The sequence below is a fragment of the Streptomyces sp. NPDC005408 genome, assembly GCF_040606445.1.
Lineage (GTDB): Bacteria > Actinomycetota > Actinomycetes > Streptomycetales > Streptomycetaceae > Streptomyces.
Genome location: NZ_JBEXEX010000037.1, coordinates 1 through 54566 on the forward strand (window position 1 = coordinate 1; position 54566 = coordinate 54566).

At 70.0% G+C, this 54566-nt stretch carries 54 protein-coding genes, 1 tRNA gene and 1 pseudogene (1 of these 56 running past the window's edge); 29 read left to right on the plus strand and 27 right to left on the minus strand.

What is annotated here, in order from left to right; translation table 11 throughout:
• Positions 1–160 precede the first annotated feature (160 nt).
• Positions 161–1008, plus strand: a protein-coding gene (locus ABZS64_RS27815) for an IS5 family transposase (RefSeq protein WP_355835222.1) whose coding sequence is annotated in 2 segments (ribosomal slippage) — positions 161–521 and positions 521–1008 — 849 coding nt in all. Because the reading frame shifts where the segments join, the coding sequence is not laid out codon by codon here.
• On the opposite strand, the gene ABZS64_RS27820 is transcribed toward ABZS64_RS27815, so the two are convergent.
• Positions 1005–1349 carry a DUF2750 domain-containing protein gene (locus tag ABZS64_RS27820; RefSeq protein WP_355835225.1) on the minus strand — a complete coding sequence of 115 codons (345 nt, stop codon included), beginning with the start codon at positions 1347–1349 and terminating at the stop codon, positions 1005–1007. The genes ABZS64_RS27815 and ABZS64_RS27820 overlap by 4 nt on opposite strands.
• A gap of 98 nt (positions 1350–1447) precedes the next feature.
• Here ABZS64_RS27820 and ABZS64_RS27825 point away from each other — a divergent pair.
• From ABZS64_RS27825 to ABZS64_RS27850, 6 genes and pseudogenes are all read left to right on the plus strand, one after another.
• Positions 1448–2568, plus strand: a pseudogene (locus tag ABZS64_RS27825) (IS630 family transposase).
• Positions 2569–2639: 71 nt separating this feature from the next.
• On the plus strand, positions 2640–3503 hold the full coding sequence (locus ABZS64_RS27830; RefSeq protein WP_355835228.1) for an ROK family protein: 864 nt from the start codon (positions 2640–2642) through the stop codon (positions 3501–3503).
• A gap of 235 nt (positions 3504–3738) precedes the next feature.
• On the plus strand, positions 3739–5133 hold the full coding sequence (locus tag ABZS64_RS27835; RefSeq protein WP_355835231.1) for an aldehyde dehydrogenase family protein: 1395 nt from the start codon (positions 3739–3741) through the stop codon (positions 5131–5133).
• Positions 5134–5152: 19 nt separating this feature from the next.
• Positions 5153–6232, plus strand: coding sequence for a Zn-dependent alcohol dehydrogenase (locus ABZS64_RS27840; protein ID WP_355835234.1), 1080 nt, complete (start codon positions 5153–5155; stop codon positions 6230–6232).
• A 159-nt stretch (positions 6233–6391) separates the two neighbouring features.
• Complete coding sequence (locus tag ABZS64_RS27845; RefSeq protein ID WP_355835237.1) at positions 6392–7801, plus strand: MFS transporter; 1410 nt, start codon at positions 6392–6394, stop codon at positions 7799–7801.
• A 102-nt stretch (positions 7802–7903) separates the two neighbouring features.
• Positions 7904–8974, plus strand: a complete 1071-nt coding sequence (locus ABZS64_RS27850; protein WP_355835240.1) for a 2-oxoglutarate and iron-dependent oxygenase domain-containing protein — start codon at positions 7904–7906, stop codon at positions 8972–8974.
• Here the strand turns inward: ABZS64_RS27850 and ABZS64_RS27855 are convergent.
• From ABZS64_RS27855 to ABZS64_RS27865, 3 genes are read right to left on the minus strand one after another with little or no spacing between them, the layout of a single operon-like run.
• Positions 8965–9987, minus strand: coding sequence for a DMT family transporter (locus ABZS64_RS27855; RefSeq protein WP_355835243.1), 1023 nt, complete (start codon positions 9985–9987; stop codon positions 8965–8967). The genes ABZS64_RS27850 and ABZS64_RS27855 overlap by 10 nt on opposite strands.
• Before the next feature lie 32 nt (positions 9988–10019).
• On the minus strand, positions 10020–10715 hold the full coding sequence (locus ABZS64_RS27860; RefSeq protein ID WP_355835246.1) for a winged helix-turn-helix domain-containing protein: 696 nt from the start codon (positions 10713–10715) through the stop codon (positions 10020–10022).
• Between the two features lie 59 nt (positions 10716–10774).
• Positions 10775–11419 (minus strand): TetR/AcrR family transcriptional regulator C-terminal domain-containing protein, encoded by a 645-nt coding sequence (locus ABZS64_RS27865; protein ID WP_355835249.1) that lies wholly within the window; start codon positions 11417–11419, stop codon positions 10775–10777.
• Between the two features lie 62 nt (positions 11420–11481).
• Here ABZS64_RS27865 and ABZS64_RS27870 point away from each other — a divergent pair, with 62 nt between their 5' ends.
• The 3 genes from ABZS64_RS27870 to ABZS64_RS27880 all read left to right on the plus strand — a co-directional run bounded on the left by ABZS64_RS27870 (position 11482) and on the right by ABZS64_RS27880 (position 13676).
• Positions 11482–12633 (plus strand): acyl-CoA dehydrogenase family protein, encoded by a 1152-nt coding sequence (locus ABZS64_RS27870; protein ID WP_355835252.1) that lies wholly within the window; start codon positions 11482–11484, stop codon positions 12631–12633.
• Positions 12634–12694: 61 nt separating this feature from the next.
• Positions 12695–12982, plus strand: a complete 288-nt coding sequence (locus ABZS64_RS27875) for a YiaA/YiaB family inner membrane protein (protein WP_355835255.1) — start codon at positions 12695–12697, stop codon at positions 12980–12982.
• Positions 12983–13046: 64 nt separating this feature from the next.
• Positions 13047–13676 (plus strand): TetR/AcrR family transcriptional regulator, encoded by a 630-nt coding sequence (locus ABZS64_RS27880; RefSeq protein WP_355835258.1) that lies wholly within the window; start codon positions 13047–13049, stop codon positions 13674–13676.
• A gap of 12 nt (positions 13677–13688) precedes the next feature.
• On the opposite strand, the gene ABZS64_RS27885 is transcribed toward ABZS64_RS27880, so the two are convergent.
• Positions 13689–14150 (minus strand): MaoC family dehydratase, encoded by a 462-nt coding sequence (locus ABZS64_RS27885; RefSeq protein ID WP_355835260.1) that lies wholly within the window; start codon positions 14148–14150, stop codon positions 13689–13691.
• Positions 14151–14263: 113 nt separating this feature from the next.
• Between ABZS64_RS27885 and soxR the strand changes: the two genes are divergently transcribed.
• A complete protein-coding gene (soxR, locus tag ABZS64_RS27890) occupies positions 14264–14743 on the plus strand; it encodes a redox-sensitive transcriptional activator SoxR (RefSeq protein ID WP_355835264.1) in 480 nt (159 codons plus the stop codon).
• A gap of 91 nt (positions 14744–14834) precedes the next feature.
• Here soxR and ABZS64_RS27895 read toward each other — a convergent pair whose 3' ends face one another.
• The 3 genes from ABZS64_RS27895 to ABZS64_RS27905 all read right to left on the minus strand — a co-directional run bounded on the left by ABZS64_RS27895 (position 14835) and on the right by ABZS64_RS27905 (position 17419).
• On the minus strand, positions 14835–15911 hold the full coding sequence (locus ABZS64_RS27895; protein WP_355835267.1) for an RNA ligase (ATP): 1077 nt from the start codon (positions 15909–15911) through the stop codon (positions 14835–14837).
• A 14-nt stretch (positions 15912–15925) separates the two neighbouring features.
• On the minus strand, positions 15926–16687 hold the full coding sequence (locus ABZS64_RS27900) for a 3-keto-5-aminohexanoate cleavage protein (protein WP_355835269.1): 762 nt from the start codon (positions 16685–16687) through the stop codon (positions 15926–15928).
• 120 nt (positions 16688–16807) lie between these two features.
• Entirely contained in the window at positions 16808–17419 is a 612-nt protein-coding gene (locus ABZS64_RS27905) for a hypothetical protein (protein WP_355835272.1), read from the minus strand.
• 217 nt (positions 17420–17636) lie between these two features.
• Here ABZS64_RS27905 and ABZS64_RS27910 point away from each other — a divergent pair, with 217 nt between their 5' ends.
• Positions 17637–20438, plus strand: a complete 2802-nt coding sequence (locus ABZS64_RS27910) for a penicillin acylase family protein (protein WP_355835274.1) — start codon at positions 17637–17639, stop codon at positions 20436–20438.
• Positions 20439–20476: 38 nt separating this feature from the next.
• On the opposite strand, the gene ABZS64_RS27915 is transcribed toward ABZS64_RS27910, so the two are convergent.
• The 3 genes from ABZS64_RS27915 to ABZS64_RS27925 all read right to left on the minus strand — a co-directional run bounded on the left by ABZS64_RS27915 (position 20477) and on the right by ABZS64_RS27925 (position 24532).
• A complete protein-coding gene (locus ABZS64_RS27915; protein WP_355835409.1) occupies positions 20477–21772 on the minus strand; it encodes a serine-threonine protein kinase in 1296 nt (431 codons plus the stop codon).
• A gap of 127 nt (positions 21773–21899) precedes the next feature.
• Positions 21900–23222 carry an erythromycin esterase family protein gene (locus ABZS64_RS27920; protein WP_355835277.1) on the minus strand — a complete coding sequence of 441 codons (1323 nt, stop codon included), beginning with the start codon at positions 23220–23222 and terminating at the stop codon, positions 21900–21902.
• 71 nt (positions 23223–23293) lie between these two features.
• The gene (locus tag ABZS64_RS27925) at positions 23294–24532 is read right to left on the minus strand and encodes a DUF1343 domain-containing protein (protein ID WP_355835280.1); all 1239 of its coding nucleotides are present in this window, start codon (positions 24530–24532) and stop codon (positions 23294–23296) included.
• 183 nt (positions 24533–24715) lie between these two features.
• Here ABZS64_RS27925 and ABZS64_RS27930 point away from each other — a divergent pair, with 183 nt between their 5' ends.
• Genes ABZS64_RS27930 through ABZS64_RS27940 form a run of 3 tightly spaced genes read left to right on the plus strand, consistent with a single transcriptional unit; the run spans position 24716 to position 27756 of the window.
• Positions 24716–25480: an SDR family oxidoreductase gene (locus tag ABZS64_RS27930; RefSeq protein WP_355835283.1), complete on the plus strand. Its 765-nt coding sequence runs from the start codon at positions 24716–24718 to the stop codon at positions 25478–25480.
• Positions 25477–27129, plus strand: a complete 1653-nt coding sequence (locus tag ABZS64_RS27935) for an AMP-binding protein (RefSeq protein ID WP_355835285.1) — start codon at positions 25477–25479, stop codon at positions 27127–27129. Before ABZS64_RS27930 ends, ABZS64_RS27935 begins: the two co-directional genes overlap by 4 nt.
• A 33-nt stretch (positions 27130–27162) precedes the next feature.
• Complete coding sequence (locus ABZS64_RS27940; protein WP_355835288.1) at positions 27163–27756, plus strand: TetR/AcrR family transcriptional regulator; 594 nt, start codon at positions 27163–27165, stop codon at positions 27754–27756.
• Positions 27757–27868: 112 nt separating this feature from the next.
• On the opposite strand, the gene ABZS64_RS27945 is transcribed toward ABZS64_RS27940, so the two are convergent.
• The 4 genes from ABZS64_RS27945 to ABZS64_RS27960 all read right to left on the minus strand — a co-directional run bounded on the left by ABZS64_RS27945 (position 27869) and on the right by ABZS64_RS27960 (position 31572).
• Positions 27869–29083 carry an acyl-CoA dehydrogenase family protein gene (locus ABZS64_RS27945; protein ID WP_355835291.1) on the minus strand — a complete coding sequence of 405 codons (1215 nt, stop codon included), beginning with the start codon at positions 29081–29083 and terminating at the stop codon, positions 27869–27871.
• 6 nt (positions 29084–29089) lie between these two features.
• Positions 29090–30112: a phosphotransferase family protein gene (locus ABZS64_RS27950; RefSeq protein WP_355835294.1), complete on the minus strand. Its 1023-nt coding sequence runs from the start codon at positions 30110–30112 to the stop codon at positions 29090–29092.
• A gap of 166 nt (positions 30113–30278) precedes the next feature.
• Positions 30279–31193 (minus strand): MBL fold metallo-hydrolase, encoded by a 915-nt coding sequence (locus ABZS64_RS27955; protein WP_355835297.1) that lies wholly within the window; start codon positions 31191–31193, stop codon positions 30279–30281.
• An 82-nt stretch (positions 31194–31275) separates the two neighbouring features.
• The gene (locus ABZS64_RS27960; protein WP_355835300.1) at positions 31276–31572 is read right to left on the minus strand and encodes a hypothetical protein; all 297 of its coding nucleotides are present in this window, start codon (positions 31570–31572) and stop codon (positions 31276–31278) included.
• 144 nt (positions 31573–31716) lie between these two features.
• On the opposite strand from ABZS64_RS27960, the gene ABZS64_RS27965 reads away from it, so the two are divergent.
• Both ABZS64_RS27965 and ABZS64_RS27970 read left to right on the plus strand, forming a co-directional pair.
• The gene (locus ABZS64_RS27965) at positions 31717–32088 is read left to right on the plus strand and encodes a hypothetical protein (RefSeq protein ID WP_355835303.1); all 372 of its coding nucleotides are present in this window, start codon (positions 31717–31719) and stop codon (positions 32086–32088) included.
• Positions 32085–33020 (plus strand): NADP-dependent oxidoreductase, encoded by a 936-nt coding sequence (locus tag ABZS64_RS27970; RefSeq protein ID WP_355835306.1) that lies wholly within the window; start codon positions 32085–32087, stop codon positions 33018–33020. The genes ABZS64_RS27965 and ABZS64_RS27970 overlap by 4 nt, the downstream gene beginning before the upstream one ends.
• A gap of 36 nt (positions 33021–33056) precedes the next feature.
• On the opposite strand, the gene ABZS64_RS27975 is transcribed toward ABZS64_RS27970, so the two are convergent.
• Genes ABZS64_RS27975 through ABZS64_RS27985 form a run of 3 tightly spaced genes read right to left on the minus strand, consistent with a single transcriptional unit; the run spans position 33057 to position 34336 of the window.
• Complete coding sequence (locus tag ABZS64_RS27975; protein ID WP_355835309.1) at positions 33057–33386, minus strand: DUF202 domain-containing protein; 330 nt, start codon at positions 33384–33386, stop codon at positions 33057–33059.
• A complete protein-coding gene (locus tag ABZS64_RS27980) occupies positions 33383–33781 on the minus strand; it encodes a DUF202 domain-containing protein (protein WP_355835312.1) in 399 nt (132 codons plus the stop codon). The genes ABZS64_RS27975 and ABZS64_RS27980 overlap by 4 nt, the downstream gene beginning before the upstream one ends.
• Before the next feature lie 45 nt (positions 33782–33826).
• Positions 33827–34336, minus strand: a complete 510-nt coding sequence (locus ABZS64_RS27985) for an NUDIX domain-containing protein (protein ID WP_355835315.1) — start codon at positions 34334–34336, stop codon at positions 33827–33829.
• Between the two features lie 107 nt (positions 34337–34443).
• Between ABZS64_RS27985 and ABZS64_RS27990 the strand changes: the two genes are divergently transcribed.
• Positions 34444–36099 carry an FAD-binding dehydrogenase gene (locus ABZS64_RS27990; protein WP_355835318.1) on the plus strand — a complete coding sequence of 552 codons (1656 nt, stop codon included), beginning with the start codon at positions 34444–34446 and terminating at the stop codon, positions 36097–36099.
• A 109-nt stretch (positions 36100–36208) separates the two neighbouring features.
• Here ABZS64_RS27990 and ABZS64_RS27995 read toward each other — a convergent pair whose 3' ends face one another.
• Positions 36209–36631 (minus strand): ASCH domain-containing protein, encoded by a 423-nt coding sequence (locus ABZS64_RS27995; RefSeq protein ID WP_355835321.1) that lies wholly within the window; start codon positions 36629–36631, stop codon positions 36209–36211.
• A 136-nt stretch (positions 36632–36767) separates the two neighbouring features.
• On the opposite strand from ABZS64_RS27995, the gene ABZS64_RS28000 reads away from it, so the two are divergent.
• Entirely contained in the window at positions 36768–37433 is a 666-nt protein-coding gene (locus ABZS64_RS28000; protein WP_355835412.1) for a molybdopterin-dependent oxidoreductase, read from the plus strand.
• Positions 37375–38100 carry a cytochrome b/b6 domain-containing protein gene (locus ABZS64_RS28005; protein ID WP_355835324.1) on the plus strand — a complete coding sequence of 242 codons (726 nt, stop codon included), beginning with the start codon at positions 37375–37377 and terminating at the stop codon, positions 38098–38100. Before ABZS64_RS28000 ends, ABZS64_RS28005 begins: the two co-directional genes overlap by 59 nt.
• Here the strand turns inward: ABZS64_RS28005 and ABZS64_RS28010 are convergent.
• Both ABZS64_RS28010 and ABZS64_RS28015 read right to left on the minus strand, forming a co-directional pair.
• Positions 38086–39483, minus strand: a complete 1398-nt coding sequence (locus ABZS64_RS28010) for a gluconate:H+ symporter (protein WP_355835327.1) — start codon at positions 39481–39483, stop codon at positions 38086–38088. The two genes, ABZS64_RS28005 and ABZS64_RS28010, sit on opposite strands and share 15 nt — an antisense overlap.
• Positions 39484–39495: 12 nt before the next feature.
• Positions 39496–40005, minus strand: a complete 510-nt coding sequence (locus tag ABZS64_RS28015) for a gluconokinase (protein ID WP_355835330.1) — start codon at positions 40003–40005, stop codon at positions 39496–39498.
• A 131-nt stretch (positions 40006–40136) separates the two neighbouring features.
• Between ABZS64_RS28015 and ABZS64_RS28020 the strand changes: the two genes are divergently transcribed.
• Both ABZS64_RS28020 and ABZS64_RS28025 read left to right on the plus strand, forming a co-directional pair.
• Positions 40137–40838, plus strand: coding sequence for an FCD domain-containing protein (locus tag ABZS64_RS28020; protein ID WP_355835332.1), 702 nt, complete (start codon positions 40137–40139; stop codon positions 40836–40838).
• A gap of 224 nt (positions 40839–41062) precedes the next feature.
• Entirely contained in the window at positions 41063–42523 is a 1461-nt protein-coding gene (locus ABZS64_RS28025; protein WP_355835335.1) for an amino acid permease, read from the plus strand.
• A 73-nt stretch (positions 42524–42596) separates the two neighbouring features.
• On the opposite strand, the gene ABZS64_RS28030 is transcribed toward ABZS64_RS28025, so the two are convergent.
• Both ABZS64_RS28030 and ABZS64_RS28035 read right to left on the minus strand, forming a co-directional pair.
• Positions 42597–43544 (minus strand): pseudouridine synthase, encoded by a 948-nt coding sequence (locus ABZS64_RS28030; RefSeq protein WP_355835338.1) that lies wholly within the window; start codon positions 43542–43544, stop codon positions 42597–42599.
• A 76-nt stretch (positions 43545–43620) separates the two neighbouring features.
• Positions 43621–43708, minus strand: a tRNA-Leu gene (locus ABZS64_RS28035).
• A 185-nt stretch (positions 43709–43893) separates the two neighbouring features.
• On the opposite strand from ABZS64_RS28035, the gene ABZS64_RS28040 reads away from it, so the two are divergent.
• From ABZS64_RS28040 to ABZS64_RS28050, 3 genes are all read left to right on the plus strand, one after another.
• Positions 43894–45219: a M20/M25/M40 family metallo-hydrolase gene (locus ABZS64_RS28040; RefSeq protein ID WP_355835341.1), complete on the plus strand. Its 1326-nt coding sequence runs from the start codon at positions 43894–43896 to the stop codon at positions 45217–45219.
• Between the two features lie 164 nt (positions 45220–45383).
• Positions 45384–45617 (plus strand): chaplin ChpH, encoded by a 234-nt coding sequence (chpH, locus tag ABZS64_RS28045; RefSeq protein ID WP_355835345.1) that lies wholly within the window; start codon positions 45384–45386, stop codon positions 45615–45617.
• A gap of 140 nt (positions 45618–45757) precedes the next feature.
• The gene (locus tag ABZS64_RS28050) at positions 45758–46558 is read left to right on the plus strand and encodes a chaplin (protein ID WP_355835348.1); all 801 of its coding nucleotides are present in this window, start codon (positions 45758–45760) and stop codon (positions 46556–46558) included.
• A gap of 101 nt (positions 46559–46659) precedes the next feature.
• On the opposite strand, the gene ABZS64_RS28055 is transcribed toward ABZS64_RS28050, so the two are convergent.
• The gene (locus tag ABZS64_RS28055; protein ID WP_018535088.1) at positions 46660–46848 is read right to left on the minus strand and encodes a DUF5703 family protein; all 189 of its coding nucleotides are present in this window, start codon (positions 46846–46848) and stop codon (positions 46660–46662) included.
• Positions 46849–46895: 47 nt separating this feature from the next.
• On the opposite strand from ABZS64_RS28055, the gene ABZS64_RS28060 reads away from it, so the two are divergent.
• Positions 46896–47555 (plus strand): hypothetical protein, encoded by a 660-nt coding sequence (locus tag ABZS64_RS28060; protein WP_355835352.1) that lies wholly within the window; start codon positions 46896–46898, stop codon positions 47553–47555.
• A gap of 71 nt (positions 47556–47626) precedes the next feature.
• Here the strand turns inward: ABZS64_RS28060 and ABZS64_RS28065 are convergent, their stop codons facing one another.
• Positions 47627–49732: an ATP-dependent RecD-like DNA helicase gene (locus ABZS64_RS28065; protein ID WP_355835355.1), complete on the minus strand. Its 2106-nt coding sequence runs from the start codon at positions 49730–49732 to the stop codon at positions 47627–47629.
• Positions 49729–50712 carry an aldo/keto reductase gene (locus ABZS64_RS28070; protein ID WP_355835358.1) on the minus strand — a complete coding sequence of 328 codons (984 nt, stop codon included), beginning with the start codon at positions 50710–50712 and terminating at the stop codon, positions 49729–49731. Before ABZS64_RS28070 ends, ABZS64_RS28065 begins: the two co-directional genes overlap by 4 nt.
• 130 nt (positions 50713–50842) lie before the next feature.
• Here ABZS64_RS28070 and ABZS64_RS28075 point away from each other — a divergent pair, with 130 nt between their 5' ends.
• A complete protein-coding gene (locus tag ABZS64_RS28075) occupies positions 50843–51892 on the plus strand; it encodes an LLM class F420-dependent oxidoreductase (RefSeq protein ID WP_355835360.1) in 1050 nt (349 codons plus the stop codon).
• Between the two features lie 302 nt (positions 51893–52194).
• Positions 52195–52980: a ferritin-like domain-containing protein gene (locus ABZS64_RS28080; protein ID WP_355835363.1), complete on the plus strand. Its 786-nt coding sequence runs from the start codon at positions 52195–52197 to the stop codon at positions 52978–52980.
• A gap of 22 nt (positions 52981–53002) precedes the next feature.
• Here the strand turns inward: ABZS64_RS28080 and corA are convergent, their stop codons facing one another.
• On the minus strand, positions 53003–53995 hold the full coding sequence (gene corA, locus ABZS64_RS28085; protein ID WP_355835366.1) for a magnesium/cobalt transporter CorA: 993 nt from the start codon (positions 53993–53995) through the stop codon (positions 53003–53005).
• A gap of 59 nt (positions 53996–54054) precedes the next feature.
• On the opposite strand from corA, the gene ABZS64_RS28090 reads away from it, so the two are divergent.
• Positions 54055–54566, plus strand: the 5' portion of a protein-coding gene (locus ABZS64_RS28090) for a histidine phosphatase family protein (RefSeq protein WP_355835368.1). The gene runs 175 nt beyond the window's last position; only the first 512 of its 687 coding nucleotides appear in the window; its start codon is at positions 54055–54057; the stop codon falls past the right edge of the window.

The following is a 54566-nucleotide window of genomic DNA, read 5'->3' on the forward strand; positions in this document are numbered from 1 at the left end:
GCTCCGCGTCGGCTCCTTCCTCCGCCTTGCGATCGCACGCACCGCAGTGACATCAGCCGCTCCGCGACGGGCCGCTCACTGATCCGGCCTGATCCCAACGGCACCCCCTAAGAACTCCTAACGAAATGATCTTTGAGGTGGTTGGATCAGTCCGGGACTGATGATCCGGGGGTTCGGGGTGGCTCGGCCAAAGCCGTCTGAGGTCGATGACGAGTTGTGGGCGGTGATCGAGCCACTGTTGCCCAAAGTCGAGCGTCGGCCCCGGCATCCCGGGCGCAAGCGGCATCCGGACCGGCTGGTGTTCCAGGGCATCCTGTTCGTGCTGCACACCGGGATCGCCTGGGATCACCTGCCGCAGGAAGTCGGCTTCGGTTCGGGCATGACCTGCTGGCGCCGTCTGGCCGAATGGACCGAGGCCGGGGTGTGGCCCCGGCTCCACGAGGTCCTCCTCGCCAAGCTCCGCGGCGCGAACGCCCTGGACTTCTCCTGGGCGGCGGTCGACGGCTCCCACATCCGGGCGTTAAAGGGGGCACCAAGACGGGACGAAGCCCCGTCGACCGGGGCAGGACGGGCAGCAAGCACCACCTGATCACCGATGCCACCGGCGTCCCGCTCGCCGCCACGTTGACCGGCGGCAACCGCAACGACGTCACCCAGCTCATCCCACTCCTCCAGGCCGTGCCGCCGGTGCGAAGCAAGCCGGGCCAGCCCCGGCGCCGCCCCGACGTAGTGCTCGGCGACCGTGGCTACGACCATGACAAGTACCGCCGTCTCGTGTGGGATCTCGGCGTGAAGCCACTGATAGCCCGCCGCGGCACCTTGCACGGCTCCGGCCTGGGCAAACAACGCTGGGTCGTGGAGCGCGCGTTCGCCCACCTGCACTGGTTCCGCCGACTACGGATCCGCTGGGAGATCCGCGACGACATCCACGAAGCCTTCCTCGCCCTCGGATGCGCACTCATCTGCTGGCGGCGACTGCCCGCTCTGGCGAGCGATGCCGTGGGCTAGTCAGCCGGCGCCAGCCGGTTGAGAACTTCCATGGGGGTAAAGCACCAGCCGACCAGGCGCGGCCCGCTCCAGTTGATGCCGATCATGAGTCCATCCCGGGCGACATCGGGCAGTTCGCGCTCGCGCCAGGTGTCCAAGGGCATGGATTCGACGCGTAGCCCGTGCCCCCAGATCTTCGCTGCCCTCTGGGCGCGGGCCGAGGTCGACCAGAAGGGAAGACTTCGCGTGCCGTCCGCGGAGAGGTGAGTCGGACTTCCGTCGTCATCCCGGACAAGCCAGACAACTCCGCTTTGGCGGACGTCTTGGAAGAATGCTGCCGCTTGCGAACCGCTCTGACTCATGGCCGCCGAGCCTAGTGCTGTGACCGAGTAGGTTCGCCGGGTTGGTGGTCGTGGCGGTTGGATGTGCGGTGACGTCCGATCCGACCGCTGGAGGCGCGGTGGCTGAGCCTGTCCGTGTGCGCAGACTCACCGACCAGGAAGGGCAGCGCCTGCGGCAGATCGTACGCCGGGGCAGCACGAGTTCGGTGCGCTACCGTCGCGCGATGATGCTGCTGGCCCCGGCTGGCGGGAACCGGGTGCCGGTGATCGCGCAGCTGGTGCAGGCCGATGAGGACACCGTCCGGGATGTGATCCACTGGTTCAACGAGATCGGCCTGGCCTGCCTGGACCCTCAATGGGCGGGAGGTCGTCCCCGCCAACTCAGCACTGACGACGAGGACTTCGTCGTCCAGACGGCCACCACTCGGCCCGCCAAGCTCGGCCAGCCCTTCACCCGCTGGTCATTACGCAAGCTCGTCGCCTACCTGCGGAAATTCCACGGCCGGATCATCCGCATCGGCCGCGAAGCATTGCGTTGCCTGCTCGCCCGCCGCGGCATCACCTTCCAGCGAACCAAGACGTGGAAGGAGTCGCCAGACCCCGAACGCGATGCCAAACTCGAGCGGATCGAGGAAGTGCTGGACCGCTTCCCGGACCGGGTGTTCGCGTTCGACGAGTTCGGCCCGCTCGGGATCCGGCCCACCGCAGGCTCGGGCTGGGCCGACAAGGGCCGGCCCGACCAGCTGCCCGCCACCTACCACCGCACCCACGGGGTGCGGTACTTCCACGGCTGTTACTCGGTCGGCGACGACCGCCTGTGGGGCGTCAACCGCCGCAGGAAAGGTGCCGCGAACACGCTGGCCGCGCTGAAGTCGATCCGCGCCGCCCGGCCCGACGGGGCGCCGATCTACGTGATCATGGACAACCTGTCCGCCCACAAGGGCACCGACATCCGCCGCTGGGCGAAGAAGCACAAGGTCGAGCTGTGCTTCACTCCCACCTACGCCTCCTGGGCCAACCCGATCGAGGCGCACTTCGGGCCACTGCGGCAGTTCACCCTCGCGAACTCCAACCACTCCAACCACACGGTCCAGACCCGCGGCTGCACCGCTACCTCCGCTGGCGCAACGCCAACGCCCGCCATCCCGACGTCCTTGCCGCCCAACGCCGCGAACGCGCCCGCATCCGCAGTGAGAAGGGCCTCCGCTGGGGCGGACGACCGCTCATCGACGCAGCCTGACCTACCAAAGCCGGTGAGCTTCCCAACGGAACGATAAGTTTTTGTCCGGGATCGAGTCGTGAGGTGGGGCAATGCGGCATGCAGCAGTAGGCGTCGACATCGGTGGTACCAAGTTGCTCATGCTCGCGGAAGGGCAGGATCTTGAAACGCCGATCGCTCGGCGCCTGGCCACGGGACCCTCGACAGGTCCTGCAGACATCGAGGCCGCTTTCCATGCCTTCCTCGCCGACAACTCCCTGAAGCCGACGGCGCTGGGGATCGCCGTGCCCGGCCTCGTTGAGAACGGCCAGGTCAAGATCTCTGACGTCTTGCCCCAGCTCACAGGCTGGCAGGGAATACGCAATGACGGCATCCCGGCGCTGCTCGTCAACGACATCCGGGGTGCTCTCGCGCAGGAGACGGCCGGTCTCTCCAGAACCTCGTCCGCTGTCGTAATTGTCTGCGGGACCGCAGTGGGCTCGGCCTACCTGTGCGAGGGACGGGTCATCCGCGGCTCGCGAGGATGGGCTGGTGAGATCGGCAGCATGCCCATTCAGACACCACAAGGGGTCAAACGGCTCGACGACCTCGCCGGCGGCGGTGCGATCGTACGCGAGGTCGGCAAGCATCCAGAACAGATCCATGCCGCGCTCGCCACTGGCGATGCCCAGACACAGGGCATCGTCAACGCTGCCGGCGAGGCGCTCGGACTCGCCATCGCCTCGCTGGTCAACATCCTCAACCCCGACACGGTACGAATCGCCGGCGGCACCCTCGGATATGCGGGCTACTGGGACACCGCCGTAGCGACGGCACGCACCCACGCCCTGCCCGAGTTGTGGGACGTCTGCACCATCGACCGAATCCAAGCCACGGAACTGGTCGTCGCCCGAGGTGCCATGCGTCTCGCCACCGCAGCCATCGATGGCCAAGCATGGGTCCAGCAATACGTCTGACCAGACGCACATCTGGGGCTCCGGATCCGTTCTCGACCGACTGGAACCGATGCGCCCTCACGCTCCGCACATGAGGCATCAATCTGCAAGCACCAACCCGGCGAACCTTCGCGGTCAGAGCACTAGCGTTCCCCGCCACTCATTTCGTTAGGAGTTCTAAGTGCCTCTGGTGTCCAAAAACTAACACCGCTAGTTTGGGATGCGGACGAATTGCGGCAGGCTCTGGAGGAGTGCGATGAAGGCTCACGACGGGATGTACATCGGCGGCCAGTGGCGGCCCGCCCGCGGCCCGGACACGATCGCGGTGGTGAACCCGGCGGACGAGCAGGTCATCGCCCATGTCCCGGCCGGTACGGCGGCGGATGTCGACGACGCCGTGCGCGCGGCCCGCGAGGCTTTCCCCGGCTGGGCCGCCACCCCGCCCGCCGAGCGCGCCGCTCGGATCGCGGCCCTGCGCGATGTGCTCGTGGCCCGCGCCGACGAGATCGCCGAGACCGTCACCGCCGAGCTCGGCGCGCCGCTTCAGCTGTCCCAGACGGTCCACGCGGGCGTGCCCGTCCTGGTCGCGGGTTCGTACGCCGAGCTGGCCGCTTCGTACTCATTCGAGGAGACGATCGGAAACTCCACCGTGCTGCTGGAGCCGGTCGGCGTCGTCGGCGCGATCACACCCTGGAACTATCCGCTGCACCAGGTCGTCGCCAAGGTGGCCGCGGCGCTGGCGGCGGGATGCACCGTCGTACTCAAGCCCGCCGAGGACACGCCGCTGACCGCGCAGCTCTTCGCGGAGGCCGTCGACGAGGCGGGAGTGCCCGCCGGAGTGTTCAACCTGGTGACGGGCCTCGGCCCGGTCGCCGGGCAGGCGCTCGCCGCCCACGAGGACGTCGACCTGGTCTCCTTCACCGGCTCCACCGCGGTGGGGCGGCAGATCGGCGCGACGGCGGGCGCTGCCGTCAAGCGGGTCGCCCTGGAACTCGGCGGAAAGTCCGCCAATGTCATCCTGCCGAGCGCCGACCTGGCCAAGGCTGTCAACGTCGGCATCGCCAACGTCATGTCCAACTCCGGCCAGACGTGCAGCGCGTGGACCCGGATGCTCGTCCACAAGGACCAGTACGAGGAGGCGGTGGCGCTCGCCGCCACCGCGGTCGCCAAGTACGTACCGGGCGAGCGGGTCGGCCCGCTGGTCAACGCCAAGCAGCAGCAGCGCGTACGCGGCTTCATCGAGAAGGGCGTCGCCGAGGGCGCCCGCCTGGTCGTGGGCGGTCCTGAGGCCCCGCACGAGACGGGCTACTACGTCAGCCCCACCGTCTTCGCCGACGTCACCCCGGATATGACCATCGCGCAGGAGGAGATCTTCGGCCCGGTCGTCTCCCTGCTCAAGTACGAGGACGAGGACGACGCACTCCGTATCGCCAACGGCACCGTCTACGGGCTCGCCGGCGCGGTCTGGGCCGCCGACGAGGCCGAAGCCGTCGCCTTCGCCCGGCGGATGGACACCGGTCAGGTCGACATCAACGGCGGACGCTTCAACCCCCTTGCTCCGTTCGGCGGTTACAAGCAGTCGGGCGTCGGCCGGGAGCTCGGCCCGCACGGCCTCTCCGAGTACCTCCAGACCAAGTCCCTCCAGTTCTGAGCCGGGAGCTTCACACATCATGGTCCGCGCCGCTGTACTGCCCGCTGTCGGTTCTCCGCTGGAGATCACCGACATCGAACTGCCCGAGCCCGGCCCCGGCCAGGTGCGGGTCCGCCTCGCCGCCGCCGGGGTCTGCCACTCCGATCTGTCGCTCTCCAACGGCACCATGCGGGTGCCGACGCCGTGCGTACTCGGCCATGAGGGCGCGGGGACGATCGTCTCCGTCGGCGAGGGGGTCGCGCATGTCGCCCCGGGCGACGGTGTCGTCCTCAACTGGGCACCCTCCTGCGGGAGTTGCCACCACTGCGCGATCGGCGAGGTATGGCTGTGCGCGGGCGCACTCACGGGTTCGGCGAACGTCTACGCCCGTACCGCCGGCGGCGCGGAGCTGCACCCCGGCCTGAACGTCGCCGCCTTCGCGGAGGAGACCGTCGTCGCCGCGAACTGCGTCCTCCCGGTCCCGGACGGCGTCCCGCTCACCGACGCCGCCCTGCTCGGCTGCGCGGTCCTCACCGGGTACGGCGCGGTCCACCACTCCGCACGCGTCCGCGAGGGCGAGTCGGTCGTCGTCTACGGCGTCGGCGGGGTGGGCCTCGCCACGCTCCAGTCCGCCCGGATCGCGGGCGCGTCGACGATCATCGCGGTCGACGTGTCGGAGAAGAAGGAGTCGTTGGCGCGGGGCGCGGGAGCGACCGAGTACGTCGTCGCCTCCGACACCACGGCGAAGGAGATCCGGAAGCTGACGGGCGGCCAGGGCGCGGACGTGGCGATCGAGTGTGTGGGGCGGGCCGCCACGATCCGTACCGCCTGGGAGTCCACCCGCCGGGGCGGCCGCACGACGGTCGTCGGCATCGGCGGCAAGGACCAGCAGGTCACCTTCAACGCGCTGGAGCTCTTCCACTGGGGCCGCACGCTCTCGGGCTGCGTCTACGGCAACAGCAACCCGGCGCTCGATCTCCCGGTGCTGGCGGACCACATCCGGGCTGGTCGCCTGGACGTGGAGGGCCTGGTGACCGACCGGATCGGTCTTGACGGGATCGCGGGGGCGTTCGACAACATGCTGGCGGGCAAGGGTGGGCGTGCGCTGGTGGTCTTTTAGTTCTCATCGTTCTCAATCGCCGGCGGGCCTCCAATGGAGCCCCGCCCGCGATTGAGGCGCGGAGGGAAACCCACTGCCTGCGCAAACCGTTGACCCCATACCCACCGGTCGGTATGGTCCCCGCACTCCTCGTCCCCGCACCCACCGGAGTGTGCACGCATGGACACCCCCGCTCAGTCGCCCACCACCCGCCGCCGCCGCGTCGCCACCGCCGCCGCCCTCGCCTCCGCCGTCGAGTGGTACGACTACTTCGTCTTCGGCATCGCCGCCGCTCTCGTCCTCGGCGACCTCTACTTCCCCTCCGGCAGCTCGTCCGCCGGTGTCCTCGCCGCCTTCGCGACCTTCGCCGTCGGCTTCCTCGCCCGCCCCATCGGCGGCATCATCGCCGGCCAGCTCGGCGACAAGCGCGGCCGCAAGCCCATGCTGGTCCTCGCGCTGACCCTGATGGGCCTCGCCACCACCGGAATCGGTCTGCTCCCCACGTACGAGACGATCGGCATCGCCGCTCCGGTGCTGCTCGTGCTGTTCCGCGTCATGCAAGGCATCGCCGTCGGCGCGCAGTGGGGCGGCGCGATGCTCATGGCCACCGAGTACGCCCCCGAGGGCAAGCGCGGCCTCTACGGCAGCCTCGTCCAACTCGGCGTCCCCATAGGCGTGGTGACCGCCAACACCGTCTTCCTCGTCGCCGGCGCCGTCACCAACGACACCACCTTCGCCGCCTGGGGCTGGCGCATCCCCTTCTTCGCCGGCTTCCTGGTACTGGCCCTCGCCTGGTTCATCCACACCCGGGTCGAGGAGACCCCGGAGTTCCGCGAGGCCGAACGCGCCCTGGCCGCACAGGAGAAGACCGAGCCCCGCTCGCCACTGCGTACGATCCTGCGCGAGCACCTCGGCACGGTCTTCCTGGCCGGCGGCTCCTTCGCCGTCAATACCGCGACCTTCTACATCATCATCACCGGCGTGCTCGACTACGCGACCCGCGAACTCGACATGAAGCGCAGCGCCGTGCTCACCGTCTCGCTCTGCGTCAGCATCACGCAGCTGGCGCTGATACCGGCGTCCGCCGCCCTCTCCGACCGCGTCGGACGGCTGCGCATCTACGCCGCGGGCGCGGTCGGCCTGCTGGTCTGGGCGGTGCCGATGTTCCTGCTGATCGACACCAAGTCCCTGCTCTGGCTGGCGGTCGGCACCTTCGTCACCAGCTGTTTCCTGAGCATCATGTACGGGCCCCAGGCCGCGCTCTTCGCGGAGCTGTTCACCGCCGAGATGCGCTACACCGGCGCTTCGCTCGGCTACCAGATCGCGGCGGTCTTCGGCGGCGGCCTGGCGCCGTTCATGATGGTTCTGCTGCTCGAGGCCACCGGCACCTCGATGGCGGTCTCCGGCTACATCATCGGCCTCGCCGTGATCGCACTCCTCTCCATCAGGATCCTGGCCGCCCGCGCCGCCTCCCGTACAGCGGCTGTTGAGACGGACACCCCGCAGACCGCCGACGATCCGGAGACCGCGAACGAGCCGGAGGCCGCGAACGAGCCGGAGACCGCGAAAACCGCCTCCACTATGGATTGATCCGGTCCCTCCTCCCGCCCGTGAGACCCCTATGTGCGGCCGCCCTGTCATCCCCCGCCGGGGCGGCCGCATCCCCTCACGAGCGAGATGCAAGGACCGCACATGGCCGACCTGCCTGTCTTCCAACTGTCGGAATCCGTCACCGGATCACCCGCCGACCGGGCCCTCGGGCTCGCGATGGTGGATGCCTGGCGGACCTACGGAATCTTCTACCTGGCCACCGACCCGGCCCAGCAGCACATCACCGACTGGGCCATCGAGGCGAGCAGAAGGTTCTTCGCGAGACCGCTGGAGGACAAGGCCCGCCATGTCAGCGCCACCAGCTACAGCGGATACATCGCCTCCGGCGAGGAGGTCACCGCAGGCGAGGCCGACTACTCGGAGATCTTCACCGTCTGCAAGGACGTCTCACGCAACGACATCCGGTCGGTCGCCGGCTGGCCCTGTCATGGCCCGGTGCCGTGGCCGGAGGAGTCGTACAGGCAGTCCATGGAAGCCTTCATGACCGAACTGGGCTCCATGGGCGAGATACTGCTCAGGCTCGTGGCACTGGGCCTGGGTCTTGAGGACCCCGCCGCGCTCACCGCGCTCACGCACGACGGCTGGCACCATATGCGCGTCCTGCGCTTCCCCGCCGAATCCAGGACGACCAACCGGGGCATCGGCGCCCACACCGACTACGGACTCCTGGTCATCGCCGCGCAGGACGAGGTCGGCGGGCTCTGGATCCGGCCGCCGGTGGCAGGTGAGCAGCGCAACCGGAACTGGCTGCAGAGCGAGAGCAGCGCCGGGATGTACGAGAACGAGCACCCCTGGACCTACGTCGACCCGGTCCCCGGCACCCTGACCGTCTTTCCCGGCGACATCCTCCAGCTCCTCACCGGCGGCTATCTGCTCTCGACCCCGCACAAGGTCAGACTCGCCGACCGCGAGCGCCATGCCATGGCGTACTTCCACGAGCCCAACTTCCAGGCCTGGGTGGAACCGCTGCCGCACGCGCACAGCCAGGGCGCACCGGTGGCGGCGGACGAGGAGAACCGGCTGCACTACGGCACCCACTTCACGCATATGTTCATGCGCTGCTACCCGGAGCGGGTCACCACACTCCGCCTGCATGAGACGGGCGGACTGCTGAGGCTGGCGCAGCTGCGGGAGGCCTCGGATCAGGCCTGACGGCTGCCGTCCCCGGACGCTCCGGCCTCCGGCGCACACGGTGCGTTCTCCGACGACGTAACCGGCGCGACCGGTGTGACGTCCGGCGGGACCTCTGCCTTGACCGGAACGGTCGCGGCGGCAGCCCGCCCGGCCCGGGAGCGCGAGACGGCAACTCCCGCCAGGCACAGCGCTCCGCCCGCCAGAGTGAGTCCGGCCGGCACCTCGTCCAGCGCCAGCCACGACATCAGCACGACCAGCGCGGGCACGGCGTAGGTCGTCGCGCCCATCCGCCCCGCGGTCGTACGGGCCAGCGCATAGGCCCAGGTCGTGAACGCCAGCGCGGTCGGGAACACGCCCAGATAGACCATGTTGAGCGTGGCCGACAGCGGTGCCCGCTCCGCCTGGGACACCAACTGCCCGACGAACGGCAGGCAGGCCACCGCCCCGACCAGGCAGCCGAACGTCGTCACTTGCAGCGCGCTCGCGTGTGCCAGCGCGGGCTTCTGGCCCACCACCCCGCCCGCGTACCCCACCGCAGCCAGCAGGCACAGCAGCACGCCCAGCGTTGAGGCGCTGCCCTCGCCCGACATCGAAAGGCCGACGGTCACCGCTCCCGCGAACGACACCGCCATTCCGGCCAGCAGCCGCGGCGGCAGCGCCTCTCCCAGCAGCCGTGCCCCGAGCAGCGCGATGAGAATCGGGCCGATGTTCACGACCATCGCGGCCGTGCCCGCGTCGACCTCCTGCTCGCCCCAGTTGAGGACCACCATGTAGATGCCGAACCAGAGCAGTCCGGATATGGCGATCCCCGGCCAGGCGGCCCGCGGCGGCAGCCCCTCGCGCCGGACGAGCAGTACGCAGCCGAGTGCGAGCGACCCGGCGAGCAGCCGCCCGAGGGCGAGCGCGCCGGGGGAGTAGGCCTCACCGGCGCTGCGGATCGACACAAAGGCGGACGCCCACAGCACGACGGTGACGCCCGCCGCGGCCAGGGCGGGCCACTGTGCACGGTCGGGGCGCGAGGAGTTCGTCATGCGCCGACCGTACGTCTTGGACCGTTCGGCGCTCACCGCAATATTCCCGGCTCGATGCCGAGCAGCTCGGCCAGCGCCCGCTCGCCGTCCGCGGTCACCTTCACCGCGCGCTCGGACCCGATCCGTACACACCACCCCGTGTCCAGGGCGTGGCGGCACAGCTCGGCTCCCGCGAGGCCCGCGAGATGCGGTTTGCGCTCGGTCCAGTCCAGACAGGACCGTACGAGCGGGCGCCGCCCCTTCCGTTCGAGAGTGAGCCCCAACTCGCCGAACCAGGCGAGCCCTTGGGCGGTCAGTGCGAAGCCGGTGTCCTGGTTCAGCAGCCCGCGTGCGGTCATGGCCTGGGTGATCGCGATGCCGAGCCGCCCCGCGAGATGGTCGTAACAGGTTCGCCCGCGGGCCATGGCGCTGCGTGTACTGGCCGCCCGCAGCGAGCCCGGCGCCGCGTCCTGCGCGGGTGCCGTGTGCGCGTCCAGCTCCTCGACGAGATGGGCGACGCTCTCGCCCGCGAGCCGCACATACCGGTGGCGCCCCTGGCGCTCCTCGGCGAGCAGCCCGCCCGCGACGAGCTTTCCCAGATGCTCGCTGGCGGTCGACGGCGCCACGCGCGCGTGCCGGGCGAGTTCGCCCGCGGTCCAGGCGCGGCCGTCGAGCAGCGCGAGACAGAAGGAGGCCCGGGTCTCGTCGGCGAGGAGCGCGGCCAGCGCGGCAAGGTCTCTGGATTGCATGCTTCCAGCATGGGGCCGCCACTGTTCGGCGTCAGCCGAACTGTGCCCACCGGGAACCGTCAGGCGCGCACCAGGGCCGCGTACTGCACGGCCAGCCCGTCGATGAGGGCCCGCAGGCCCGTCTCGAAGGCACCCTCGTCCACCTTCTGCTGCCGGTCGGCGAGCAGATGCGCCTGGCCGAGATGCGGATAGTCGGCCGGGTCGTACGCGGTCTCGTCGTCGACGAAGCCGCGGGCGAAGGAACCGAGTGCCGAGCCGGTGATGAAGTACCGCATCAGGGCGCCGATATAGGTGGCCTGGGCCGGTGGCCAGCCCGCGCGGACCATTGCGCCGAAGACCGCGTCGGCCACTTTCAGGCCCGCCGGGCGGCGGCCCGGGCCGCGGGCGAGTACCGGGACGGTGTTGGGGTGGGCGGTCAGGGCCGCGCGGTAGGAGACGGCCCAGTCGTGCAGCGCGGTGCGCCAGTCGCGCTGGTCGTCCTCGTCGAACATCGACAGGTCGACCTGGGCGCTGACCGCGTCGGCGACGGCGTCGAGGATCTCGTCCTTGTTGCGGAAGTGGTTGTAGAGGGAGGGCCCGCTGACGCCGAGTTCGGCGGCGAGCCTGCGGGTGGAGACGGCGTCGAGGCCCTCGGCGTCCACGAGCGCGCTCGCCGTCTCGACGATGCGTTCTCGGCTGAGGAGGGGCTTGCGCGGGCGGGCCATGCGGCACATAGTAGGGCCTGCCAACAAGAAACTAGCAGTGATAGTTAAAAGTGGGTGGGCGTATGAACCTGGAGCTCAGCGAGGAGCAGCAGGCCGTCCGGCAGCTGGCCAAGGACTTCGTCGGCCGCGAGGTCACCCCGAATGCCGTCGAGTGGGACCGCGCCGAGAGCGTCGACCGATCGATCGTGAAGAAGCTCGGCGCCCTGGGCTTCCTCGGGCTCACCATCGACGAGGAGTACGGCGGCTCGGGCGGCGACCATCTGGCGTACTGCCTGGTCACCGAGGAGCTCGGACGCGGCGACTCCTCCGTGCGCGGCATCGTGTCCGTATCGCTGGGGCTGGTCACCAAGACCATCGCCGCCTGGGGTGACGAGACACAGAAGCGCCAGTGGCTGCCCCGGCTCACGGCCGGAGACGCGCTCGGCTGCTTCGGGCTCACCGAGCCGGGCACCGGATCCGACGCCGGGAATCTGACCACCAAGGCCGTGCGCGACGGCGACGACTACCTCATCAACGGCTCCAAGATGTTCATCACCAACGGCAGCTGGGCCGATGTGGTGCTCCTCTTCGCCCGCACCAATGACACACCAGGGCACAAGGGCATATCCGCCTTCCTGGTCCCCACGGACACCCCCGGGCTGACCCGCCGCACCATCCACGGAAAGCTCGGCCTCCGCGGCCAGGCCACGGCCGAGCTGGTGCTCGAAGACGCAACCGTGCCCGCCGCCGCGATGCTGGGACCCGAGGGCAAGGGCTTCTCCATCGCCATGTCCGCGCTCGCCAAAGGACGGATGTCGGTCGCGGCGGGCTGTGTCGGCATCGCCCAGGCCGCTCTCGACGCGGCGGTCGGCTATGCGGGCGAGCGCGAGCAGTTCGGCAAGTCCATCGCCTCGTACCAGCTGGTGCAGGAGCTGATCAGCGACATATCGGTGGACGTCGACGCGGCCAGGCTGCTGACCTGGCGGGTCGCCGACCTCATCGACCGCGGCGAGGAATTCGCCACGGCAGCCTCCCAGGCCAAGCTCTTCGCGTCCGAGGCGGCGGTGCGCGCGGCCAACAACGCCCTGCAGGTCTTTGGCGGCTACGGCTACATCGACGAGTACCCGGTCGGCAAGCTGCTGCGCGACGCCCGCGTGATGACCCTCTACGAAGGCACCAGCCAGATCCAGAAACTGATCATCGGCCGCGCCCTGACCGGCGTCTCCGCCTTCTGAGTACTCACCTAGGTACGGGAGCGGATGTGGCGCGGGCCACTCCCGCCCGATGCTGACGCCCATGAGTGACACACAGGTCAAGCAGCAGAACACCGCGGCCTTCTACGGACAGGCCGTCTCCTCCTTCGCCGTCGCGCTCGGCGCTGTCGGCCTCGGCATCCTCTATCTCGACGCCGACGTCTGGGTGCGCGGCTTCCTCGCCATCGCCGTCCTCTATCTCACGACCTCGGCGTTCACCCTGGCCAAGGTGATCAGGGACCGGCAGGAGGCGGGGCAGATCGTCAGCCGCGTCGACCAGGCCAGGCTGGAGAAGCTGCTCGCCGAACACGACCCCTTCCAGAAGCTCTGAGCCTCTAAGCGCTTGCTCACCCTCGGGGTATGGTGAGCCTTCCGATGAACGGAAGGGGCGAGCGATGAGTACGGCGGAGGACACGGCCGGCGATGACATGCCGTGGGGCGAGGTCACGCCCGAGGCGGCGAGAAAGCTGCTGGTCGCCGCCGTCGAGGCCTTCGCCGAGCGGGGCTATGACGCGACGACGACCCGGGACATCGCGGGCCGCGCCGGGATGAGCCCCGCCGCGCTCTACATCCACTACAAGACCAAGGAAGAGCTGCTCCACCGGATCAGCCGGATCGGGCACGAGAAGGCTCTGGAGGTCCTGTCGACGGCGGCCGACACCGACGGCACGCCGTCCGAGCGGCTCGCCGGCGCCGTGAGTTCGTTCGTCCGCTGGCACGCGGGGCGGCACGACACCGCTCGCGTGGTGCAGTACGAACTCGACGCGCTCTCCGACGAACACCGCACCGAGATCGTCGAGCTGCGCCGCCGCAGTGACGCCGTCGTACGCGGGATCCTGCGCGACGGCGTGGAGTCGGGGGACTTCGACGTCCCGGACGTGCCCGGCACCACGGTCGCCGTGCTGTCGCTCTGCATCGACGTGGCGCGCTGGTTCAACACGCAGGGGCGCAGGACGCCCGACGAGGTCGGCGCGCTGTACGCCGACCTCGTCCTGCGCATGGTCTCCGCCCGGAAGACCCCATAGATCCAGCCGGGCTCAGAAGAAGTAGCGGGACACCGACTCCGCCACGCACACGGGCTTGTCGCCGCCCTCGCGCTCAACCGTGACGAGGGCGGTCACCTGCACGCCGCCGCCCGCCTCCTCCACGTTCTGCAGCACCGCCGTCGCGCGCAGCCGCGAGCCGACCGGCACGGGGGCGGGGAAACGGACCTTGTTGGCGCCGTAGTTGATGCCCATCTTCATCCCTTCGACGCGCAGGACCTGCGGTACGAGGACCGGGAGCAGCGACAGCGTGAGATAGCCGTGCGCGATGGTCGTGCCGAAGGGACCGCTCGCCGCCCGCTCCGGGTCCACGTGGATCCACTGGTGGTCACCGGTGGCTTCGGCGAAGAGATCGATCCGCTTCTGCTCGATCTCCAGCCAGTCGCTGTGCCCAAGCTGCTCGCCGACTCCGGCGCGCAGCTCCTCGGCGGAGGTGAAGATCTTCGGCTCGGCCATGTCCGGCTCCCTGCGTCTCGTCTCGTACCTGCGGAACATCAGTTGTCTAAGCGCTTGCTCAGCATGGTTGGGCGGGCAGTTCCTGTCAACGGACGCCCAGTAGGCTTCGGGGAGTGCCACAGATTCCCGAGAAGATTCACGAGCTCACGGTCGGCCAGCTCTCCGCGCGCAGCGGCGCCGCCGTGTCCGCCCTGCACTTCTACGAGTCCAAGGGGCTGATCAGCAGCCGCCGGACCAGCGGAAACCAGCGCCGGTACAGCAGGGATGCACTACGTCGCGTCGCCTTTGTACGTGCCGCGCAGAGGGTCGGCATCCCGCTCGCCACCATCAGGGACGCGCTCGCCGAACTGCCGGAGGAGCGCACGCCCGACCGGGAGGACTGGGCGCGGCTTTCCCAGGCCTGGCGGGCCGAGCTCGACGAGCGCATCCGGCAGCTCGGCCGGCTCCGCGACCATCTCACCGACTGCATCGGCTGCGGCTGTCTCTCCCTGGAGACCTGCGTCCTGTCCAACCCGGACGACGTCTTCGGCGAGCGGCTGACCGGCTCCCGGCTGCTGCCGGAACGCGGACGGCCCGCGAAGGACCCCGCCTGATCGCGGCATGAAGGTGGGCCCGCACCCCCGTGACGGGCCCACCTTGTCTCTCTGTCCGCGCGTTGTCTTTCTGTCCGCGCGCGCCGGCGGCCTACTCGTACTCCGTGCCGCCCTTGCGCGTCAGATACGCGGGGCTGACGGCCTTGGCGATCGCCCTGCCGCCCACCACCGGGCTGTAGCGCTCGGCCGCGGGACGGATCATGACGCCCTCACGCAGATGCAGCTCGCGCCCGGACACGCTCTCGCGGCCGCCGGCCAGGTCCAGCACGGTGTCGATGTCGTACGGACCCTCGAACAGCCGTGGCACCAGCGGCAGTTCGCCCTCCAGCAGGCCGGCCGGGTCCAGCCAGCGGACCTGGCCGTCGATCTCGGCCGACACGTCGAAGACCGCGTAACCGAGCGCCTCGGAGCGGGCGTTGGCCCCGTAGCCCAGGTCCTGAACCCCGGCGCCGTACACCTCGCCGAATATCCCGACGCGCTTCGCCCCCAGCTTCTCGGCAAGGCGCGCCGCGACCGCCGGGACGTCATGGCCGAGCACCGCGCGCCAGTACAGATTGCGCCGGTCCTCCTTGAGGGCGAGTCCCTTGGCGCCGAAGCCCTTCGACGACACCTGCACGCGCCCCGGCTCGCCGTCCGCCGCGCTGTACGTCACCAGGCAGGCCGAGCCGTGCACCTTCTCGGTGAGGACGATCTGTTCGCCCGGCTCGAAGATCTCCGGATAGCGCTGGATGTTCTCGATGTCGACCCAGGGCAGCAGATCGGGAGCCCGTTCCACATCGCCGTCCATCGTGGGCGGGACGGGTGGCGACCACTTGGTGATCGAGAGCAGCTCCGCGAAGTCCGTGCCGTCGGCGGCCGCCTGTGCCAGATCGAGGTCCGCGAGCGCCCGAGGGCGGCAGACGATGCCCTGCGACAGCTCGCCTCGCAGCCGCACCGCCTTGACCCGGTTGGACTCGCCTCCGGCGAGCCGCCCGGTCAGACCCAGCTCCTCGATCAACTCGGCCGGGAGCACGGACTGTTCCGGGATGTAGACGGCGGCGTCACCACTGCGGAAGGCGCCCTTGGCGACGACGGCGCGGTACAGGCCCACCTGGGCCAGTTCGAGCGCGTCGGCGTTCGGGTGCTCGTGGACGGTCAGCAGCTCTGCGGTGACACGCAGCGTGGACATCGGCGTCTCCTCGGTTACGGATTTCCGCCACCACTGTGCGGGCCGTGACCGGGAGGGGGCCACTCAATATCGAGGACGTCCAGGGCCGTTCGCACCAGTTGGGCATTGGACGCGGCACGCCGCCCGTCGGGCAGGAGGAGCACGTCCTCCAGGCCGATCCGGGTGTCCAGACCCGACGCCCGCGCCAGCCGGAGCACCGGCCACGCCCCGCCGTCCTCGCCGTGCAGAAGCAGCGGTATCCCATGGGCTGTGCCAAGTTCTGCAAGGAGCGAGCGCGCCGAATCCTCGGCCGTGGCGGGAGCGGTGTCCATGACCTCGGCGAGCACCCGCAGGACGCGTGGGGCAAGCGGGGACGCGAGAAAGCGCCGTGGCCCGCCGGTGCCCGACCACAGCCCCGCCTCCACGCCGACGCCGCGCTCCAGCAGGGCGGCCGCGACCAGTTCGGCGCCGGGCTCGTGCCAGTTGACCGAGGCGTGGTCGGGCAGCACCGTCCAGGCGCGGACCCGCGCCGCCCGGCGATCGGGATCGGGCTCCGCCCAGGCGCCCGTGGTCACGCCGACGGGGACGTCCACCACCGCCCGTACGGCCGTGAGCACTTCGGCCACGGCGCGCGGGGACAGAGTGTCGTCGCCGCAGGGCGTCTTGGGGTGCACATGCACCTCTGCGGCGCCGGCCGCGACAGCCTCGGCCGCGGACGCGGCCATCGCCCCCGGGGACAGCGGCACGGCTGCGCCGTCGGCGGCCGAACGGGGGCCGTTCAGGCAGACCTGGATCATGTGACCAAGGGTGCCTCACGCCACTGACAACGCAGATCCGTCCTCAACCGCCGGACGGGCTCCATGGGAGCCCCGCCGGCGTTCGAGGCGCGGGTGCCGGCCGCGTGACCCGCGGAAACCTCAGGCCACCGACGCCAAATCCTTGCGTCCCGCCCGCTTGGCCGCCGCCACCGCCTCGGCCGTCAGAACGGGCTGCGGCACGACAATCCCGCAGCCCGTGCAGAGCGGCCCGAACCAGGGCTCGTTCGCCAGATCCTGCCGCCACACGATGTGCGTTCCCCCGCACACCGGGCAGCCCTTTCCGGGTTCGGTCTCCAGCGCGGCTATCAGCCGCCGCAGGACCTCGTCGAGCGCAGCCGACGGATGGGCGGCCGGGCTGTCGCAGCGTGCGACCCCGTTCCCGCCCCAGGTCCGCCGGTGCCAGTCGTCGATCGACGCCGGTCGCCGCAGTCCGTCGTGCTTCTCGCGCTTTCGGCGGTCCGCGAAACTCTCCTCGTACGCGAGCCAGACGGCCCGCGCCTGTTCCAACTCCTCGAGCGCGGCCACCAGCCGCGCCGGATCGGGGGCCCGGTCCTCGGGCTCGATGCTGTGCCTCGCGCACAGGTGATCCCAGGTCGCCCGATGCCCATAAGGGGCAAAGCGTTCCAGGCACTTGCGCAGTGAATAGCGCCGTAGCGCCAGATCACACCGCGTATCGCGCACCTGTCTCGCAAGACTCCGGAAACCGGCCATCGCACTGCCACCTCCGTCGCTGGTACTTCGGCTTGAGGAATGGACGTACGAGTACCCGATCCGGCTCCATCGAATATTCGATGGGTGTCATCACTTTCCGGTGGTGGCCAACCGGCCCTCCCCGTGTGGCGATTCGGGAAAGGTGACGCATGTTCACCTTACTGGCGAGTCTTACCGCCAGTAACCTCCGGCGCATCGGCCTCCCCGAGGAGCATCCATGCGACGACGCACCGGAAGACTCACAACTGCCACCGCCGCCGCGGTGTTCGCGCTCGCCGCCGGTCTGCCGGCCCCCCTGCCGCAGGCCGCCGCCGCCAACACCGCAGCCCCCACCGCAACCGCAGCCGCCGACGGCGACCTCTGCCAAGGCCGGTGCGCCGACATCCTGCCTCCCGGGCAGAACGGCAACGCCACCCTCGCCGACATCCTCGCCCACAAGGTCTTCGGCACCCGCCCCGCCCACAGCTCCGACCAACTCGGCCGCTACGACTCCCTGGTGGGGGGCTACGGCGGCCTCACCGACGCCAAGCTCAACGACTTCTTCAACGACTCCTCCTTCGGTGTCCCCGACGGCCAGGTCGAATCCGTCGCCACCCCCCGCCCCGATGTCACCGTCACCCGCGACAAGAAGACCGGCGTCCCCCACATCAAGGGCACCACCCGCTACGGAACCGAGTTCGGAGCCGGATTCGCGGCGGGCCAGGACCGCCTCTGGATGATGGACCTCTTCCGGCACATCGGCCGCGGGGAGCTCACCCCGTTCGCCGGCGGCGCGCTCGCCAACCAGGGCCTTGAGCAGCAGTTCTGGCCCGCGGCTCCCTATACCGAGGCCGACTACGAGGCCCAGGTCGAGCAGATCCGGGCCACCGAGGGCGCACGCGGCGAGCAGGCCATGGCCGATGCCCAGGCGTACGTCGACGGCATCAACGCCTACCGCGTGCAGTCCAAGAACGGACGGTACTTCCCCGGTGAGTACGTCCTCACCGGGCACATCGACTCGATCACCAACGTCGGGGAGATCCAGCCCTTCAAGATCACCGACCTGATATCCATCGCCTCGGTAGTCGGCGGCCAGTTCGGCGGCGGAGGCGGCGGTGAGGTGCAGGCCGCGCTCTCCCTGCTCGCCGCCCAGAAGAAGTACGGCCTGGTGGAGGGCACCAGGGTCTGGGAGTCCTTCCGGCAGCGCGAAGACCCCGAGGCCGTGCTCACGGTTCACGACGGCAGCAGCTTCCCCTACGCCAACAAGCCCGCGAACCCGCGCGGTACGGCACTGCCGGACGCCGGTTCCGTGGTGCCCGAGCAGCTCGTGTACGACCGGACCGGCTCGGCGGGCACCGGAGTCAAGTCCCCGCTGCGGGCACCCGCGGCTCTGAAGCCCGCACAGGGCATGTACGACGACGGAGTGATCGAACCCGGCTCGCTCGGCGGCAGGCGCGGTATGTCCAACGCGCTCCTCGTCTCCGGCAAGAGCACCGCGAGCGGCAACCCCATCGCCGTATTCGGTCCGCAAACCGGCTATTTCGCGCCACAGCTGATGATGCTCCAGGAGCTCCAGGGCCCCGGCATCTCCGCCCGAGGCGTCTCCTTCGCCGGAGTCGGCATGTACGTCCAGATGGGCCGCGGCAAGGACTACGCCTGGTCCGCCACCTCCGCCGCCCAGGACATCACCGACACGTACGCCGTCGAGCTCTGCCAGGACAGCACCCACTACCTCTACCGGGGCGTCTGCACTCCGATGGAGAAGCTGGAGAAGACCAACGCCTGGAAGCCGTCGGTCGCCGACTCGACCGCCGCGGGCTCCTACCGTATGCAGGTCTTCCGCACCAAGTACGGCATCGTCACCCATCGCGCCACGGTGGCCGGCAAGCCCGTCGCGTACACCTCGCTGCGCACCACCTACCGCCACGAGGCCGACTCGATCATCGGCTTCCAGATGCTCAACGACCCGTCGTACGTGACGGACGCCAAGTCCTTCCAGCAGGCTGCCCACAGCATCGACTACGCCTTCAACTGGTTCTACGCCGACTCCCGCACCGCCGCCTACTTCAACAGCGGCATGAACCCGGTGCGGGCCGCCGACGTCGACCCGGCGCTGCCGATCGCGGCCGAGCGGCAGTACGAGTGGCAGGGCTTCGACCCGGCCGCCAACACCGCCGCGTACACGCCCTTCGCCCAGCATCCGCAGTCCGTCGGCCAGGACTACTACATCTCCTGGAACAACCGGCAGGCCAAGGGGTACGCCACCGCGGCCTTCGGCTTCGGCGCCGTGCACCGCGGGGACCTGCTGGACGACCGGGTGGCCAAGCTCGCCGCGGACGGCGGCGTGACCCGCGCCTCGCTCACCCGGGCGATGGCGGAGGCCGCCCTCACCGATCTGCGCGGCGAGCAGCTGCTGCCCGAACTGCTCGAAGTGCTGCGCTCGCAGCCCGTCACCGACCCCCAACTCAATGCTGTAGTACAGCAGTTGGAGTCCTGGCGGGCCGCGGGATCACAGCGCAGGGAGACCGTGCCCGGCTCGCACACCTACACCCATGCCGACGCCGTGCGCATCATGGACGCCTGGTGGCCGCTACTGATCGAGGCCGAGTTCAAACCGGGGCTCGGCGACGACCTCTACACCGCGCTGACCGGGAGCCTGCCGACCGACGAGTCCCCGGCGGCGGCCCACGGCGCTACCGGCGCGCACAGCGGATCCTCGTTCCAGTACGGCTGGTGGGCCTTCGCCGACAAGGATCTGCGGCAAGTGCTCGGCCGGCCGGTCCAGGGACCGCTGGCGAAGACGTACTGCGGTGGCGGCGACCTCGCCGCGTGCCGTGAGGCGCTCCTCGCCACGCTGAAGCAGGCCTCGGCGAAGCCGGCGACCGAGGTCTACCCCGGCGACGGCAGCTGCAAGGCCGGGGAACAGTGGTGCACGGACGCGATCATCCACCGGGCGCTGGGCGGCATCACGCACCCGGCGATCAGCTGGCAGAACCGGCCGACGTATCAGCAGGTCGTGGAGTTCCCGTCCCATCGGTAGACATCAACCACCGCGGGCCGCACGGACGTTGAGACGACTCAGCGTCCGATGCGGCCCGCGGCCAGCACCACCCGCGCCAGCTCCTCGTGGCATATGTCGCTGTGCGCACCCGCAGGCGGACCGCCGCGCCGTACGACCGACGCCGTGTCCACGCTGACGCAGCCCGAGCCCGGGATCCCCCGGACCAGCGCCTCCTCCAGTGTCAGCCTGGCCAGCGGTTGCACGGCCTGGATGCCGTCGTGCCCCATCGCCCACCACCGCTTGTCGAGGCCGACCGCGTTCGCGTCGTCCCCGGCCAGGCTGGAGGCCAGCGGATAGATCACACCGAGCGCGCTGTCGTGCCGCGAATAGCAGGCCACCACGGGCCCGTCGACCCGGTGCTCCATCGTGCGCAGGGCGCCGCCGCTGTGGGGAGCGTGCGGCAGGCTCGGAGCGAACGCATAGTGCGAGAGGGCTCCTTGAAGGAGCGTCAGCGACTTCACATTGTCCACGCCGTGGGGCAGCCCGCGCAGCGCGAAGGAGACCAGCCGCGCCCCCTGGCTGTGCCCCACCAGATGCACCCGCACAGCGGGGGACGACCGGGCAAGCTGCCCCAACAGGGGGCCCAGGCCCAGCTCGCCGACTGTTCCGGCGCGCCGCTTCATCGCGTAGTACGTCGTCTGCCGCAGCAGCTCCTTCGCCCCCTTCCACACCGTCTTGAGGCCGCCGCCGATGGAGAAGGCTGCGACGGCCGGCTCCTTCTCCGTCACCTCCACGCTCTCCTCCAGCGCCAGCGCGAACTTCCGGCACATCGTGAGAGCGTCCTCCATCAGCACGGCAGGCGGCCCCTGCTCGTCATGGGGCAGATCGTCCCTGAAAAAGGTCCCCCCGAGCCCGCCCGCCGGTGCCTCGGTCAACTGCCGTGCCAGTGCCCCGAACTCCGCGAAGGCCACCTCCGACTCGGGCTGTTCGTCGAGCAGTTGAGCCAGTCGCCGCACCGTCGCGTCGTGCCCGGGAAACAGCTCGACCAGGGCGTCCTGCGTCGCCTTGTCCAGCGTGGCGTCCAGTGGCGGAGCCACCGCCGAGGGCCGGAAGTCCGGAATCGGCTCGTCCGCGAACTTCATCGACGGCCAGACGACGCCCACGTAGCCGAGCCGCACTCCGTCGCCCGTCAGCCCCGGGAAGGGCGCGAAGAAGGCCGAGTAGAGCCGGCCCGCGACGGAGGGCGAGTTGTTCCAACCGTGAGCGAACATCACCAGATCGGTGACATCCATTTCAGCCAGACTGTCGCGCTGCGCGGCGTTCACATCGCCGTCCTTGTCGAAGGTGACTTCGCGGTACGGCTCCACACTCATTTCCGGCATGACCGGCCCTCCCCGTTTTTGTCCGCCGATGCCCCAGCATCCTGCGGGAGGGGAGGAACGGCCATACCTGCGACCGATGCTCGATCGGTGCTGGTCCCCGTCGGTCGGAGGCGGTCGGTCAGAGACGGTCGGCGGCGCGGACCAGGTGGAGATGGATCAGTACGTCGTAGGTCGCGCCGAGCCGCACCGGCTCGGTCCCTACCGGCCACGCGTTGCCGATGTTCCGCGTCTGGCGGACCACATTCAGCCAATCCCGCGCGACGGGCGGAGCCGTGCGCATGTCGAGGTAGTAGTCACGGCGCGACGCCTTCTCGAGGATCTCTTCGTTGCCGCCGGGCTCGGGCGGCCCGACCCGGAACGTACGGATCGGCTCGGCCGGATCGTTCAGGTCGAGCGCGTTGAACGTCCCCTGCCCGAAGGTGAATCCGGCGCTGACGTAGTCGTTCCCGATCATGTCCCGGATGAACGCGCCCTGGAGCTTGGGGTACTGCGCGGGATTGCTCGACTCGTACCCCACATGCCCGTTGTGCGCGGAGAGCAGGATGCGCTGTCCGGTCTGCCGCTGCCACCACACCGTGTTCTCGGCCATGGCCCGGTCCCGGTAGCGCATCGCGTCGTCGCTCTGGTCCGGGTCGAAGAGGTCGTACGCGTACTCCGTACCGGTCTGTGCGATGGCCCGGGCGTGCTGGAGCACCCAGGCGTGCTCCTCGCGGCCGGCCGGCGGACGCTGCCGCTCCAGCAGCGCCAGCGCCTGCTGGACGTCCTTGGCCATCGCCCGCCGTTCGGCGAGCGGCTTGGCCAAGTACGCCTTCATCGTGGCGTCCACGCCCGCCGTCGGACGCGAGGCCCGGTAGAGCCGGGTGAACTCCGGCAGCAGCCGCGGATACTGCTCGGCCACGTAGTCCGTCACCGTGTCGAAGAGCTGCGGCCCCGCGTAGCCCAGGTCGTTGCCCATGAACTGCACGGGATGGTGCGGATGGCGGAGGTTGTGCTCCCGCATCCAGCGGATCAGATCCAGATACTCGCGGGTGTTCCACAAGAGATACGAGTTCTGGAACTCCTCGCGCATGATGCGCCGGGGATCCCCCTTGCCGTGCAGCACATAGTCGTTGAGGCGCAGTCCCGAGCTCCAGTTGGCTTCCAGGGCGTAGGTGGTGAAGCCCTTGCGCTCCACCAGATCCCGGAAGACCCGGTGCTTGGTGGTGAAGAACTCGGCGGAGTTGTGGGTGGCCTCGCCCATGCCCAGGTTCTTCGCCGTGCCGATCATCCGCTCCAGCGGCCGCAGATCGGACAGCGGCTGGGCGGCCCGCGCGATGGCGTGGACAGGGTCTTGGTGTGATGACTGCGGCCGCGCCCGAGCGGGCCCGACGGCGACCAGCGAGCCGAGAACCGGCACGAGCAGCAGCGCCTGCAGTAACCGTTGACGTGCCTTCGAGTACATGGATCAAGCGTGTCGGTCCGGTACGAGGCGGGACCAACCGGTCAACCCCCCTGTCCCGGGTGGGGCTTGCCTCAGTACCGCAGGTACTTCTTCCGCAGGGACCTGAACGCGGCCAGCTCGCCCTGCCACGCCGCCACCACCTCGTCCGCCTCCGCCCCCGCGTCGATCATCGTCCGCACCCTCGCCGAGCCCGTCAGCTTGTCGATCCAGTTGTCGGGCCGCCACGCGAAGCCGCTCCACACCCGCTTCGCCGTCACCAGCAGGCCGATACCGGTGCGCACTGGGTCGTACGACTTACTGTCGTGGACGTGCAGCTGGACCCCGCCGATCGTCTTGCCCTGGAACTTGGAGAACGTCGGCGCGAAGTACGCCTCACGGAAACGGACACCCGGCAGTCCCAGGGCATTCGCGGCCGCCGCCCAGGCGCGGTCGACGCCTTCCGCGCCCAGCAGCTCGAAAGGACGCGTCGTACCGCGGCCCTCCGACAGATTGGTGCCCTCGAAGAGACAGGTGCCCGAGTAGACCAGCGCGGTCTCGGGCGTCGGCATGTTCGGGCTCGGCGGGACCCAGGGCAGGCCTGTCTCGTCGAAGAAGTCCGAGCGGCGCCAGCCCGCCATCCGCACCGTCTCCAGCTCCACCGGACGGGTCAGGAACTCGCCGTTGAACAGCAGCGCCAGCTCGGTGACCGTCATGCCGTGCGCCTGCGCGATCGGCTCACGGCCCACGAAGGTCGCGAAGGCCTTGTCCAGTACGGGCCCCAGTGCGGCCCGGCCGGTCACCGGGTTGGGCCGGTCCAGGACCACGAAGCGTTTGCCGGCGAGCGCTGCTGCCTGCATGCAGTCGTAGAGCGTCCAGATGTACGTGTAGAAGCGGGCGCCGGCGTCCTGGATGTCGAAGACTATCGTCTCCACGCCGGACGCGGTGAAGATGTCGGCGAGCGCCTGCCCGCTCTTGGTGTACGTGTCGTAGACGGGCAGCCCGGTCGCCGGGTCGTCGTAGCGGCCCTCGGAGCCGCCCGCCTGGGCCGTGCCGCGGAAGCCGTGCTCGGGGCCGAAGACGGCGGTCAGATTCACCCGCTCGTCGGCGTGCATGACATCCACGATGTGCCGCACGTCCTGCGTGATCCCGGTCGGGTTGGTGACCACGCCGACCCGCTGTCCGGCCAGGGACGCGTAGCCGTCGGCGGCCAGCCGGTCGAAACCGGTGCGGACCCGCCCGCGGCCTCCGTGGGCGGCCGCGGGCGAAGAGGCCGTGGCCAGCGCGCCCACCGCGCCACCGGCGGCCAGCAGACCCCGTCTGGACAGGCTCATCGGGATACCTCCGTGATCGCTGTCTGTCATGGCCACGCACGCTAGCGTGCACGGCGGGCGTGCGGAACGATTGCGACGGCGCGGTTCGCTCCCGGACACCTGCGGCCTCACGCCCCCTTCCCTCGTGACATACCGACTGGTTAGTCTGCCCGGACGGGACGGCACGCGGAGAGGCGGAGCTCGATGAGTACGGTGCAGGGCGCTGGGGTTGTGGTTACGGGCGCGGGCGGCGGCATCGGCGCCGCGCTGGCCCGCCGGTTCGCGGCGGAGGGCGCCCGCGTCGTCGTCAACGACATCGACCCGGCCAGGACCAAGGCCGTCGCCGACGAGATCGGCGCGACCGCGGTCCCCGGCGACGCCTCCGAGATCGTGGAAGAGGCCCGCGACGCCCTGGACGGCACCGTCGACGTCTACTGCGCCAACGCCGGACTCGCCTCGCCCGGCGATGCCTTCGCCGACGAGAACGTGTGGGCCAGCGCGTGGGACGTCAATGTCATGGCGCACGTCCGCGCGGCCCGCACCCTGCTGCCCGACTGGCTGGAGCGCGGCAGCGGCCGCTTCGTCTCCACCGTCTCCGCCGCGGGCCTGCTCACCATGGTGGGCGCGGCCCCGTACAGCGTCACCAAGCACGGCGCGTACGCCTTCGCCGAGTGGCTCCAGCTCACCTACGCCCACCGCGGCCTGAAGGTCCATGCCATCTGCCCGCAGGGTGTGCGTACGGACATGCTCACCGCGGCCGGCTCGGCGGGCGAACTCGTGCTCGCCCCGACCGCGATCGAGCCCGAGGACGTCGCCGACGCGCTGTTCGACGGCATCGAGGCAGACCGCTTCCTGATCCTGCCGCACCCCGAGGTCGCCGAGTTCTACCAGGCCCGCGCCGCCACGCCCGAGCGCTGGCTGACCGGCATGAACCACATCCAGCAGAAGTGGGAAGGAGCGAAGCGGTGACCTCTGTCTACGCGGCCAAGCCCTGGCTCGCCCAGCTCACCGACGCCCAGCGAGGCCCGATCACCCCTCCCGCGAGCGTCGTGCACTCCTTCCGCGCCGCCGTGGCCCGTGCCCCCGAGCACACCGCACTCGCCTACTTCGACGGCCGCCTGAGCTACCGCGAGACCGACGAGCTCTCCGACTCGGTCGCCGGCCATCTCGGCTCCCGCGGAGTCGGGCGCGGCGACCGCGTGGCGATCATGCTGCAGAACACCCCGCACTTCGTGATCGCGCTGCTCGGCGCCTGGAAGGCCGGGGCCACCGTCGTCCCGCTCAACCCGATGTACAAGTCGGCCGAGGTCGCGCACGTCCTGAGCGACGCCGAGGTCACCGTCCTGATCTGCTCGGACCGCGCGTGGGAGTCGTACCTGCGCGACAGCGCCGGCCAATCGCCCGTACGCCTCGCCCTCACCGCCTGCGAACTGGACCTGCAGAGCCGCAACGACGCCCGCGTCCTGGGCTTCGAGCGGCAGCCCGCCCCCGAGGACACGCACGATCTTCTGGCCGTCGCCCGGCAGGGCCTCAGCGCGCCCGAGGGCCGCGAACTCACCCCCGCCGACGTGGCGTTGATCAGCTACACCTCGGGCACCAGCGGCACCCCCAAGGGGGCCATGAACCTGCACGGCGGCATCGTCTACAACGCCGAGCGCCAGCGCACCGGCCACCCCGTGCCCGAGGGCTCGTGCTACTTCGCGCTCGCGCCTCTCTTCCACATCACCGGCATGGTCTGCGAGCTCGCCGCCTGCATCGCCAACGCGGGCACCCTCGCCCTCGCCTTCCGCTTCGAGCCGGGCGTCGTCCTCGACGCCTTTGCCGAGCACCGCCCCGCGTACACCGTCGGCCCCTCCACGGCGTTCATGGCGCTGGCCGCGCACCCCGACGCCACTCCCGAGCACTTCGAATCCTTCCGGGTGATCTCCTCCGGCGGCGCCCCGGTGCCGCCCGCGCTGGTCGAGAAGTTCCGTACGGGCTTCGGCCCCTACCTCAGCAACGGCTACGGCCTCACCGAGTGCACCGCCCCCTGCGCCTCCGTACCGCCCGAGAAGGAGGCCCCCGTCGACCCGGCCTCCGGCACCCTCTCCGTCGGCGTGCCCGGACCCGACACGATCGTGCGGATCGTCGACGAGAAGGGCCAGGACGTGCCGCTGGGCGAGCCGGGCGAGATCGCGGTGAGCGGCCCCCAGGTCGTGCCCGGCTACTGGCGGCTGCCCGACGCCACGGCCGAGGCGTTCCCGGACGGCGAACTGCGCACAGGCGACATCGGCTTCATGGACGCCGAGGGCTGGCTCTATGTCGTCGACCGCAAGAAGGACATGATCAACGCCTCGGGCTTCAAGGTCTGGCCGCGCGAGGTCGAGGACGTCCTCTACACCCACCCTGCGGTGCGCGAGGCGGCCGTCGTCGGCATACCCGACGACTACCGCGGAGAGACCGTCAAGGCATACGTCAGTCTGCGCCCGGGAGCGAGCGCGGAACCGGCAGAAATCTCCTCGTACTGCGCGGAGCGGCTCGCCGCGTACAAGTACCCACGCGAAGTAGAGATCCTGCCGGAGCTCCCGAAGACGACAAGTGGGAAGATCCTCAGGCGGGAACTGCGTTTCCCCGGGTAAATCAAGACACTGAGTGGAAGGCGGGTGGCGGCAATGGCCAGGACGACGGACGGGGACGGCACCCCCGTGCCGCAGAGGCTGCTGGCCGCCGCCACCCGGCTCTTCGCCGAACGCGGCTACGACCGCACCTCGGTCCAGGAGATCGTCGAGGCGGCTGGCGTCACCAAGGGAGCGCTCTACCACTACTTCGGCTCCAAGGAAGACCTGCTCCAGGAGGTCTACGCGCGGATGCTGCGGACCCAGCAGGAGCGGCTGGACGCCTTCGCCGACGCGGACGAGCCGGTGGAGACCCGCCTGCGCGGCGCGGCCGCGGATGTCGTGGTGACGACGATCGACAATCTCGACGACGCGGCGATCTTCTTCCGCTCCATGCACCATCTGAGCCCCGAGAAGCACAAGCAGGTACGCGCCGAGCGCCGCCGCTACCACGAGCGGTTCCGCGCGCTGGTCGAGGAGGGCCAGCAGAGCGGTGTGTTCTCCTCGGCCACGCCCGCGGACCTGGTGGTGGACTACCACTTCGGCTCGGTCCACCACCTGTCGACGTGGTACCGCCCGGACGGCCCCCTGACGCCGCAGCAGGTGGCGGACCACTTGGCGGACATGCTGCTGCGGGCGCTGCGGCCGTAGCACGAGCGGGGGCTCCGCCCCGGGACCCCTTGCGCGACCTTCGGTCGCATGTCCTCAAACGCCGGACGGGCTGGATGTGCGGCCCGGCCGCACATCCAGCCCCGGGGAAGACCTACAGGTACTTCTTCAACTCGCGCCGCGCCAGCGACCGCTGGTGAACCTCGTCCGGACCGTCCGCCAGCTTCAGCGTCCGCGCCCCCGCCCACAGCTCCGCCAGCGGGAAGTCCTGGCTGACCCCACCCGCGCCGTGCACCTGCACCGCCTTGTCGAGGATGTCCACGACCGCCCTCGGCGTTGCGATCTTGATCGCCTGGATCTCGGTGTGCGCCCCGCGGTTGCCGACCGTGTCCATCAGCCACGCCGTCTTCAGCACCAGCAGCCGCAGCTGCTCGACCGTGACGCGCGCGTCGGCGATCCAGTTCTGTACGACGCCCTGCTGGGCGATCGCCTTGCCGAAGGCCTCACGGGACACGGCCCGCCTGCACATCAGCTCGATCGCCCGCTCGGCCATGCCGATCAGCCGCATGCAGTGGTGGATACGGCCCGGGCCGAGGCGTGCCTGGGCGATGGCGAAGCCGCCGCCCTCCTCGCCGATCAGGTTCGACGCGGGCACCCGCGCGTCGGTGAAGACGACCTCGGCGTGGCCGCCGTGGGAGTGGTCCTCGTAGCCGTACACCTGCATGGCGCGCCGGACCTCGAGGCCCGGAGTGTCCCGCGGCACCAGGATCATCGACTGCTGGCGGCGGATGTCCGCGCCGTCCGGGTCGGTCTTGCCCATCACGATGAAGATCTTGCAGTCGGGGTTCATCGCCCCGGAGATGTACCACTTACGGCCGTTGATGACGTAGTCGTCGCCGTCGCGGTCGATCCGCGTCTGGATGTTCGTCGCGTCCGAGGAGGCGACCTCGGGCTCGGTCATCGCGAAGGCCGACCGGATCTCCGCGTCGAGCAGCGGCTCGAGCCACTGCTTCTTCTGCTCGTCGGTGGCGAACTGCGCGAGCACCTCCATGTTCCCGGTGTCGGGAGCGGCACAGTTCAGCGCGGTGGGGGCCAGATGCGGGCTACGGCCGGTGATCTCGGCGAGCGGCGCGTACTGCAGATTGGTCAGTCCGGCGCCGTGCTCCGCGTCGGGGAGGAAGAGATTCCACAGGCCCTGCCTGCGCGCCTCGGCCTTGAGCTCCTCCATGATCGCCGGGGTGTCCCACGGCGAGTCCAGCTCTGCGCGCTGCTGGTGCTCGATCGCCTCTGCCGGGTAGACGTGCTCGTCCATGAAGGCGAGCAGCTTGGCCCGCAGCTCCTCGGTACGCGCGTCGAATGCGAAGTCCATGTGTACTCAGCCTTCCTGGAGGGTGGTGAGGCCGTGCTCGATGAAAAGGGGCACGAGATCGCCGATCCGGTCGAAGCCGGCGCCGACGGTCTGGCCGAGGGTGTAGCGGTAGTGGATGCCCTCGAGGATCACGGCGAGCTTGAACCAGGCGAAGGCCGTGTACCAGGAGATGGCGGAGGTGTCGCGGCCCGAGCGGGCGGCGTACCGCTCGATCAGCTCGGCCGCGTCCGGGTGGCCCGCCGCGCCCGCGGTGGTGCTGATGACGGAGTCCGGCAGGTCCAGCTTGGCGCTGTACATCACCAGCAGCCCGAGGTCGGTCAGCGGATCGCCCAGCGTCGACATCTCCCAGTCGAGCACCGCCTTGATCCGGTCGTCCTTGCCCACCAGGACGTTGTCCAGGCGGTAGTCGCCGTGGATGACGGTCGGCGCGGGGGAGTCGGGCAGCGAGCGGCCGAGGGCGGCGTGCAGCTCGTCGATGCCGGCCAGTTCGCGGTTGCGGGAGGCGTCCAGCTGCTTGCCCCAGCGCCGCAGCTGCCGGTCGAGGAATCCCTCGGGCCGGCCGAAGTCCCCCAGACCCACCGACTCCGGGTCCACGGCGTGCAGTTCGACGAGCGTGTCGACCAGGCCGAAGACAGTGTCCCTGGTGCGCTCGGGGCCGAGCGGGGCCAGTTCCTCGGCCGTGCGGTACGGAGTGCCGTCCACGAATTCCATGACGTAGAACGGCGATCCGATCACCGACTCGTCCTCGCACAGCAGCACCGGCTTCGGCACCGGCACGGCGGTCGGGTGCAGCGCGCTGATCACCCGGTGTTCGCGCTTCATGTCGTGCGCGGTGGCCAGTACGTGCCCGAGCGGGGGGCGGCGGACGACCCAGCGGCCGGTGCCGTCCGTGACGGAGTACGTGAGGTTGGAGCGGCCGCCCTGGATCAGCCGGACGCTGAGCGGTCCGCTCACCAGACCCGGACGCTCGCGGTCGAGGTAACCGCGCAACTGCTCGGGATCGAGGCCTGGCGGGGGGACTGAGCTCATTGGTGGCACCTCCGAGGGGCGGTAGGGCGGGTCCCGCTCATGATGACCGACCAGTCGGTATGTAGTCCAGTGCGTGTGCCGAACCGGGGCCTGGATCACAGATTCCAGGCCCGATCCATACGCGTCGGTCAGATATGAGAACGGCGGACGAGTGCCGCCGGACGGTTCAGGCGTGGCAGGCCACGGGAACGCCGCCATTCATCGCCGCCATGTCACCGAAAACGGCGGCGGCATCCAGGGGCGAGCCCTCCGGCTGCCCGTCCAGCTCTGCGTACGCCCGGTGCAGATTCGCCACCAGCCGCTCGCTCTCCCGCAGCTCGGCGAAGACCCCGAGATCCGCCTGGCGGGCCGTCCCCAGCGGGGTGAGCCCCTTGGAGTGCCCCTGCTGGGCCAGCTCGGCCACGTAGCGCAGATAGCGCTCCGTCGCGTCGTACGCGGACGGGTCCGTGACCGGGCCGTGGCCCGGCACCACGGTCGTCGCATCCAGTGAGCGCAGCACGTCCAGCGCCCGCAGCGAACCGCTCAGTGAGCCCACCGGGATGAAGGGCGTACCGCCCTGGAAGATCAGGTCCCCGGTGAAGACCACGCCCTGCTGCGGCAGATGCACGATCGTGTCCCCGAGGGTGTGCGCGACGCCGCCGGGGTGGATGAGGCGCACCTCGATTTCCCCGACATGGACCGTGAGCCGGTCGTTGTACGTCACGGTCGGGGCGGTGATCGAGATGTCGCCGAAGTCGGTCTGCGGCCACAGGAGATGGAGCTGATGGCCGGCCGCGAGCTGCTCGCTGCGGCAGGAGTCGTGGCCGATGACCACGGCCCCGGGCAGGAAGACCCCGTTGCCGTAGGTGTGATCGCCGTGGTGATGCGTATTGACGAGGGTGCGCGGAAGCGGGGCCCCCGTGGCGACGAGCGCCTCACGAAGCGCCCGTGCGCGCCGCTCGGTGGCGGCGGTGTCGACGAGAAGCGTCGACTCCCCGTCGCTGACGAACCCCGCGTTGTTCAGGCACCAGCCGCCGTCCGGCTGGACGTAGGCGTGCACTCCCGGCGCGAGCTGGACGGTGTACGGATCCGTGGCGGACAAGTGAACTCCCCCGAGTCAAGGCCGAACAGGTCACCAGGAGCCTGCCAGTCGACCCCGGCGCGAGGGAAGGCAGGGGGTGCTTTCAGTGGTCGTCCCAGTGCCCGTCGTGCATGGCGTGCCGGTGTCCGTCGTGGACGTAGTCGACATGGTCACCGTGCTCCACGGCCGGGTGGCCGCAGCCGGGACCGTGGTCGTGCGCGTGGCCGCTGTGCGAGAGATGCTCGCCCGGCTCGCACTCGTCCCAGTGCCCGGAGTGCGAACGGTGCAGGTGGCCGTCGTGTGCGTAGTCGACGTGATCGCCGTGCGGGACTTCGGCATGTCCGCAGGCCGGACCGTGGACGTGCTCGTGCGCGGGGTGCTCGTGGTGGAGGACGGTCATAACGCTCACCTTTGGTGTGATTTGCTGCCTTCTGTCACGCTTCAGGCTAGCCCTCGACGCCGCCCCGGTCCCGGTCCCGTCGGCGCGCCGCGCCCGGGAAATTCGGGTGACCGCGTGCCCGGCCCGGTGCTGAACTGACTGGCTATGACCGACGCCGACCCGCAGCCGCCGCCCCGGCCCTTCCGCTGGACGCTTTCCTCGCACGCGGGAGCGCGCCCCGACCGGCTCGGCGCACTGCTCGACGGAACGGAAGACATCCGCCCCGGCCGGTGGTTCATCGGCGAACTCACCGCAAACGAGGAGGCTGCACGGCCCGTCCACCACAAGGACCTCGGCGAGGCGCTCGCCGTCGCCCGGGCCCTCGTCGAAGAGGGCCGCAGCCGCCCCGTGCGCGAGGAACTGGTCCGGCTGATGGCACGCGAGCCGGGCTTCGCCGGTCGTGAGCAGCGGCGCCTCGCCCTGGCGCTGCGGTCCGGCTTGCGCAAGCGGCGGCCTCGGCCGAGGGTCGGATCATGAAGGCGATCAGCTACAGCCGCTACGGCGGTCCCGAGGTCCTTGAGTACGGGGAGCGGCCCGAGCCCACGGTCGGACCGGACTCCGTCCTGATCAAGGTGCGTGCGGCGGCCGTCAATCCGGTCGACTGGAAGGCTCGCGAGGGCTACGTCGAACCCCTCTTCGACGCGGTCTTCCCGGTGGTCCCGGGCTGGGACGTCTCGGGTGTGGTCGTCCAACCGGGCATCGCCGTAACGGAGTTCGCAGTCGGCGACGAGGTGATGGGTTACGTACGCGAGGACTTCCTCTGCCGCGGCACCTTCGCCGAATACGTCGCGGCCCCCGTCCGTACGCTCGCCCTCAAGCCCCGGAATCTGAGCTTCGAGCAGGCCGCGGGGCTGCCGCTGGCAGGGCTCACCGCGTACCAGGTGCTGCACCGGGCGCTGGAGGTACGCAGCGGGGAGACGGTCCTGGTGCACGCGGCCGCGGGCGGAGTCGGGTCGATCGCCGTGCAGCTCGCCAAGCACGCGGGGGCACGCGTGATCGGTACGGCGAGCGAACGCAACCACGACCATGTCCGCGAGCTCGGCGCCGAGCCGGTGGAGTACGGGGAAGGGCTCGCCGACCGGTTGCGCGCGCTCGCCCCCGACGGCGTCGACGCGGCCTTCGACACGGTCGGTGGGGACGCGCTCAGAGTCTCGGCCGAGGTGCTCAGGCCCGAGGGCAGGATCGCCTCGATCGCGGACCGCGAAGTCCTGAGTCTCGGCGGCCACTACTGGTGGGTGCGGCCCGACGCGGCGGACCTGGCCGCGCTGGGGGAACTCGCTGAGCAGGGCGTGGTCTCCGTCCATGTGGACCGGAGCTTCCCGCTGGAGAAGACGGCCGAGGCGCATGCGCTGAACGCCGAGGGACGTACCCGCGGCAAGATCGTCGTCACGGTCGAATGGGAGGCCTGACCTCGGAGGACCGCCGACAGGGACGGAGTGTCCACGTCAGACGACCATCGCCACGGCGAACCCGGCCAGCGCGATCGTGCACGCCACCGCCGCCAGCGCCGCCCGGTCCGACAGCGCCGTGGGCCTCGGCCCCGCCCCCAGCGCGCGCACCCGCAGATGGGCCACCCGCAGAAAACCCAGCCACACCAGCGCGCTGAGCGCCGCCGCGACCAGCCCGGCCGCGTTCAGATCGCCGCCCGCCACCTGCCGCGCCGCCAGCACTGCCGCCACGCTGAACGCCAGCGTGGTCCTGCGCCACGCCAGCCGGGTCCGCTCCGGCTGCAGCCCCGGATCCCGCTCCGGATCCCGCCCGGACCCGGCGGTCAACGCCCGCCCTCCCACCCGAACAGCACGACGATCACCATCACCACCGCGACAACGGCGACCACCAGGCTCAGAACCGTCGGGAACCTCGAAACCGGCAGATCCTCGCCCCGCCGCATCGCCCGCTCACAGCGCACCCAGTGATTCACGGCCCGCAGCGCACACAACACCCCCGCGGCCAGCAGCCCGAGCGCCATCCCGGCCCGCACCCACCTGGCCAGGTCAGGCAGAAACTGATCGACGGCGAAGCCCCCGCCGATGAGGGCCAGCGCCGTCCGGAGCCAGGCGAGAAAGGTCCGCTCATTGGCGAGCGAGAACCGGTAGTCGGGAGTCTCGCCCTCCTCCCGCACCCGCTCGGGCGCGAACCACAGCCGCAGACCCCGTCCGAAATCGCTCACGCGTCGCACCCTACCTGCGCCGTTGTCGCCAACCCGGGGCGCGACTCAGCCCGCGCGGTTCGCCCGCAGCCGTTCGTACGCCGCGAGACCGTCCGGCACCCACTCCCACTCCCCGAGCCGCTGCTCCAGCTCCGCCTCGGGCAGGAAGGCGTGCCAGGCAACCTCTTCGGCCTGCGGGCTCACCGGCAGCTCGCAGCGGACCTCGTACACGGCCGACCACCACGTCTGATCGCCGCTCTCGTAGAGGAACTTGAACAGGGGTGCGGGCAGGGGGAGTCCGGACACCCCGAGCTCCTCCTCGGCCTCGCGCAGCGCCGCCTCGTCGTAGCTCTCGCCCGCGCCGACGACACCGCCGACGAACATGTCGTACAGGGAAGGGAAGACCAGCTTCGTCGGCGTCCGGCGGTGGACGAAGATCCGGTCCTGCGCGTCCCTGGCCAGGATGAAGACGGCGCGGTGGCGCATGCCTCGCGCGTACGCCTCACCGCGCCGGGCCTGGCCGATCACCTCATCGTTCTCGTCGACGATGTCCAGGATTTCGTCTGCCGGATTCATGTCCCCATCCAACCACCGGCCAATCACGGGCCTAATGGTTGACGAGTTACTGCCGCGTACCGAAGATCAGAGCCATCGCACTCCGGCCCCCGACAAGGATGGAACCCATGGCGTACGACGCTGATGTGATCGTGATCGGGGCAGGCCTCGCGGGCCTGGTGGCCACAGCGGAGCTCGTCGACGCCGGGCGCAAGGTCATCCTGCTCGACCAGGAGCCGGAACAGTCGATCGGCGGTCAGGCGCACTGGTCCTTCGGCGGGCTCTTCTTCGTCGACTCGCCCGAACAGCGCCGGATGCGCATCAAGGACAGCCCGGCACTGGCGCTCCAGGACTGGTTCGGCACGGCGGGCTTCGACCGCGAAGAGGACCGTTGGCCGCGCCAATGGGCGGAGGCGTACGTCGACTTCGCGTCCGGCGAGAAGCGGGCCTGGCTGCACGCCCAGGGGATGCGGTTCTTCCCGGTCGTGGGCTGGGCCGAACGCGGCGGCTACGACGCCACCGGCCACGGCAACTCCGTACCCCGCTTCCACATCACCTGGGGAACGGGCCCCGGAGTCGTCGCCCCCTTCGAGCGGCGCGTCAGAGAAGGCGTCGCCCGTGGCCTCGTCCAGCTGAAGTTCCGCCACCGGGTCACCGGGCTGAGCGGCAGCGCCGGGGCGCTGGACACCGTCAGCGGGGAAGTCCTCGAGCCCTCGGACGCCGAGCGCGGCACCGCCAGCAGCCGTGAAGTCGCCGGGGCCTTCGAGTTCCGGGCCCAGGCGGTGATCGTCACCTCCGGCGGCATCGGCGGCAACCACGATCTCGTACGCGCGCAGTGGCCCGAGCGGCTCGGCATCCCGCCCGAGAAGATGCTCTCCGGCGTCCCCGCCCATGTCGACGGGCTCATGCTCGGCATCGCGGAGCGCGCAGGCGCGAGCCACATCAACCGCGACCGGATGTGGCACTACACCGAGGGCATCGAGAACTGGAACCCGATCTGGGCCAAGCACGGCATCCGGATCCTGCCAGGACCCTCCTCGCTCTGGCTGGACGCGCGCGGCAAGCGGCTGCCCGTACCGCTCTTCCCCGGCTTCGACACGCTCGGCACGCTCGAACACATCATGAAGTCCGGTGACAGCTACACCTGGTTCGTGCTCGACCAGAAGATCATCGGCAAGGAGTTCGCCCTGTCGGGCTCCGAGCAGAACCCCGATCTGACGGGGAAGTCGATCCGCGATGTGATCGGGCGCGCGAGGGCGGATGTGCCGGGGCCGGTGAAGGCCTTCATGGACAACGGCGTCGACTTCGTCGTCGAGAACGACCTCACCGCTCTCGTACGGGGCATGAACGCGCTCACCAAGGAGCCGCTGATCGACGAGGCCGAGCTGCGGCGCGAAATCACCGCGCGGGACCGGGAGATCACGAACCCCTTCACCAAGGACCTCCAGGTCACGGCGATCCGAGGAGCCCGCAAGTACCTGGGCGACAAGCTGATCCGCACCGCCGCGCCGCACCGCGTCCTCGACCCGAAGGCCGGTCCGCTCATCGCGGTGCGCCTGAACATCCTCACCCGCAAGTCGCTCGGCGGCCTGGAGACGGACCTGTCCTCGCGGGTCCTCGGCGAGGACGGCGAGCCGCTGGCGGGTCTGTACGCGGCGGGGGAGGCGGCGGGCTTCGGCGGCGGTGGTGTGCACGGGTACCGCTCGCTGGAGGGGACGTTCCTCGGCGGCTGCATCTTCTCGGGCCGAGCGGCGGGCCGCGCGGCGGGGCGGGCGGTGGGGTAGGAGGGTCACCTGGGGCTCCGCCCCAGACCCCGCGCCTCAAACGCCGGCGGGGCTGAATTTCAGCCCGTCCGGCGTTGAGGACGAGCGCGAACCGCGTACCCCGACCCACCTACCGCCGCTCCACCACACGGAACCGCTCCGCGACGACGACCGTCCCGTCGTTCACCGTGAACAGAGGATCACCCAGCGCCTCCCGCATCTCCTCCCCCTGCCAGAACGCCTCGTGCCCCGCCCGCCACTCCGCCACCGAGCCGTATCCCTCCCCCTCGTCCAGCACATGCTGCATATCGACCTCGCCGAGCGGCAGCACCCTGACCTCCGTCAGCTCCAGCACCGCCACCTCGCGGCCGGCCGAGTCGATCAGGGCCGACCGGTCGCCGACCGGGGGCAGCTCCTCCTTCTCGGCCTCGTACTCCGCGAGGAGCCCCGTCGTCGAGATCTTCTCGCCGGAGAGCACGGCGGCGACCAGCCGGTCGCGCAGCGGCCCCGGATAAGCCAGCAGATACGGTTTCAGGGATTCACGCTTCTCCATGCGCCGAGTGTGACGGAAGTCTGACGCTCGGCCGTATTCCCTGGCTTCTGCCGTCCCCGAGTGTTCGAATCGAAGGGTGACCACACACCACCCCGACGCCGAGGGCGCACCCGTCGGGCGCCGCTTGGTGCTCGGCATGCTCGGCCTCGGCGCGGCCGGACTCGCCGCGGCGCCGTATCTTCAGCGAGGGCTCGAGTCCTTCCTGGGCGCGGCCTCGGACAAGGACCCGACCGGCCTGACCGGACTGCTGCCCAACGGCGGCGGCTTCCGCTACTACTCGGTCGCCTCCTCCGTACCGCACAGGAACGAGCAGAACTACCGGCTGACCGTCGACGGCCTGGTCGACCGCCCGGCGACGTACACACTTGCCGCGCTGCGCAAGCTTCCGCAGACCCGGGTCGTACGCGACGTCCAGTGCGTCACCGGATGGCGGGTCCCCGACACCCCCTTCTCGGGCGTCAAGCTGTCGCTCCTGCTGGACGCCGCGGGTGTACGCCCGGAGGCCAGGGCGATCCGTTTCAACTGCTTCGACGGCACATACAGCGAGAGCCTCACCCTCCCGCAGGCCCGCCGGGACGATGTGCTGGTCTGCCTGCAGATGCAGGACAAGCCGGTCAGCCACTCCCACGGCGGCCCGGTCCGCCTGTATGTCGCGCCGATGTACTTCTACAAGTCGGCGAAGTGGCTCTCCGGGATCACCGTCACCTCCGGCGTCCGGCCCGGCTACTGGGAGGAGCGGGGCTATGACGTCGACGCCTGGGTCGGCCGGTCCAACGGCCGCAGCGACACCCCCACCGTCTGAACGGCCCCCGCGCGTACGCAGGTTCAGCCGCGCCGAGCGCTGGGTGCACCGCACGACCGCCGCGCTGATGCTGCTGTGCGTGGTGACCGCGGCCGCCCTGTACGTACCGCAGATCGCCGAACTCGTGGGCCGCCGCTATCTTGTGGTCACCGTCCACGAGTGGTCCGGGATCCTGCTCCCCGCCCCCTTCCTGCTCGGTCTTGCCTCGCCGGCATTCAGGGCCGATCTGCGCAGGCTGAACCGATTCGGACCGCACGACAGGAAGTGGCTGCGTGCAGCCAGGCGCCGTGACCGCAGGCCCTCATCCCGTCCGGCGGGCAAGTTCAACGCCGGTCAGAAGGTGTACGCGGCGTGGATCGCGGGCGCGGTGCTGGTGATGCTGGCGACCGGGCTGCTGATGTGGTTCACGCATCTGACGCCGCTGGTGTGGCGTACGAGCGCCACCTTCGTGCACGACTGGCTGTCGCTGGCCGTCGGCATCGTGCTGGCCGGACACATCGGAATGGCGCTCGCCGACCCGGAGGCACGGAGGGGTATGCGTACCGGGTCGGTCGAGCGCCCGTGGGCGAAGCGGGAGCACCCGCTGTGGCTGAACGACGATCAGCCGAAGGATGACCGGCCGAAGGGGAGTCGGAGCAAAGCCGGAGGACGGCTAGAGGACGAGTGACAGCAGGAGCACGAAGCCGATCCCGCTCACGGAGATGATGGTCTCCATCACCGACCAGGTCTTGATCGTCTGGCCGACGCTCATCCCGAAGTACTCCTTCACCAGCCAGAATCCGGCATCGTTCACATGGCTGAAGAAGAGCGAGCCCGCGCCGATCGCCAGCACCAGCAGAGAGGCGTGGGCGGTCGACATGTCGGCGGCCAGCGGCGCGACCAAACCGGCGGCCGAGATCGTCGCCACCGTCGCCGAGCCGGTCGCGAGCCGGATGGCCACCGCGATCAGCCAGGCCAGCAGCAGCGCCGGGATCGACCAGTCCTCGGAGAAGTCCAGGATCATCTGGCCCACGCCGACGTCGATCAGCGTCTGCTTGAAGCCGCCGCCCGCGCCGACGATCAGCAGGATGCCCGCGATCGGGGCGAGCGACTTCTCGACGGTCGACGAGATGCGCTCCTTGGTGAACCCTGCGGCGCGGCCCAGCGTGAACATTCCGACGATCACGGCGGCGAGCAGCGCGATCAACGGCGAGCCGATGACGTCCGTGACGCGCTGGACGCCGTTCTCCTTGTCGTCGACGACGATGTCCACCAGCGCCTTGACCAGCATCAGGACGACCGGCAGCAGCACGGTGGCGACGGTCGCGCCGAAGCCGGGACGGCGCTCCAGGTCCTCGGAGGGGCGCGCAGGGATCATCCGCTCGGGAGCCTGGATGTCCACCCAGCGGGCTGCGTACCGGGAGAAGACCGGACCCGCGATGATCACGGTCGGGATGGCGACCAGCACACCGAGCGCCAGCGTGACACCGAGGTTGGCGCCGATGGCGTCGATCGCCACCAGCGGGCCGGGGTGCGGCGGAATCAGACCGTGCATCACGGAAAGACCGGCGAGCGCCGGGATACCGATCCGCATCAGCGAGTAGTTGCCGCGCTTGGCGACGAGCAGCACCACCGGGATCAGCAGCACGATGCCGACCTCGAAGAAGAGCGGCAGCCCGATCACCGACGCGATCAGCACCATCGCCCAGGGCATGGCGCGCCCGCCGGCCTTGGCGAGGATCGTGTCGACTATCTGGTCGGCGCCGCCGGAGTCGGCGAGCAGCTTGCCGAGGATCGCACCGAGCGCGATCAGCACCCCCACACCGGCGACCGTGTTGCCGAGTCCGATGGTGAAGCTGGTGATGGCCTTGTCCAGGGGCGCCCCGGCGAACGCGCCGAGCGCGAGCGAGCCGATGGTCAGCGCCAGAAAGGCGTGCACCTTGAACTTGGTGATGAGCAGGACGATGACGGCGATGCCCGCGAGTACGGCGATGCCAAGCTGTGCGTTGCCGGCCGAAGTGATCGTTTCGGTGGCGTCCGCTGCCAGCGTCTCGACGCTGAGACTGGTCACGGTGGCGATTCCTCAGTTCTCGAGCCGGCGCAGCACGGCGACGGCCCGTTCGGTGATTTCTTCGGGGGTGCCGGACACATCGACGGAGACGCCCGCCTCGTCGTCCCCCAGCGGCTGCAGCGTGGCGAACTGCGAATCCAGCAGCGCCGCGGGCATGAAGTGGCCCTTGCGCTCCGACATCCGCTGCTCGATGAGCTCGCGGTCGCCGGTGAGGTGGAGGAAGACGGCGTCCGGTGCGGCTGCCCGCAGCCGGTCCCGGTAGCTCCGCTTGAGTGCGGAGCTGGAGACGACTCCGCCGAGCCCCGCCCGGTCGTGCGCCCAGGTCCCGATCGCATCGAGCCAGGGCCACCGGTCCGCATCGTCCAGGGGAGTCCCGGCCGACATCTTGGCGATGTTCGCCGGGGGATGGAAATCGTCGCCCTCGGCGTACGGGACGCCCAGTGCGGCGGCGAGCAGGGGACCGATCGTGGTCTTGCCGGTGCCTGCCACGCCCATCACCACGACGACGTGGGGGGTGCTCATTACGTGCCTCGCTGTCTTCGTCGACATCGGTCCGTCGCGCTACTGAAACCCATTAGGTACGACGTATTCAAGAGGTCGAGACCCAAACGTCATACTTTTTGTTCCCGAACCGTGCCCCGTACGCTTGCCCCATGACCACCGAAGGCCAGGGGCTTCATACGCATGTACTGGACACCCTCGGCCTCGCGATCACCGCGGGCGAATACCCCCAGGGCAGCGTTCTGCGCACCGACGAAGTGGCGCAGCGCTTCGACGTCTCGCGCACCGTCGTCCGCGAAGTGGTCCGCGTCCTCGAGTCGATGCACCTCGTGCAGTCCCGGCGCCGTGTCGGTGTGACCGTGCGCCCCACCGAGGAGTGGAACGTCTATGACCCGCGGGTCATCCGCTGGCGTCTCGCCGGGGCCGACCGCCCGCGCCAGCTGCGCTCCCTCACCGTTCTGCGCTCCGCGATCGAGCCGGTCGCGGCCGGTCTGGCCGCCCGCAACGCCACCCCCGAGCAGTGCGCCGAACTCACCGAGTGCGCGCTCGGCATGGTCGCCACCTCACGCGGCCACCAGCTGGAGCGCTATCTGGAGCACGACATCGCCTTCCACCGCGTCGTGCTGAACGCCTCCGGCAATGAGATGTTCGCGCGGCTCGGCGATGTGGTGGCCGAGGTGCTCGCGGGGCGTACGCATCACCAGGTGATGTTCGACGACCCCGATCCGGCGGCCGTGACCCTGCATGTCCAGGTGGCCGAGGCGGTCCGTGAGGGCGATGCCGCGCGGGCCGAGGAGATCACCCGCCAGATCGCTGTCGGGGCGCTCGCCGAGCTGGACGTGCTGGCTCCCTGAGCCTCCGGCGGGGCGCGGTCCCCGATTGGCGCGTCCCTCAATGACCTTGGTTTACTGCGCCGTAACCTCTGAAACACCTCAGATCTATTCCTGCGTGACCTTGGCCACTGCCAGAATCGCAGGGTTGCCTTGATTATGTGCCGTCGGGCCATGGCACGGTGACAACCCCCCCACCGGCCACGGCCGGGACCGCCCATCCTCCCCTCACGAAGGCGAACCCCTCCATGAGTGACCGCACCACCGCGGCCGAAACGCTCGCCGCCGGGGCTCCGGCGAAGAGCGCCCCGCACGTCGACGCAGGCGACGCCGGCTACAGCAAGGACCTCAAGTCCCGCCACATCAACATGATCGCGATCGGCGGAGCGATAGGCACCGGCCTGTTCCTCGGAGCGGGCGGCCGGATGGCGGGCGCGGGCCCGTCCCTCGCCATCGCCTACGCGGTCTGCGGTGTCTTCGCCTTCTTCGTCGTCCGCGCGCTCGGCGAACTGGTCCTCTACCGCCCGTCCTCCGGTGCCTTCGTCTCGTACGCCCGTGAGTTCATGGGCGAGAAGGGCGCCTTCGCGGCCGGCTGGCTCTACTTCCTCAACTGGTCGACCACCGCGATCGCCGACATCACCGCGGCCGCCACCTACGTCCACTTCTGGGCCATGTTCAGCGACATCCCGCAGTGGATACTCGCGTTGATCGCCCTCGCGGTCGTCCTCACCGCCAACCTCATCTCGGTGAAGTACTTCGGCGAGATGGAGTTCTGGTTCGCGATCATCAAGGTCGCCGCGCTCGTCGCCTTCATGCTGGTCGGCATCTTCCTGGTGGTCACCCAGCACCCGATCGACGGCCACACCCCCGGCTTCTCCACCATCACCGACAACGGCGGCATCTTCCCGATGGGCATGCTGCCGATGCTGCTGGTGATCCAGGGCGTCGTCTTCGCGTACGCCTCCGTCGAGCTGTGCGGCGTGGCAGCGGGCGAGACCGAGTCCCCCGAGAAGATCATGCCCAAGGCGATCAACTCGATCATGTGGCGCGTGGGTCTGTTCTACGTCGGCTCGGTGGTGCTGCTCGCACTGCTCCTCCCGTACACGGCGTACTCCGGCGACCAGAGCCCGTTCGTCACCGTCATGGACAAGCTCGGCGTCCCGGGCGCGGCCGGCGTGATGAACCTCGTCGTGCTGACCGCCGCCCTGTCCAGCCTGAACTCCGGCCTGTACTCCACCGGCCGCATCCTGCGCTCGATGGCGCTGTCGGGCTCCGCGCCCAAGTTCACCGGCCGGATGAACAAGGGCCAGGTTCCCTACGGCGGCATCCTGCTGACCGCGGGCTTCGGTGTCCTCGGCGTCGCGCTCAACTACAAGATGCCCGGCCGGGCCTTCGAGATCGTCCTGAACTTCGCCTCGATCGGCATTCTCGGCACCTGGGGCATGATCATGCTCTGCTCGCTGCTGTTCTGGCACCGTGCGCAGGACGGCCGGGTCACCCGCCCCTCCTACCGGCTGCCCTGGGCCCCGTACACCCAGATCGTCACGCTGTTCTTCCTCGCCGGCGTGGTCTTCCTGATGTGGTGGGGCGGCGGTGTGGGCCGTACGACGGTGATGTTCCTGCCGCTGATCGCGGCGGCGCTGGTCGGCGGCTGGTTCGTCGTCCGCGGCCGCGTGAACGCCATCGCGGCACAGCGCCAGGACGCCTGACGCCCCTTTGCGCCCAACCAGAGCCGCTCTAGCGGAGTTGGGTTGCTCGCCGCGAGGGTTGCTCAACCGATGGTTACGGTCGCTCCGCGGGGCGGCCGGGCCATCGGGTCAGCCGCAGGCGGCTCTCGAAGCGGCACGGCTCTCCCGTCACCGGATCGGTGAACTCCAGCACCTTCGCGAGGAGTTGCAGCGGCCGGGAGTAGTCGTCGGGCCCCGGCTCCCGGACGAGCGGATAGACCGGGTCGTTCAGGAGCGGCAGCCCGAGGCTGTTCATATGGACCCGCAGCTGATGGGTGCGGCCGGTGGCCGGCAGCAGCCGGTACCGGCCGAGCCCGCCCCGGTGCTCAAGCAGTTCGATCCGGCTCTCGCTGTTCGGCTCGCCCGGCTCCTCGCGAGCCGCCATCACCCCGCGCTCCTTCACGATCCGGCTGCGTACGGTCGCGGGCAGGACGACAGCCGGGTCGTACGGCGCCACCGCCTCGTACTCCTTGCGCACCAGCCGGTCCCGGAACAGCGTCTGGTACGACCCCCGGTCCCCGGGCCGTACGACGAAGAGCGCGAGCCCCGCCGTCAGCCGGTCGAGCCGGTGCGCGGGCTGCAGCTCGGGCAGTTCAAGATCGCGGCGCAGCCGGGCCAGCGCCGTCTCGGTGATGTGCCGGCCGCGCGGGGTGGTGGCGAGGAAGTGCGGCTTGTCGGCGATCACCAGACGCTCGTCGCGGTGGACGATCCCGACCTCGAAGGGCACGCGCTCCTCGGGTGCGAAATCCCGGTGGAACCAGAGATACCGCCCGGCGGTGTACGGCTCGTCCGCGGCGACCGGACCGTCCGTGGAGACGATGCGCCCCTCCCGGAACAGGGCATCGACCTTGTCCGCCCCGATGGCATCGGCGTACCGCGCGAGGAGATGGTCGTACACCGTCCTCCACGCACCGTCCGGATCGGCGGGCAGCCGCAGCCGCACCGGATCGATCCCGTCGCGCTGGGGGAGCGGCGCGGGCGGGGCCTTGTGTCTGCGTCTCACCGACGTGACTGTATGCGCACCGCCTTGCGGACCGGCGGAACGAGAAGATCCCCACGGGAATCCGTGGGGATCTTGGTGGTGTCCGAGGGGGGACTTGAACCCCCACGCCCGATAAAGGGCACTAGCACCTCAAGCTAGCGCGTCTGCCATTCCGCCACCCGGACAAGGTGTCTGTCTCGCGGCCCTGGGCCGTTCCGACGTGGAAAACCATAGCAAACATTCGGACGTGCCCGATCACGCCCCAGTCCTTGTGACGGGCGCATGACGGCGGACAGCCGCCCTTGGGGTCCGGGCCCGCTCGCGGCAGGATGAGGGGGAACCACCAGCAGCGACAGTGGGAGGAATCAGCGTGAGCGAGTCGAACACGGCCCGTACCGTCTCGGGCGAGGACGAGGTCGTGGACCTCTGTCGTGAGCTGATCCGCATCGACACCAGCAACTACGGCGACCATTCGGGGCCGGGGGAGCGGGGCGCCGCGGAGTACGTCGCGGAGAAGCTCGCCGAGGTCGGACTCGATCCGAAGATCATCGAGTCCCACAAGGGGCGGGCCTCCACGGTCGCCCGCATCGAGGGCGAGGACCCGTCGAGGCCCGCGCTGCTCATCCACGGTCACCTCGACGTCGTACCGGCGAACGCGGACGACTGGACCCACCACCCCTTCTCCGGCGAGATCGCCGACGACTGCGTCTGGGGCCGGGGCGCGGTCGACATGAAGGACATGGACGCGATGACCCTCGCGGTCGTACGGGACAGGCTGCGCAGCGGCCGCAAGCCCCCGCGCGACGTCGTGCTGGCCTTCCTCGCCGACGAGGAGGCGGGCGGCACTTACGGCGCACGGCATCTCGTCGACAAGCACCCCGACCTCTTCGAGGGTGTCACCGAGGCCATCGGTGAGGTCGGCGGCTTCTCCTTCACAGTGAACGAGAATCTGCGGCTCTATCTCGTCGAGACGGCGCAGAAGGGCATGCACTGGATGCGCCTCACCGTCGAGGGCACCGCGGGGCACGGGTCGATGACCAACAACGACAACGCCATCACCGAGCTGTGCGAGGCCGTCGGCCGGCTCGGGCGGCACAAGTGGCCGGTCAGGATGACCAAGACCGTACGGTCGTTCCTGGACGAGCTCTCCGACGCTCTCGGCACGCCGCTCGACCCGGAGGACATGGACGCGACGCTCGCCAAGCTCGGCGGCATCGCGAAGATGATCGGCGCGACCCTGCGCAACTCCGCCGCCCCCACCATGCTGGGCGCGGGCTACAAGGTGAACGTCATCCCCGGGCAGGCCACCGCCCACGTCGACGGGCGCTTCCTGCCGGGGTACGAGGAGGAGTTCCTGGCCGACCTCGACCGGCTGCTCGGCCCGCGGGTCAAGCGGGAGGACGTGCACGACGACAAGGCGCTGGAGACCAGCTTCGACGGAGATCTGGTGGATGCGATGCAGGTCGCGCTCAAGGCCGAGGACCCCATCGCCCGGGCCGTTCCGTACATGCTCTCCGGCGGCACCGACGCCAAGTCGTTCGACGATCTGGGCATCCGCTGCTTCGGCTTCGCGCCGCTCAAGCTGCCGCCGGAGCTGGACTTCGCGGGAATGTTCCACGGGGTCGACGAGCGAGTGCCCGTCGACGGTCTGAAGTTCGGTGTGCGGGTGCTCGACCGCTTCCTGGACCGGTGCTAGCCCTCGGGCTCAAATCTGCTGAAACGAAACTCCAATAATCGTCAGTGCGTGCGCACTTGACTGAAAAGAGTGAAAGAAAGCATGGGCTCGTAGCCCCCCTGCCTCCTCCTCGTTACAGGTGGTGCGGTCCGCGGCTGGGACCGCATTGCCAACAAGGAGGAATAATGATCAAGAAGGTCGTCGCTGCTGCGGCTGCCACTGGCGGTCTGGTGCTCGCGGGTGCGGGTATGGCCATGGCCGATGCGGGTGCCCAGGGTGCCGCTGTGCACTCTCCCGGCGTGCTCTCCGGAAACGTCGTGCAGGTGCCCGTCCACGTGCCGGTGAACGTGTGCGGCAACACGGTCTCCGTGATCGGGCTGCTGAACCCCGCCTTCGGCAACTACTGCGTCAACCACTGACGTTGCGACTCGGCCCGTAAGGGCTTGGGTTTGAACCCGGGCGGTCCCGGAGTGCGCGCCATGCACTCCGGGGCCGTCGGGCATTCCGGCCCCGGGCCCGACGTCCGGGAATTCCTGAAGCGGAAAGCAGGGAATCACCTATGCGGCAGTTCACTCGCAAGGGTCTGATCACAGTGGCAGCTGCGGGCGGGGTACTCGCCCTCGGCGGCGGTTATGCCCAGGCAGATGCCGGGGCGCACGGAGGCGCATCGAATTCGCCGGGCGTCGCGTCCGGAAATTCGGTCCAGGTTCCGGTTCACATTCCCGTCAATGCGTGCGGGAACACCATCAATGTTGTCGCGCTGCTCAACCCGGCGTTCGGCAACCACTGCAGCAACGTCTCCGGCAACGAATCCGACGACGGCGGGTACGGCGGCGGCGGCTCCGACGACGGCGGGTACGGCGGTGGCTCCGGCTCCGACGGCGGCGGGTACGGCGGTGGCTCCGACTCCGACGGCGGCGGGTACGGCGGTGGCTCCGACTCCGGCGGTGGGGCCCACGCCGGAGGGGGGACCAGCGACTCTCCGGGCGTCGGCTCGGGGAACAACATCCAGGCCCCCGTCGACGTCCCCGTGAACGCCTGCGGGAACTCCATCACCATCGGCGGCCTGCTCAACCCCACGTTCGGCAACGACTGCGACAACAACGGCGGGGGCCACACACCGCCCGGTCACCCCGATGAGCCCGGTAACCCCGGCCACCCGGACGAGCCCAAGAACCCCAGTCACCCCAGCACGCCGCACGTGCCGAACGCTCCTGGCGCACATTCCGTCACACCGCCCAAGGGCACTGAGCAGCTCGCGCAGACCGGTTCCGGTCCGCTCGGCATGCTGGTCCCGGCCGGTGCCGGTTTGCTGCTGGCGGGAGCGGTGCTCTTCCGCCGCGCCCGCGCCTCCGCGTAACCACGCGATCACCACGCGGCAAGGCCGTACGAAGCTGTACGAATGCGCATGAAACGGAGCGGGTCCCGCGGTCGAGGGGCCCGCTCCGTTTCACTCAGTCGTCACCAGGTGGCGCGCACCTGACGAATGATGCGTCGGCGCAACCGCACTCTGCGGCTGCCGTCCCGGCGCAGACTCAGTCGGTCCAACTCCCAGTGTCCGTACTCGGCATGGTCGGTCAGCAGACGGGTCGCTTCCTTGCGGGAGACCCCGCGCGGGACGTACACGTCGACAAATTCGTATTCCGGCATCGCATCTATTGTGCGGGCAGAGCCCCAGTACGGATAGCGTCTGCACTATGTCTGATGCTGCGCAGCCCACCGCTGCCGAGGTACGTGCCGCCGCCGAGGCGGTCAAAGCCGCACTGGACCGTCACCTCACGGCGGTCGAGAACCGCACGGGTGAGGACGACCCGGCCGTTTACGACGCGTTCAACGCCCTTGCCGCGGCGGCGGAGGCGTACGACGAACGCCTTTATGACCGCTACGACGAGGTGACGCCTTTCGAGATCCCGGGCGCGGACGATTCCCTGCCGCCCTACGCGGGTCCCGAGGAGCCGAACGCGCTCAGCGTGCTCATTCGCCGGGACTACGCGGTGGTCGAGCCGCAGCGGCTGCTCGCACAGGCACAGCGCATCGCCGATCTGGACCCAGAGGAGGACCGCCCGGAGAACGTCCCGGTGGTCGGTACGAGCGTGCATGCGGCGCTCGGCGTGCTCTTCGGGGAGTACGAACCGGATGAAATCGCCTCCCGGCACAAGGAATTCGGCCTGGAGGAGGGCGACTCCACGCTGTGGGTGTCGGCCGCGGACGATCTTCCGGAGCCGGGGGAGTGGCTGAGCACGCCCTTCGACCAGGCGGATCCGCAGCGGGTGGTGTGCCGCTTCGACGTGAGCTCGGTCTTCGACGAGGACGAACTGGGCGAGGACCTCGACGACCTCGACGAGGTGGAGTCCTGACCGGGCTCGCGGTTGATCTGTAGCGCAGGCCCCCGTCGCCTCCCGGCGGCGGGGGCCTCGCGTCTTCCCGTCTACGGCGTCGGGGCGAGCAGCCCTTCGAGCAGGGTCCGCAGCCGGGTCGTACGGTCCTGGGACGGGATCTCCGCCACCGCACGCGGCAGTGCCTGGTCCACGCCGTGCACCACCGACAGATGACGCTCGCCGCGGCTGAACGCGGTGTAGACCCACGGCCGGCTCAGCCCCTGCGCCGCGTCACCCGGCAGCACCACCACCGCCGCGGGCCAGCGCATCCCCGCGGCCTGGTGAGCGGTGAGCGCCCAGCCGTGGCGCACTGCCGAATCGACCCGCTCCTTCGGTACGACGACGGGCGTGCCCTCGCAGTCCAGGTGCAGGCCGTCGGCGTCCGCCGAGACGACGGTGCCCGCAAGCGTCCGGCCGAGCGCCGGGGCATAGGCGACCCGGTCGCCCGGGTCGAAGCCGCCGAACCGGCCGGGACCGGGGTTCAGCCGCTGCTTGAGTGCCACGTTGAGCGCGCGGGTTCCGGCGGAGCCGCCGTGCCCGACGGTGATCACCTGGGTCTGCTCCGGCGGCACCCCGATGGCCCGCGGCACCGAGTCCGCGACGAGCTGGACCGTACGGTGGACCGCCTCGCCCGCGTCCCGCACGGGGACGATGACGACCTCCTTGCCGGCCGCCTCCACCTGGTTGAGCTCGCCGATCCCGATGCCCGACACCAGCTCCCCGATCGGGCCGGGGTCCGGCGTCCGGGAGGCGATCTGCGGGCACACCCCGGCTGCCAGCACATCCGCGAACACCCGGCCCGCGCCCGCCGACCACAGCACACCGGGGTCGCCGCTCAGCACCAGACGGCTTACGTCCGGCATCGACTCGACCAGCATCGCGGCGGTCTCCACATCCAGCTGCGGCGCGTCCAGCACCACCAGCAGGTCGAGTGCGAACGCCCCGTCCTCGTCCCTGCCCGGCCCCTCCGAGCCGGAGAGCAGCCCGGCGACGGTGACCGCGGCGGGACCGAGCCGCCTGCTGCCGTTCTCGCTGTGGACCGCGATCACCGCGCGAAGCCCCAGCGCCTCGGCGGCCTCGGCCAGCGCGACCGGTTCGGCGCGTGCCGCCTCGCCGCCGGTGTGCGCGACCAGACCGCTCGCCGCGACAGCGCGGATCAGCTCGCTCGGCTTCGCCGCATCCCATCGGGCGTCGGCGCCTGTCTTCGCCAGCCGCGCCAGGCCGTCCGCGAGGCTCTCCTCCGCGAGTGCGTATCGGTCGAGGCCCAGCAGCACCGGCAGGGCGGGCTGCTCGGATGCTTCTTCCCCCTCCGCCGCCTGCTCGATCTCCTCCACGCCGTCCTGGAAGACCAGTACGGCGCCCTCGGCGATGGCCTGCTGCAATGCCTCGTCCGGATCCGGCACCGACCGCTCGGCCAGCGCACCGCGCACGGCCGACGACTCCAGTGCGGTATGCCCCCGCAGCGCCGCGCGCTCCAACTGCCAGTTGACCAGGGCCGTCGCCCGGCGCTCGTCTCCCGGGCCGCACTCCGCGCCCAGCAGCGCACGGGCGAAACCGTCGGCCTGCTCGGGCCGGACGCCCGGCACCGACAACAGGTGCCACGGGTCCTCGCGCAGAGCGTCCGCGGCCTGCTCCCCGAACGCCTCGGCGACCTGCGCCGCCAGCGCCTCGGGTGCACCGCCCTCGTTCAGCACGGACCGTACGGCGGTGACGGTCTCCGGCGCGGTCGCCCGGGGTGTCCCGGCGGGCTCGGGAACCCGCGGCCCTTCCGGCTCGGCCGCCGCGGGGGCGGGGCGCCTCGGCGCGGGTGCGGGGGAGTCGAAGAAGGCGGTGCCGGACTTCTCGCCGCTCTCCACCGCCCGTACCGCAGCGAGCAGATCGGCGGCCGACCCGCTCAGCTTGGTGCCGGCCTCGATGGGACCCGCCTTCTCGGCCTTCCGCTGCTCGATCCTGGCCCGCAACTCCCGCTGCGCGGCAAGCTCGGCCTCGGCCTCGGACGGCTCGGCCGCCTTCTCGGCCTCACCGGCCCCGGTGTCCGCCGAGCCCTCCTCGGGCGCGGTGGCCTCAGCGGTGTCGTCGGCGGTGGCGTCCGCAGCCTCGGTGGCGTCCGCGGCCTCGGTGGCGTCCGCGGCCTCGGGCGCGTCCGGCTCGGTCACAGCGTGCTCCAGTCCTGGTCGGGGTATCGGTGCACGGGCGCCGACACATCGTCGAGCGCCTGGCAGATCTCGTCAGGAAGACTAAGCGTCTCCACTGACAATGCGGCCGTGAGCTGCTGCGCGTTACGCGCGCCGACGATCGGCGCCACCACTCCCGGCCGGTCCCGCACCCACGCCAGCGCCACCTGGAGCGTCGTCGCCGCAAGACCGTCCGCCGCCGTCGCCACTGCATCCACGATGCTGCTCGCCGCCTCGTCGAGATAGGGCTCCACGAACGGCGCCAACTGCTCAGAAGCACCCCGCGAATCCGCCGGAGTCGCGTGCCGGTACTTCCCCGTCAGCACCCCGCGGCCGAGCGGCGACGAGGGCAGGAGCCCGACGCCCAGGTCGAGCGCCGCGGGCAGCACCTCCCGCTCGATCCCCCGCTGCAGCAGGGAGTACTCCATCTGCGTACTCGCAAGTCGCGTCCGCACGCCCGGCGATGCCAGCTGCCAGGTCGCCGCCTTCGCCAGCTGCCAGCCGCAGAAGTTCGACACGCCCGCATAGCGCGCACGCCCGCTGCTCACCGCGATGTCCAGCGCCTGGAGCGTCTCCTCCAGAGGGGTCTCCGGATCGAAGGCGTGGACCTGCCACAGATCCACATAGTCCGTGCCGAGGCGCTCCAGCGAGGCGTCCAGCGCGGCGAGCAGATGCCCCCGCGAGCCGTCGAAGCGCCGGTCCGGATCCGGCACGCTGCCCGCCTTCGTCGCTATGACCAGATCGCGCCTCGGCACGAGCCGCTCGACGAGCTGCCCCAGCAGATACTCGGCATCCCCGCCGCCGTACACATCGGCGGTGTCGACCAGCGTGCCGCCCGCCTCCCAGAACGCCTTCAACTGGTCGGCAGCGTCATGCTCATCGGTGTCCCGGCCCCATGTCAGGGTGCCGAGCCCGATCCGGGACACGCGCAGGCCGGTACGGCCGAGATGCCTCTGCTCCATGGGCGCTGAGATTACTGGCCATGGGCCCACCCTGAGAGAGCCTGTGGACAACCTCCCCCTGCCGGATAGCCCGAACCCGCGCTAGAGTCCCCGGAACAGGGACGTTACTGATCAGTAAGAGGGAGCGGTTATGCGGCTCGGCATCAACCTCGGCTACTGGGGCGCTGGGATGGACGGCGACAATCTCGCGGTCGCCAAGGAGGCCGACAAGCTCGGCTACGACGTCTGCTGGGCCGCCGAGGCGTACGGCTCCGACGCCCCCACCGTCCTCACCTGGGTCGCCGCGCAGACCGAACGCATCGACGTCGGCTCGGCCATCATGCAGATCCCGGCCCGCCAGCCCGCCATGACCGCGATGACCGCCGCAACGCTCGACTCCCTCTCCGGCGGCCGCTTCCGCCTCGGCCTCGGCGTCTCGGGCCCGCAGGTCTCCGAGGGCTGGTACGGAGTCAAGTTCGACAAGCCGCTCGCCCGCACCCGTGAGTACGTCGAGATCGTCCGCAAGGCGATGGCCCGCGAGCGCCTTTCGTACGAGGGCGAGCACTGGACGCTTCCGCTGCCGGACGGTCCGGGCAAGCCGATCAAGCTCACCGTGCACCCGCAGCGCGAGCACATCCCGCTCTACATCGCTGCGATCGGCCCCAAGAACCTTGAGCAGACCGGTGAGATCGCGGACGGCGCGCTGCTGATCTTCCCGTCCGCCGACCACCTCGAGGACACCGCGATCAAGTACCTGCGGGCGGGCCGCGAGAAGGCCGGACTGACGATGGAGGGCTTCGACGTGTGTCCGACGCTGCCGCTCGCGGTCGGCGACGACGTCAACGGTCTTGCCGACATGTTCCGTCCGTACACCGCGCTGTACGTCGGCGGGATGGGCAGCCGAAAGCAGAACTTCTACAACCAGCTTGCGCAGCGCATGGGTTACGAGAAGGAAGCGGCCGAGATCCAGGACAAGTACCTGTCCGGCGACAAGGCGGGCGCGGCGGCGGCGGTTCCGCACCAGCTGATCGACCAGACGACACTGCTGGGCTCGGTGGAGCGGATCGCCGAGCGGATGCAGGCGTACGCCTCGGCCGGAGTCACGACGCTGACGCTGGCCCCGGCCGGCTTCACACTCGACGAACGCCTCACCGCGCTTCGCGCGGGCACGGAGGCCATGGAGCGCGCCGACCTGGCGTAAAGTCCCCGGCCGATCGCCTGCCTGCGCCCACTGGCCGTGGTGCCCGGGTGACCATCTGGGCCGCCCCGGCCCCGGGAAAGCCGAAAACAAGCCTGCGGCCGTGGTGGGGGCTCGGGGGGTCTTCCCCGCCACGGCCGTCATGCAGCACAACGCCCGACAGCCCCTCCGGGTTACTCCCCGGACCCGCTTCGTGGCGCGGATCGCCGTCGTCCGTTCGGCCGAGTTGTACGACGTACCTGTTGCCTCGCCTCCCGTACCGCATTTGACTCTTTATTTGCGGACATCTTCGTGGAGGTGCAGTGATGCTTTCGGCTCGAAGTCTTTTCCAGGAAATCGTCGACAGCGACGACGCCTTCCAGCTCTTCTGCTCGATCGCCGCCAGCGGGGAGGCGCAGGGCGGCTGGGAGAACGGCCGCATCGCCGCCCTCGTACCCGAGAGCATGCATGCCCTCGCACCCAAGATCGCCCGCCACGGCGCCGACGAGGACAAGCACGGCAGACTCTTCAACGCCCTGCTCAAGAAGCGGCATCTGGAGCCGGTGCCCGTCCCGCCCGAGACCGACTACACGATGCTGCTCGAGAAGCAGGGCATCGGGCTCACCCACGAAAAGCTCCGCCGCGACGAGCCGCTGACCGAGAACGACATCGTCGTCTATCTCTCGCACAGCCGGGTCACCGAGCAGCGCGCCGCCGACCAGATGGACATGCTGGTGAAGTGCTTCGGCGACCACCCCGAGCTGGGCAAGACCATCACCATGATCTGCAACGACGAGGACAACCATCTGGCGTACTGCCACGAGGAGTTGCTCCGCCTGGCCGCCGCGGGTCACGGCCACACCATCCAGCGGGTCCTGCGCGAGAGCGCCCTCGCCGAGATCAGGGTCTACCGCGATGTCAGCCTCGCCGTGATGGACCACATGGGACGGCTGCTGCACTGGCCCCGGCCCAAGTCCGCCGCGCTGGCCGCGGGGATCCACGCGATGTACGGCTACGAACGCCTCGCCGGCTGGCACCGGATGGTCGGCCTGCGGATGCCGGTGCGCCGGGGCGCGCTGGACGGGCCGCCCGCCGCCGCTCCCGCCTTCTGACGGCCGGGCAACAGTAGATCTTCTACAGCCAGCCGCGGCGCTTGAACAGCCTGAACAGGCCGTACACCACCCCGGCCATCAGCAGCACCACCACGGGATACGCCCACACCCAGCGCAGCTCAGGCATGTGGTCGAAGTTCATGCCGTAGATCCCGGCGACCATCGTGGGGACCGCGACCATGGCCGCCCACGCCGAGATCTTCCGCATGTCGTCGTTCTGCCGCACGCCCATCTGCGCGAGATGGGCCGACAGGACGTCAGACAGCAGCCGGTCCAGGCCGTCCACCTGCTCGTTCGCTCGCGTCAGATGGTCGTTGACGTCCCGGAAGAAGGGTTGCGAGTGCTCGTGGACGAACGGCACGCCCATGCTCGCGAGGCGGGCCATCGGAGCCGCCAGCGGAGCCGCCGCGCGACGGAACTCCAGCACCTGCCGCTTGAAGGTGTAGATCCGCACCGCGCTGTTGCGCGAGTCACCGCCGGAGGGGGCGAAGACCTCGGTCTCCAGCTCCTCCAGGTCCACCTGGAGCTCGGCGGCCACATCGATGTAGTGGTCGACCACGGCGTCGCTGATCGCGTACAGGACCGCCGTCGGGCCGTGCTTGAGCACCTCGGGCTCCGCCTCCAGACGCAGCCGAACGGCGTGCAACGGCGCGCTTTCACCGTGCCGCACGGTCACCACGAACGAGTCACCGATGAAGACCATCAGCTCGTCGGTGGTGACGGTGTCGCTCGCCGGGTCGTACACCACCGGCTTGAGCACGACGAACAGCGAGTCGTCGTACACCTCCAGCTTGGGGCGCTGGTGTGCATCGAGCGCGTCCTCCACGGCCAGCGAATGCAGCCCGAACTCCGCCGAGACATGGTCGAACTCCTTCTCGGTCGGCTCGTAGAGACCGATCCAGAGGAAGGCGTCACCGGTGGCCCGTGCCTCGGCCAGAGCATCGGAGAAGTCGGACGGGCCCTCGGTCCGGCGCCCGTCACGATAGATGGCACAGTCCACGATCACGTTGGGCATTCTTCCCCGCGCGCGGCCCGGGCGCACCCCTCGGCGCGGGTCGGCCTAGGCTGACCGGCATGGCCACGCTGATCCTCGTACGCCACGGACGCTCCACCGCCAACACGGCGGGAGTGCTCGCCGGCTGGACTCCCGGCGTCTTCCTCGACGAGCGCGGCGCCGCGCAGGCGGCCGCGCTGCCGGAACGACTCGCCGATGTGCCGCTCGCCGCGGCCGTCAGCAGCCCGCTGGAGCGCTGTGTGCAGACGCTGCAGCCGCTCCTCGACGCCCGGCCCGGACTGGAGCTCCAGACCGACGAGCGGATCGGCGAGTGCCACTACGGCGACTGGTCCGGTCGCAAGCTCGCCGAGCTCGCCGACGAGCCGCTGATGGAGGTCGTGCAGCAGCACCCGTCCTCCGCGGCGTTCCCCGGCGGCGAATCCATGCGGGCGATGCAGGCGCGCGCCGTCGACGCCGTACGCGAATGGAACGCGCGCGTGGAGGCCGCGCACGGCGAGGACGCCGCGTATGTGATGTGCTCGCACGGCGACATCATCAAGTCCCTGGTGGCCGACGCGCTCGGCATGCATCT

What these genes read in the sequence shown, in the direction of transcription:
- ABZS64_RS27945 (WP_355835291.1), bottom strand. Translation starts at nt 29,083, where the DNA reads ATGGACTTCGCATTCGACGCGCGTACCGAGGAGCTGCGGGCCAAGCTG.
- ABZS64_RS27985 (WP_355835315.1), bottom strand. Translation starts at nt 34,336, where the DNA reads ATGAATCCGGCAGACGAAATCCTGGACATCGTCGACGAGAACGATGAG.
- ABZS64_RS27840 (WP_355835234.1), top strand. Translation starts at nt 5,153, where the DNA reads ATGGTCCGCGCCGCTGTACTGCCCGCTGTCGGTTCTCCGCTGGAGATC.
- ABZS64_RS27845 (WP_355835237.1), top strand. Translation starts at nt 6,392, where the DNA reads ATGGACACCCCCGCTCAGTCGCCCACCACCCGCCGCCGCCGCGTCGCC.
- ABZS64_RS27865 (WP_355835249.1), bottom strand. Translation starts at nt 11,419, where the DNA reads ATGGCCCGCCCGCGCAAGCCCCTCCTCAGCCGAGAACGCATCGTCGAG.
- ABZS64_RS27925 (WP_355835280.1), bottom strand. Translation starts at nt 24,532, where the DNA reads ATGAGCCTGTCCAGACGGGGTCTGCTGGCCGCCGGTGGCGCGGTGGGC.
- ABZS64_RS27970 (WP_355835306.1), top strand. Translation starts at nt 32,085, where the DNA reads ATGAAGGCGATCAGCTACAGCCGCTACGGCGGTCCCGAGGTCCTTGAG.
- ABZS64_RS27905 (WP_355835272.1), bottom strand. Translation starts at nt 17,419, where the DNA reads ATGGCCGGTTTCCGGAGTCTTGCGAGACAGGTGCGCGATACGCGGTGT.
- ABZS64_RS27895 (WP_355835267.1), bottom strand. Translation starts at nt 15,911, where the DNA reads ATGTCCACGCTGCGTGTCACCGCAGAGCTGCTGACCGTCCACGAGCAC.
- ABZS64_RS28025 (WP_355835335.1), top strand. Translation starts at nt 41,063, where the DNA reads ATGAGTGACCGCACCACCGCGGCCGAAACGCTCGCCGCCGGGGCTCCG.
- ABZS64_RS27850 (WP_355835240.1), top strand. Translation starts at nt 7,904, where the DNA reads ATGGCCGACCTGCCTGTCTTCCAACTGTCGGAATCCGTCACCGGATCA.
- ABZS64_RS27915 (WP_355835409.1), bottom strand. Translation starts at nt 21,772, where the DNA reads ATGAGTGTGGAGCCGTACCGCGAAGTCACCTTCGACAAGGACGGCGAT.
- ABZS64_RS27930 (WP_355835283.1), top strand. Translation starts at nt 24,716, where the DNA reads ATGAGTACGGTGCAGGGCGCTGGGGTTGTGGTTACGGGCGCGGGCGGC.
- ABZS64_RS27910 (WP_355835274.1), top strand. Translation starts at nt 17,637, where the DNA reads ATGCGACGACGCACCGGAAGACTCACAACTGCCACCGCCGCCGCGGTG.
- ABZS64_RS27830 (WP_355835228.1), top strand. Translation starts at nt 2,640, where the DNA reads ATGCGGCATGCAGCAGTAGGCGTCGACATCGGTGGTACCAAGTTGCTC.
- ABZS64_RS27960 (WP_355835300.1), bottom strand. Translation starts at nt 31,572, where the DNA reads ATGACCGTCCTCCACCACGAGCACCCCGCGCACGAGCACGTCCACGGT.
- ABZS64_RS28000 (WP_355835412.1), top strand. Translation starts at nt 36,768, where the DNA reads ATGCTCGGCCTCGGCGCGGCCGGACTCGCCGCGGCGCCGTATCTTCAG.
- ABZS64_RS27920 (WP_355835277.1), bottom strand. Translation starts at nt 23,222, where the DNA reads ATGTACTCGAAGGCACGTCAACGGTTACTGCAGGCGCTGCTGCTCGTG.
- ABZS64_RS28075 (WP_355835360.1), top strand. Translation starts at nt 50,843, where the DNA reads ATGCGGCTCGGCATCAACCTCGGCTACTGGGGCGCTGGGATGGACGGC.
- ABZS64_RS27885 (WP_355835260.1), bottom strand. Translation starts at nt 14,150, where the DNA reads ATGGCCGAGCCGAAGATCTTCACCTCCGCCGAGGAGCTGCGCGCCGGA.
- ABZS64_RS27995 (WP_355835321.1), bottom strand. Translation starts at nt 36,631, where the DNA reads ATGGAGAAGCGTGAATCCCTGAAACCGTATCTGCTGGCTTATCCGGGG.
- ABZS64_RS28070 (WP_355835358.1), bottom strand. Translation starts at nt 50,712, where the DNA reads ATGGAGCAGAGGCATCTCGGCCGTACCGGCCTGCGCGTGTCCCGGATC.
- ABZS64_RS28050 (WP_355835348.1), top strand. Translation starts at nt 45,758, where the DNA reads ATGCGGCAGTTCACTCGCAAGGGTCTGATCACAGTGGCAGCTGCGGGC.
- ABZS64_RS27990 (WP_355835318.1), top strand. Translation starts at nt 34,444, where the DNA reads ATGGCGTACGACGCTGATGTGATCGTGATCGGGGCAGGCCTCGCGGGC.
- ABZS64_RS27950 (WP_355835294.1), bottom strand. Translation starts at nt 30,112, where the DNA reads ATGAGCTCAGTCCCCCCGCCAGGCCTCGATCCCGAGCAGTTGCGCGGT.
- chpH (WP_355835345.1), top strand. Translation starts at nt 45,384, where the DNA reads ATGATCAAGAAGGTCGTCGCTGCTGCGGCTGCCACTGGCGGTCTGGTG.
- corA (WP_355835366.1), bottom strand. Translation starts at nt 53,995, where the DNA reads ATGCCCAACGTGATCGTGGACTGTGCCATCTATCGTGACGGGCGCCGG.
- ABZS64_RS27855 (WP_355835243.1), bottom strand. Translation starts at nt 9,987, where the DNA reads ATGACGAACTCCTCGCGCCCCGACCGTGCACAGTGGCCCGCCCTGGCC.
- ABZS64_RS27965 (WP_355835303.1), top strand. Translation starts at nt 31,717, where the DNA reads ATGACCGACGCCGACCCGCAGCCGCCGCCCCGGCCCTTCCGCTGGACG.
- ABZS64_RS28015 (WP_355835330.1), bottom strand. Translation starts at nt 40,005, where the DNA reads ATGAGCACCCCCCACGTCGTCGTGGTGATGGGCGTGGCAGGCACCGGC.
- ABZS64_RS27860 (WP_355835246.1), bottom strand. Translation starts at nt 10,715, where the DNA reads ATGCAATCCAGAGACCTTGCCGCGCTGGCCGCGCTCCTCGCCGACGAG.
- ABZS64_RS27880 (WP_355835258.1), top strand. Translation starts at nt 13,047, where the DNA reads ATGAGTACGGCGGAGGACACGGCCGGCGATGACATGCCGTGGGGCGAG.
- ABZS64_RS28055 (WP_018535088.1), bottom strand. Translation starts at nt 46,848, where the DNA reads ATGCCGGAATACGAATTTGTCGACGTGTACGTCCCGCGCGGGGTCTCC.
- ABZS64_RS27875 (WP_355835255.1), top strand. Translation starts at nt 12,695, where the DNA reads ATGAGTGACACACAGGTCAAGCAGCAGAACACCGCGGCCTTCTACGGA.
- ABZS64_RS27900 (WP_355835269.1), bottom strand. Translation starts at nt 16,687, where the DNA reads ATGATCCAGGTCTGCCTGAACGGCCCCCGTTCGGCCGCCGACGGCGCA.
- ABZS64_RS27870 (WP_355835252.1), top strand. Translation starts at nt 11,482, where the DNA reads ATGAACCTGGAGCTCAGCGAGGAGCAGCAGGCCGTCCGGCAGCTGGCC.
- ABZS64_RS28020 (WP_355835332.1), top strand. Translation starts at nt 40,137, where the DNA reads ATGACCACCGAAGGCCAGGGGCTTCATACGCATGTACTGGACACCCTC.
- ABZS64_RS27835 (WP_355835231.1), top strand. Translation starts at nt 3,739, where the DNA reads ATGAAGGCTCACGACGGGATGTACATCGGCGGCCAGTGGCGGCCCGCC.
- ABZS64_RS28080 (WP_355835363.1), top strand. Translation starts at nt 52,195, where the DNA reads ATGCTTTCGGCTCGAAGTCTTTTCCAGGAAATCGTCGACAGCGACGAC.
- ABZS64_RS27820 (WP_355835225.1), bottom strand. Translation starts at nt 1,349, where the DNA reads ATGAGTCAGAGCGGTTCGCAAGCGGCAGCATTCTTCCAAGACGTCCGC.
- ABZS64_RS27940 (WP_355835288.1), top strand. Translation starts at nt 27,163, where the DNA reads ATGGCCAGGACGACGGACGGGGACGGCACCCCCGTGCCGCAGAGGCTG.
- ABZS64_RS28005 (WP_355835324.1), top strand. Translation starts at nt 37,375, where the DNA reads ATGACGTCGACGCCTGGGTCGGCCGGTCCAACGGCCGCAGCGACACCC.
- ABZS64_RS28060 (WP_355835352.1), top strand. Translation starts at nt 46,896, where the DNA reads ATGTCTGATGCTGCGCAGCCCACCGCTGCCGAGGTACGTGCCGCCGCC.